The following is a 57,671-nucleotide window of genomic DNA, read 5'->3' on the forward strand; positions in this document are numbered from 1 at the left end:
CACCCAGCCCCCGGAGCGCCCACCCCCGGAACCGCCCCCGGACCAACCCACCCTCCCGAAAGCCCACCCCCGAACCAAAGCCCCGCGCAGCGGCCCCCACACACCCCCTGAATGCCCCCACCCCCAATACGGTTGGATACACCCATGGCATCTCGTGCACGCGTCCGCGCCCCCGAACTCATCGGAGCAGGCGGCTGGCTGAACACCGGCGGCAAGACCCTCACCCTCGCCGACTTCCGAGGCAAGATCACCGTCCTCGACTTCTGGACCTTCTCGTAGGGATCTTGCCGCTCCAGGGCCAGCATGCACCGGTCAACCCCTCGGCCGACCTCGAAGTTGATAAGTTCAATTAGCCAGTCATGGCATGTATCAACTCCGAGGAGAGCGACCTTGGCCGGACGAGGCAGGCCCAGCCGCAGCACTGTCTACAACCGACTCACCGGCGCACTGACCGAGCTGAACGAGCGCTTCGGCGGACTTCCCAGCCCCAGAGAAGCCCACGAGATCTGGGACGACATCTGGCATCAGGAGGCCCACCACTCCACCGCGCTTGAGGGCAATACGCTGGTTCTGCGTGAGGTGCAAGCACTTCTGGACCAAGGGCGAGCCGTCGGAGCGAAGCCGCTCAGCGAGTACAACGAGGTCCAGGGATACGCCGACGCAGCCCGCTGGGTCTACGGCCAGGCGCTGGAACCCGATGCCTGGCATGATGACGGGCGCCTCGTCACCCTCGGCGAGATCCGCCACATCCACCACACGGCGATGACCCCGGTCTGGAACGTGGCGCCCCACCCCGAGGCCGGCGACCGTGAGGGCCCCGGCAACTTCCGCGAACACGACATCGCCCCCTTCTCCGAGGGAATGACACCGCCGCGCTGGCCGCTAGTGCCGGCACAGGTCGAGCAGTGGGTTAACGAGGTCTGCGCCGTTGGCCAGCTGATCGAGAAGGGCCCGGATCTCGGCCGCCCGCTCCCCGAAGAACTGGCCCGCATCCATAACCAGTTCGAACGGATCCACCCGTTCCTCGACGGCAACGGCCGAACCGGCCGACTCGTCATGAACCTTGTCCTCGTCCGCCTCGGATATCCGCCGATCATCATCTTCAAGCGGCAACGGGACGCATACTTGACTGCGCTGCGCAGAGCGGACGCAGGGGACTACGGCAGCCTCGGTGAACTGATCGCCCGGGCCATGGAGGACAACCTCAACCGCTTCATCGTCCCCAACGTGGCCGGCCCCGCGAGGATGGTCCCGCTCGCCGCGCTGGTTGATGAAGAGCTGTCCCTCGCGGCTCTCCGGCAGGCAGCCCAGCGCGGTCGTCTGAACGCCGTACAGGGCACCGACGGAGTCTGGCGCTCGTCGCGCAAATCCGTCGCAGCCTACAAGGCCGCCAAACATCAGCGCAGGCCTCGTTCCACGGTGTGACGCCCTGCGCCGGAATGCGGACGGGGGGCGTGAGGTTTGATTGGGGCATGGCTTCTCGTGCACGTGTCCGCGCCCCCGAGCTGGTCGGCGCCGGTGGATGGCTCAACACAGGCGGCAAGGAACTCAAGCTTGCCGACCTGCGAGGTAAGTGTGTCGTACTAGACTTCTGGACCTTCTGCTGCATCAACTGTCTGCACGTCCTGGACGAGCTCCGCGAGCTCGAGGAGCGGCACCGCGACACCGTGGTGATCGTCGGGGTGCACTCCCCCAAGTTCGTGCACGAGGCCGACCACCAGGCCGTGGTGGACGCCGTCGCCCGGTACGAGGTGCACCACCCGGTGCTGGACGACCCGGCCCTGGCGACCTGGAAGCAGTACGCCGTCCGGGCCTGGCCGACCCTCGTGGTGATCGACCCCGAGGGCTACGTGGTGGCCCAGCACGCCGGTGAGGGCCACGCCCACGCGATTGCCCGGCTGGTGGCCGAGCTGGAGGCTGAGCACGAGGCCAAGGGCACGCTGCGCCGCGGCGACGGCCCGTACGTGCCGCCGGAGCCGAGCAGCGAGGACCTCAAGTTCCCCGGCAAGGCGGTGCGGCTCCCGAACGGCCACTTCCTGGTGGCCGACTCCGGCCACCACTCGCTGGTCGAGCTGGCCGAGGACGGCGAGAAGGTGGTGCGCCGGATCGGTGACGGGCAGCGCGGCCTGGTGGACGGCACCAGCCCGCGGTTCAGCGAGCCGCAGGGCCTGGCGCTGCTGCCGGAGGGCCACGACTACGACGTGGTCGTCGCGGACACCGTGAACCACGCGCTGCGCGGCGTGCGGCTGGCCGACGGCAGCGTGACCACCCTGGCGGGCACCGGCCGCCAGTGGTGGCAGGGCTCGCCGACCGAGGGCCCGGCCCGCGAGGTGGACCTCTCCTCGCCGTGGGACGTCGCCTGGTTCGACGGCAAGCTGTGGATCGCGATGGCGGGCGTGCACCAGCTGTGGGCGTACGACCCGGCGGCCGGCACGGTCGGCGTGGCGGCCGGCACCACCAACGAGGGCCTGGTGGACGGCCCGGTCGCCGAGGCCTGGTTCGCCCAGCCGTCCGGCCTCGCGGTCTCCGCGGACGGCGAGCGGCTCTGGGTCGCCGACTCGGAGACCTCCGCGCTGCGCTTCGTTTCACGTGAAACGGGGACGGTCGAAACGGCCGTCGGGACCGGGCTGTTCGACTTCGGCCACCGGGACGGCGCCGCCGACCAGGCCCTGTTCCAGCACCCGCTGGGCGTCACCGTGCTGCCGGACGGCTCGGTGGCCGTCAGCGACACCTACAACCACGCGCTGCGCCGCTTCGACCCGGCGAGCGGCGAGGTCACCACGCTGGCCACCGACCTGCGCGAGCCCTCCGGGGCGGTGCTGGTCGACGGCGACATCGTGGTGGTCGAGTCGGCCCGGCACCGGCTGACCAGGCTGCGGCTGCCGGAGGAGGCGGTGCGGGTGGAGTCGGTGGCGCACCGCACCCAGCGCGCGGCCACCGAGGTCGCCCCGGGCGCCCTGCGGCTGGACGTGGTGTTCGAGGCGCCGAGCGGCCAGAAGCTGGACGAGCGCTACGGCCCGTCCACCCGGCTGCTGGTCAGCTCGACCCCGCCCGAGCTGCTGGTCTCCGGTGCGGGCGCGGACTCCGCCCTCTCCCGCGAGCTGGTGCTCTCCGACGAGGTGACCGAGGGCGTGCTGCACGTCTCGGCGATGGCCGCCTCCTGCGACGACGACCCGGAGATCGAGTACCCGGCCTGCCATGTGCACCAGCAGGACTGGGGCGTGCCGGTGAAGCTGGTCGCCGACGGCGTGCGCCGCCTCCCGCTGGTCCTGGCGGGCATGGAGTAGCCGGGCGAGGCGCGGGGGCCCGTCGGCGAACCGGCGGGCCCCCGCGCGTCACAGCGTCCGTGCTCAGCCCTCCAGGAAGGCCTTGATCGCGCTGGCCAGCAGGTACGGGTCCTCGGCCCCGCACAGCTCGCGCGCGGAGTGCATGGACAGCGCGGCGATGCCGCAGTCCACCGTCTTGATGCCCAGCCGTGCCGCGGTGATCGGACCGATCGTCGTCCCGCAGGGCATCGCGTTGTTGGAGACGAAGCTCTGCCACGGCACGCCGGCCTTCTCGCAGGCGGCCGCGAACACCGCCCGGCCGACCCCGTCGGTCGCGTAGCGGTTGTTGACGTTGACCTTGAGGATCGGCCCGTCGTTCGGCAGCGGGTGGTGGCCCGGCTCGTGCCGCTCGGAGTAGTTCGGGTGGACGGCGTGGCCCATGTCCGAGGACAGGCAGACGGTGCCGGCCAGCGCCCGGGCGCGGTCCTCCGGGGAGCCGCCGCGGGCGTACACCGTGCGGTCCAGCACGTTGCCGAGCAGCGGGCTCTGCGCGCCGGTGTCCGACTCGCTGCCGGTCTCCTCGTGGTCGAAGGCGGCCAGCACCGGGATGTACGGCAGCGCCACCTCGCCCCCGGCGGCGGCGAGGGCCACGGCGGCCAGCGCGGCGGTGGCCGCGTGCACCGAGAGCAGGTTGTCCAGCCGCGGGCCGGCCAGCAGCTCGCGGTCACGGCCCAGGTAGGAGGCGGGCTGGACGTCATGGGTCATCAGGTCCCAGCCGGCCACCTCCTCGACGGCCAGCCCGGCCCGCTCGGCGACGTAGCCGATCAGCGAGCCCTCGTCGACCGGGCCGAGGCCCCAGATCGGGGTGACGTGCCGCTGCCGGTCCAGCTTCATGCCGTCGTTGACCTGGCGGTCCAGGTGGATGGCGAGCTGGGGCACGCGCAGCAGCGGCTCGTCCAGCTGGACGAGCCGCGCACTTCCGTCCTTCAGCGCGAGTCTGCCGGACAGGCCGAGGTCACGGTCCAGCCAGGTGTTCAGCGGCACCCCGCCGTAGATCTCCACCGCGACCTGCCGCCACCCGGCGGAGCCGGTGTCGGGGACCGGCTTCACCCGCAGGTTGGGCGAGTCGGTGTGGGTGCCGACGATCCGGAACGGCGTCTCCGGCCCCGCGCCCTCCGGCAGGTACCAGGCGATCAGCGCGCCGCCGCGGATCAGGTAGCGCCCGCCGGCCGCCGCGTCCCAGGCGTCCGTCTCCGCGACCTGACGGAACCCCGCCTTCTCCAGGCGCTCGGCGGCGCTCGCGACCGCGTGGTACGGGGACGGCGAGGTGCCGAGGAACGCGATCAGATCGTCGGTGTGCGTCCGGTCGAAGAAGGCCCGGCGGGCGGCGGTCGACATACTGCTCCAGGGTCGAGGGAGGGCCGAAGCCGGATGGGGGATCGGCTTCGCACCTTGAGCATATGCCCGTACACGGACATGGCATTCGGGCCCCGGCAGGGGTTTCGGAACACCGGCACGATCCCGAACCCGCCTCCCACCGGCCCTTCTTCACGCCCTGGTCCCGCCCGGTCGCACACCGTCAGCGGACCGCGGCACGGGGGCCGCGCCTCCCCCGCCGGGCACGGCGCCGGAGCCCTTCGACACCCGGCCCGCACCCGGCCCACAGCCAGTCCACAGCCGGACCACAGCCGGACCACAGCCGGACCGCTGGGCCCAACTCCCGTACGGCCTCCGGGCCTTGGGGCGCCTCGCCCGCGCGAAGACGCCGAAGGGCCCGGTGGCAGCCGGGCCCTTCGGCGTGAGGGTGTCGTCAGGCAGTCAGCAGAGCGCGCAGGGCCTTAGAAGGCCTCCTCCGCCAGCTCCATGATCTCGTTGTCGATGCCCTCGGCGATCGCCCGCTGCGGGGCGATGGTCGGGAGGACGTTCTTGGCGAAGAAGCGGGCGGCCGCGACCTTGCCCTGGTAGAACGGCACGTCCTTCTCGGAGGCGCCGGCCTCCAGCTTGGCCAGGGCCACCGCGGCCTGGCGCAGCAGCAGCCAGCCGACCACGACGTCGCCGGAGACCATCAGCAGGCGGGTGGTGTTGAGGCCCACCTTGTACATGTTCTTGACGTCCTGCTCGACCGAGGTCAGGTCGGCGATGAGCTTGCCGACGATGGCCTCCAGGTCGCCGGCGGCCTTGGCGAGCAGCTCGCGCTCGGCGGCCAGGGCGTCGCCGCCCTCGGCGGAGCCGAGGAACTTCTGGATCTGCTCGTTGAGGGCGGTGAGCGCCTGGCCACCGTCCTTGACGATCTTGCGGAAGAAGAAGTCCTGGCCCTGGATCGCGGTGGTGCCCTCGTACAGGGTGTCGATCTTGGCGTCGCGGATGTACTGCTCGATCGGGTACTCCTGCAGGTAGCCGGAGCCACCGAAGGTCTGCAGGGACTGGGCGAGCTGCTCGTAGGACTTCTCCGAGCCGTAGCCCTTGACGATCGGGAGCAGGAAGTCGTTGAGGCGCTCGGCGGCCTCGTCCCGCTCGCCGCGCAGCTTGGCGGCCAGCATGTCGTCCTGGACGGACGCGGTGAACAGGACCAGCGCGCGCATGCCCTCGGCGTAGGCCTTCTGGGTCAGCAGCGAGCGGCGCACGTCCGGGTGGTGGGTGATGGTGACGCGCGGGGCGGTCTTGTCCAGGAACTGGGAGATGTCGGCACCCTGCACGCGCTCCTTGGCGTACTCCAGGGCGTTCAGGTAGCCGGTGGAGAGGGTGGCGATGGCCTTCGTGCCGACCATCATCCGGGCGAACTCGATGATCTTGAACATCTGGCGGATGCCGTCGACCTTCTCGCCCAGCAGCCAGCCCTTGGCCGGGTGCTTGGCACCGAAGGTCATCTCGCAGGTGTTCGAGGCCTTGAGGCCCATCTTGTGCTCGACGTTGGTGGCGTAGACGCCGTTGCGCTCGCCGAGCTCGCCGGTCTCCCAGTCGAAGTCGAACTTGGGGACGATGAACAGACCGAGGCCCTTGGTGCCCGGCTTACCGCCCTCGGGGCGGGCCAGCACCATGTGGATGATGTTCTCGGACATGTCGTGCTCGCCCGAGGTGATGAAGCGCTTGACACCCTCGATGTGCCAGGAGCCGTCCTCCTGCTGGATCGCCTTGGTGCGGCCGGCGCCCACGTCGGAGCCCGCGTCGGGCTCGGTGAGGACCATGGTGGAGCCCCACAGGCGGTCGGTCATCCGCTTGGCGACCTCGAGCTGCTCCTCGGTGCCCTCCTCGGCGATGACGCCGGCGAAGGCCGGGCCGGAGGAGTACATCCAGATGGCGGGGTTGGAGCCCAGGATCTGCTCGGCGAAGGCCCAGATCAGCGAGTTCGGGGTGACCTGGCCGCCGATGGACTCCGGGATGCCCAGGCGCCACCACTCGGCGTCCATGAAGGTCTGGTAGCTCTTCTTGAACGTGGCCGGGATCGGGGCGGTGTTGGTCTCCGGGTCGAAGACCGGCGGGTTGCGGTCGGTGTCGGCGAACGACGCGGCGAGGTCGTTCTCGGCGAGGCGGGCGATCTCGCTGAGGATGTTCTTCGCGGTCTCGACGTCCATGTCCGCGAACGGCCCGGTGCCGTACACCTGGTCGCGACCGAACACCTCGAAGAGGTTGAACTCCACGTCCCGCAGGTTGGACTTGTAGTGACCCATGGCCGTTTTCTCCGGTTCGTCGCTTCCGGGTGACCGCCGCGTTTCGGGCGTCCCGTACCCACCAGTAGGCATCATGATGCTACCCAGCGGTAACTTGGGCAAGCCCCCGACGGTGAATCCGGTATGAACGTGGTCACGTCCCACAAGCCGGGACGACCACTCCTTGTCAGGATCGACGCCAGCGCGGGCGGGTGCGCTCCCGCTAGCCTGTCCGTGTGTACGGATATGACCAGAACGCATACCCGGGTGACCCCTACCAGCAGCAGGCGGGTCCGCAGCCGGGCATGAACGGCATGCCCGGACCGGACGCGTACGGCGCGCAGGGGCAGGCGCCCCAGCAGTCGCTGTACCCGGAGCCCTCCCCGCCATCCCTGGCGGACGCGGTGCGCGCCTTCACCACGGGCTCGATGGCGGTCGAGGACTTCCAGGCCATCTTCATCACCTCGAAGGTGCACTGCCCGCGCGGCGAGCGCCCCGGCTTCCTGGCACTGCACAACACGCCGACGCCGGTGATCCCGATGTTCAGCTCGCTCAAGGAGCTGCGCCGCTACGCCGGCAAGGACTCCAAGCACTTCACCGTCACCGGCGCCGAGGTGCTGGACCTGCTGCCGACCGGCTACGGCTTCGCACTGGACATGGAGGGCGAGCACCGGATGGTGTTCGACGCCAAGGCGGTCGAGCAGATGGTCGACTTCACCATGCGCCGGATGTACGGCTGACCCATCCTGAACGAGGAGCCCCGCGCTCCTTCGTCGACACATAGTTCAACTTTCAACTTGCTTGTTGTTGAGGATTGAACTATCCTCGTGGACGTAGGCCAGAGAACCCCCCTCGAAGGAGGCCGACATGCCCGCCGTGACCGTCGACAACCCGCTGACCCTCCCGCGCGTCACCACGCCGGACCCGGTCGTCGCCACCCCGCGGCCGGTGCTCACCGTCGCCACCGCCCCCGAAGGCTTCGAGGGTGAGGGCTTCCCGGTCCGCCGCGCCTTCGCCAAGATCAACACCAAGTACCTCGACCCGTTCATCATGATGGACCAGATGGGCGAGGTGGACTACGCGGCCGGCGAGCCCAAAAGCTAGTCCAGTTGGGGGACTAGTCGCAAGAGGGCTCTGACCTGCGGAGACGCAGGACGAACATCGCAATCCAACCCAACTGAGGAGGCCGGCATGCCCGCCGTGACCGTTGAGAACCCGCTGATCCTGCCGCGCATCGCGGCCCCCGCCGAGGGCTCTGTCGCCCGCCCCGTCCTGGCCGTCTCCACCGCCCCCGAGGGCTTCGAGGGCGAGGGCTTCCCGGTTCGCCGCGCCTTCGCCAAGATCAACCAGAAGTACCTGGATCCCTTCATCATGATGGACCAGATGGGCGAGGTGGACTATCAGGCTGGTGAGCCGAAGGGGACTCCCTGGCATCCGCACCGGGGCTTCGAGACCGTTACGTACATCATCGACGGCACCTTCATCCACCAGGACTCGCACGGCGGCGGCGGGGTGATCACCGACGGCGACACCCAGTGGATGACGGCCGGCTCCGGGCTGCTCCACATCGAGACCCCGCCGGAGTCGCTGGTGCTGTCCGGCGGCCTCTTCCACGGGCTGCAGCTCTGGGTCAACCTGCCCGCCGCCGACAAGATGATCGCGCCCAAGTACCAGGACATCCGCGGCACCAGCGTCAAGCTACTGGCCTCCTCGGACGGCGGCGCGCTAGTCCGGCTGATTGCTGGCGACATCGACGGCCACCAGGGCCCCGGTGCCACCCACACCCCGATCACCATGACCCACGTGTCGGTGAACCCTGGCGCCCAGGTCACCCTGCCGTGGCGGGCCGACTTCAACGCGCTGGCCTACGGGCTGGCCGGCAGCGGCTCGGCCGGCGAGGAGCGGCGGCCGTTCCACATGGGCCAGGCCGTGGTTTTCGGCGAGGGCGACTCCCTCACCATCCGGGCCGACGAGAAGCAGGACTCGCGCAGCGCCAACTTCGAGGTGGTGCTGCTCGGCGGCCTGCCGATCCGCGAGCCGGTCGCCCACTACGGTCCGTTCGTGATGAACAGTCACCGCGAGCTCCAGCAGGCCATGGAGGACTTCCAGGCCGGCCGCCTCGGAACAATCCCCGCCGATACCACCCTGGGACGCTGACCGGCACAGCGGCGAGGGCCCGGACCGGGAACGGTCCGGGCCCTCGCATGTCCGGTTCAGACCGTCAGCAGCCGCGCTGCGGTCCGACCACAACGAACTACAGGGAAGTGGTAGCGACGATCTGCACTGACCTGGCTCAATAGCAGGATGGAGATCGGCGAGAACTGGGCGTACCGCGCCCAGCCCAAGATGCTCGGCAGTGTGATCCGCCGTGTAGAGATCGTCCGGGTCGGCGGCCCGCGCCGGGCCGCTCAGGTGCACATCAGATTCCTCGAAGGCGAGGACGCAGGCCTGCAGGACTGGGTTGCTCCTGCTTCCCTGGTGGCGCTGTGGGATGACGTCGCGGTCTTCCAGAGCGACGATGCTGCTGAACTGGCGCTGGTCGAGGCATCCCGGCACGTGCGGAAGACCTCCGAGTTCGAGACTGCCCGAATGGTTCTCGGCTTCGTCCGTCCCAAGAGCCATCTACGGCTGCGCACGACTGCGGTCGATGCCGGCGTGCTGGAGCTCACGGCTCTCGATGCCACCGCTGACCGGCTAGGGCTCGATGCAGCTGAGCTGCGTGCAGACCCGATGGTCCATGAGAACCGCACCGGCCTGATCCTGGCGGGTTGGCCGGTCACCGAGCGAATCGCCCGGCGAGCCGCAGAGGTCCTGGCCGAGGAGATCCTCCCGGAGGTCGAGCGCCGCCAGGAAGCCCTCGACCAGGAACGTACGCAGCCCTCGTGGCAGTCGTGGAACCGCCGTCGCGACGAACGGAAGCTGCAGGCGGAGGATGAGCTACTGCGGACCGTTCGCGAGTGGTGCGGTCAGGAACGGGTGGAGCGGTTCGACGAGTTGCTCGCGCTACGGGCCGAGGTCGAGCGGCTTGGCACGATCGTCGAACGGGCTCTGAAGGCTCTGCGCGACCGGGGGCACGGCGTCATCGCCTCCACCATTGAGCGCGACCTTGGGGTCCGTATCTCCAGCCTTGGCCCTGAGGTGCGGCGCTGACGTCGCGCCACGGGTCGGTCTGCTGCCGCGGCTGGACGGGCGGGGCGGGCGGTGCCTCCTTCTCCGGCCGATGCGGGCTCCAGCCGTTGAGGAACGGCCTCAGCTCATCGGCCGTAGGCTCGGTCTCGAAGGCTTCGACACCGAGACCTCTTCCGAGCGCCGTCGGGTCGATCCTGTCCGCCTCTGCTCTGCCCCAAGCGGCCCACTCGCGGAACCTCCGCACCTCCCCCTCGTTGCCAGTCCGGCTCGCGGCTTCGTCCAGTGCCGCACAGAATTCCCGGATTTCCCGCGCCCCCTGCCACCGTTCCAGCGCCGACCCGAACCTCTCAAGGCGTGAGGCCTCGACGGCCTTGGCGCCAGCCGCAGCGACCGCAGCCTCCCAGTCCCGCTGCTTGCGTGCCTTCTCCTCGGCCGCCAAGCGCTGCCGCTCGGCCTCCGCCCTCTCGCGCTCCTCCCGCAGCCGACGTTGCTCGGCTTCGCGCTCCAGCTGGAGGCGCTCCTGTTCCTCGGCGCGCGTCTTCAGCTTCCGGAAGAGCGAGCTGATCTGCTCCTCCACCGGCCGCTTCGGAGTGTCGGCACAGTCGGTCTTCCAGCCACCGCCGTATCCGTAACCCCCCTGGGGCGCCTCGACGACCTGGAGGTCGAGTTCACCGGACGGCTCGGACCGGTGAGCAGGAGTCACCCGCTGCCAGTCGTACGTCTTGCGCCGTCCCGCGGCCTGGGGCACGTACTTGACGTGCTTCTGCCGCTCCTTGAAGCTCAACTCCCATGTCCTGCCATGGACGGAGAGGAGCGGCCGCGGCTGCTTCCGCTTCTTCAAGATCGCCACGTCACCGTGGCGCGACAGCGCCTCCTGTGCGATGAGACGGACGATCGACAGCACGCGAGGGAGTACCTCCTCGGAGACCTCGAAGGCGCTGTGATCGGCTTCCAACGCTGCGACCACAGCGTCCACGTCCGTGATGACCCGGCTGCGTTGCAGCCGAATCCGGTTCCACTCGGTCTCATCCAGCCCGTTGTCACGCAGCAGGCCAAGGTAGAAATCGCCTTTCTCCCGGCCGCTGTACTTCAGCTGATAGCCCTTAGGTGCACAAGTGCGAGCCGCGTCGAAGGCCCTGCGCAGCCTTGCCCGTTCCTCCGGCGACGGATCGGCGATCGTCAAGAAGCGCCCCGCCTGCTGGACCCGCTCGATCAGCGCCGGACCGCTCACGGCCCTGGACTCCTTCGGCTGCTGCCGAACTGCTGGCGCTCGTGTGCCGGCCTTGTCGCTCAGCTGGCCAGTCTCTACGGGCCTGCTCTGTGGTGCCGGGTCGGCAGGGGACCGGACCACGGTCTTTGGCTTCGGGGTCGGGCGGTCCGGGTGGTGCCCATGCTCCAGATAGAAGCGGCCAGCATCGGTGATCTCAGCCCGCCATTTCACCCCCACAGCCTTCGGCATGCTGATGAGTCCGCGCTCCTTCAGAGCACGGGCGCTATGGGCGAGTTCAGACTCGTCCGAGGTGACCGGGCTCCCGTCCCCGCCGATACGGGTCAGAAGCGAGAGCTGACGCTCATTGAGGGGAGACCAACGAAGCATGAAGCCGTCGTACCCCATCAGCACGATCTGAGACAACCGCCTCGCGACGTGCTTGCCGACGACGAGCTGGTCGGCGATTCCGGGGATGGTGCCCCAAACTGACCATGGGGATGCACACCTCACGATCTGACCAGCGTAGCCCTCCAGCGACGTACGTCAGTACGGTTTCTCAACTTAGCTCCAGTCATCCGGTGGTCGCTGGAAAAGTCGCGAACACGTCGATTCCCGCGACCTACGGAGCGTTATGCCGAACAATGCCTACCTCAGCCACTTCCCCTCAGAAGCCGCAGCGTCGTCGCTCCTGGCGTCGGACCCGACGCCGGCGCCGATAGCCACTCAGTCGTGCACCGAGATGCCCGGATGCGTCATAGATCACCTCGCCCAGAGAAGTTCGGTGCCCCAATGCAATCAGTTCGACCATCACGGTCCTGAGCACACGGTCTACGGTCCTGCCAAGGACCCGGTCCTCACGGTCCGCCGTACCTGGCGCACCGAGGAAGAGTGCGCACCGCTCATCGAGCTCTGGGGTTACTACGCCGACCTGGAACTGACCCAGGACGAGGCCCGTGGCTTCAGCGCGCAGTTGCGGGACCAGGCCGACCGCATCGACGAAGAAGTCGAGCGTCTCGTAGCTGACGGCATTCCGCCAGCCAGCGCCGGCCGCCCGCGCACCGACCAGTGCGTCACCCATCCCTGGTGCCTGAAGGGTGCCGCACCCCACTACGACTGCGAGGGCGCGGAGATCGCACTCGGCTGCGTCGACTCCCCCAGCATGGGCCGAGATAGGTCCTATCTCGGTGCTTTCCTGGCGACCTACGACGGTGTACCCACCTGTGGAATGCATCTCGACAATTGGACGGATCTCAGCGCCGCCGACCTCCGTCAGGTGATCAACGAGATCGAGGGATACCTCCCGAAGCTCAGGATCCTCGCCGCTCAGCTGGCTCTGGCCGAAGCCGGAAGCGCGACTGCACAGAGGCTGTCTGCCTGAGCGGTGGGACCTCCAGGCACCCGCTGCGTTGGGTCCTCCCACGCGTCACCCGATCGGGCGTCAGCAGTATTCGGGACAGGCCAAGATGTCTTGGCCAGCCAAGGCCCGTTGGGGCAGGAAAGCCACGGTCGGTGAGTGCCCACGCGTGCAGTGCCCCGCCGTGCTGCGCCTGGTGGAACGCAAGCAGGCGGGGCCATCTGCTACTGGTCCTCGTCGGGCTCATCACTGTCGAGGTCTTGCGGGACGGTGCGCCGGTACTGCGGGTGGTCTTGGTCCATTTGGAGCGCCGCATGGAGCGCGATCGGGTAGCGAGTGCGGTGCTTCCACGCGAGTGCCTGGTGGCAGAGCCTGGCCGTCACCATCGTCAGTTCACGCCGGTGGTCCGGGTTGGTGGCGATCGGGAAGATCTCGGTGGCGGTCATGGCGTAGTAGTTGGCCTTGATCTCGTTCTTGCCCTTGTTCCACGGCAGGGCGGTCCAGCGGGTCTTCTTCGATCCTTGTCGGCCGGCGCCGTTGCCGTCGAACTGGTGGGTGGTGTTGACGAGGAGCCAGGCGCCGTTGGTTCCGAGGTCGGGGTCGATCCGGAAGACCTGGGTGGTGCGTTCCTTGGTCTTGATCGTTGTGTCGTCCTGGTCGGTGATCGTGACCTGTACCGGGCGGGGGACTTCGTCGTCGGTGGTGTTCAGGCGGATCACTGCGAGGGGCCGGAAGCGAGGGGCGATGGTGGAACCGGGTAGCCAAGTGGTGTTGGCCTCGGGGGGCTGTCCCTGGGCCCTGTTGTGCAGTCCCTTCCAGAGTCGGCGGCAGGCGACCCCGTCCACCGTGACGGTGTACGGGGTGCCGCCGAGGTAGTCGGAGAGGTCTTCCAGGGCCTGGTCGATGACCTTGGCGGTGCTGGAGTAGCCGGCACTGTTGTCGACGAACTCCGTCATCTTCCCGGCCGGGTAGTCGGAGGCGTGGAAGGCGGCTTCGGCGAGGTGGTAGGGCTTCCAGATCCGGTCGGTGTAGGACCAGCCGTGGAGCGTCCACGCGCCGTCCTTGACGACGGGGGGCTTGAGGACGGTGGCCGAGACGACGATCCTGGCGTCCCGTTCTCCCGGGCGCCGCGATTGCCTGCGGACGTGGATGCCGCAGTGGGCGACGCCGTCGGCTGGGAGTTCTCCGATGGGCTTGGTCAGGACGTCGGAGACGCGTCGGTCGATGAAGCCGAGGTTGCGGTAGAGGTCCATGAGGCAGGACAGGCTCTGGTGGTCCATGCCGGTGGACTTGTCGATGCCGGTCTGGGTCGCGCTGTCGATGTACTGAACGACCAGGTCCATCTTGGCGAGGATGCGGTGGGTCTGGTGCTTAGCGTCTTCGCTGTCCTTCGGCCTCGGCAGGGAGTTCTTCTTCCCGTCGCCGTACTCGGTCTCCGCCCACACGCCGACGATCTCGCCCGACACCGCCTTCAGGGAGAGCAGGTCGGCCGTGTGCGCGGATCGGCCGGCTGCGGGTCCGTGCTGGAGGAACTCGGGGACGTGGTGGAAGACGGCGCTGACCCGCGTGCCATGCAGCGTCGCGCTCTTGCCTTCGGCGGGATTGAGGTCGGCGGGGTCTTGGCCGTAGGCGAGGGCGAGTGCGTTGATCATCCGCTGGCGGACTTCGTGTGTGGCCCACAGGCACACGATGCGCAGGTGCTCCAGGCCCATGGCGTCCAGGGAGCGGGTGATGTCCAGCGGGTCCATGAGGACGTCGGCCTTCTGGGCCTGCTTGAAGTTGCCGCCCTCGTAGAAGCCGTGGAAGGGCTGCCACTCGTCCCCGAGTGTGGACTGGAGGTGCTCGTGGAACCCTCGGTAGTAGTCCATGCCCACGCCGGACCCGACGGGGAAGTAGAAGGCCTTGGCCATGATGGGCCGGACAGTTCCCAGTTGCTGCGGGGCCGGAGCCTCCTGGCCGTTCTCCCGGGCTTGCTGGCGGGCCGATCGGTCGGCCTGGATCTGCCGGTCGACCTCATGGAGGACTGACCGGCCCATGCCGAGCCGGGAGAGGGCTTGCAGGGCGAGTCGGTTGACGTTGCGCAGGCGTCCCCGGCCGTCGAGTTCGACTTCCACGAGCGGCCGGCCCGGGTGGTCCTGCTCGGCCAGGACGGTGCGGGTGAAGTCCATGGAGCGGTTGATCCGCGTGGCCGAGGCGGAGACGAGGATCAGCGGGTCGCGCACGTTGGGTTCGGTCTTCATCTGCAGTCGGATCCGCGGGAGCCGGAAGCGGTTCTCGTTCTCGTCGGGCCAGGGGTCGTCCCACGCGACGAGGCCGCCAGCGGTGTCGGGCCGGAGCCGGACCGACCGGCCGTCGATGGACCAGGGTTGGGCGGCGATCCTGCGGGCGAGGTCCCAGGCGACGGTCTGGTAGACCCAGTTGGGGGCGTCGGGCTGCTCGCTGGGTGAGCGGAGCAGGTAGTCGGCGAGCGCGCGCTGCTCTTGGTGGGTGGAGGCGAACTTCTCCGCGATGCCGACGGGCTGGTTCAGGTCGATGTCGTCGATGTCCTCGCCCATGGCCAGTCCGTGCAGCAGGGTGAAGACGTCTCGGACCGTGTCGTCGTCGATTGGGTCACGGCTGGCCAGGACTGCCTTCTTGGCGTCCAGCCAGACGTATCCGCCGGTGAGGGCGCGCAGGGCCGTCGTGACGATGGAGTGCGGGGCCTGGACCTCCTCGCGTCCCGCTCGCCGGCGGTAGGCGTTCTCGAAGATCCTCCACATGTTGACGCCGGCCGGGCCGCAGTCGCGGATGTGGACGGAGGCGTCCCCGAGGAGGTCGCGGGTGACCCGGCCGGCGAGGAGGTCGAGTCGCTGGATTTGCTTGGGCGGGCGGGCGGACATGCGGGCGGGTTCTCCTTCGAGGGTCATGCAGCCGGTTCGATGCCGGCGTATGCGAGGAAGGCGGCGAGGGCTTCGCGGTAGATGTCGTCCATGCGGCGACGTTCGTCCTCGTCCCAGTTGGTGTGCATCCGCGTGAGGATCGTCGCGAGGTCGGCCTGCCAGGAGTCCCGGTGGAAGGCGTAGTCGACGAGGTGCAGGGTCATGTCCGTGCCGCCGCGCCGCGCGCGTCCGGCGAGCTGGATCATGTCGACGACCATGCCCGCGACGATCTCCTCCTGCAGGACCTTGTGCGTCGACCCGAAGCCGGGGGCGGAGCGCATGATCAGGCTCAGCCGCCGCCACGCCTCGGTCCGCGCGGCCGTCAGCGCGGCGACGGGGTCGTCGCTGGGTTCCTTGGGCAGGCTGTTGAGGCCGGCGGCGTTGACCGATGCGTACATCTCCGGAGGGTCGCTCAACAGCGCGAGCGGGCGGGTGCACAGGTAGACGGGGGTGATCGCCGACTTGGTGCCGATGACGATGTTCAGGCCGCGGGCGATGCGGGCCATGGGGACGACGAGGATCTTTCCCTTGGTCGGGAAGGTCTCGAACTCCTCAGGTGTCAGTTCGATGATGCCGCCCGGTAGCGGCGGCAGGTCGCTGCGGCGTTCCTTGTCCGGCGGGACGGCCACGCACAGACCACCGGTGTAGTTGCCGGAGTTGTAGATGCCCAGCGCGATGTAGCGGCAGTGCAGGTAGGAGTTGACCACGACGGCGGCGTGTGCGCGGTCCTTGTCCTGCTTCTCCAACCGCTGCAGTTCGGGGTGGATCCGGGTGTCATACAGGCGCTCGCCGAGCTCCTTGAGGGCACCGGCTTTGAGGTGCTGGGGGAGCCCGGAGATCTGGATGGGATCGTTGAGGGCGTCGGTGATGGTGTGCTTCTTCGCGCGGATGCTGTCGGGTGCGGCATCGGTCATCCACCACTTCACGGTGCTGTGGATGTGCTCGCGGACGGCCTGCGGGAAGTACGCGGTTGCGGAGAGGCCCATGACGGGCCGTTCGGTGCCAGCGAGGGCGAGGGCCACGATGCTGCCGAGCTGGGCGGTGTAGGTGTGCGGGTCCCCGGTGATGCTCTGCGAGGTCAGCTCGCCGGTCTTGGCCGGGTCGTCCAGGCCGGTGACGCGGTAGCCGAAGAGGGCGCGGCCGAGCATGCCGAAAGGGAGGATGTTGGCTCCGATTCCGCGCTCGAGGCGTTCGGCGAGGGCGCGGGCCGAGGCCAGGCCGCTCGCACGGAGTTGGGCTGTCTTTCCCGTGAGGTCGTTGAGGGTGTCGTCCAGCTCCGACAGCCATGTGCGGACGATGAGCAGTTCGACGGCCTCGGCGCGGTCGTGCTCGTCCTTGACGACGTCTTTGAGGAGGTCGTTGAGGCGGTGCTGGGCGTGGGTAAGTAGGTCGGCGCCGCGGTGGCCGAGGAGCTCGCCGAGGATGGCACGCGCTTCGACGTAGTGGCCCTCCAGCTCCACTGCGGCGAGCGGGTCGGTGAGCGGGTCCTGGCCGGGTTTCGGCGGCCTGAGTGCGTTGAGCTTGTCGAACAGCTCCTGGGGGATCTCGTGTTCGATGGTGATGCCTGCCTCGGGGAACAGCAGGTGGATCAGGCGGCGGTCTCGGCCCCCGGAGATGTGCCAGCCGGTGCTGTTCATGCCTGCGCGGTCGCCGACGGGGCCGCCGTCCCCTTCGTAGTGCCGCAGGTGGAGTTGGCCTTCGCAGACCGCGGCCAGCAGGAACTCGGTGAGGTAGCGGGCGTAGGTGACTGGTGGGACGAGTTCCTTGACCGTGGCCGGCGGTTGCTTGCGAAGTTCGTCGTGGAGCTGTTGGAGCGGGAGCTTCTTGTCGAGGCGGGAGTCCAGGACCAGTTCGCTGGAGCACTTCCCGATGGCCGTGGACTGGAATTGGTCGATCTCGTCGACGAGGGTGGCATGGCAGCGGCGGAAGAGGAACTCAGCCACGGTCAGACCGGCGACGGGCCGGTCGTCGAGGGTGACGCCGATGGGCATCCGACCCATCATGAAGTTGTGGTGGTTGGTCACCACCACCGAGGCAGTGCAGGCGTTGTAGTGCTGCTGGTACTTCCCGCAGACGGGCACGAACGGGCAGCGCCGGGTGCCCTTGGACGGCGGGAGCGGGTAGAGACTCATGCAGGATTCCGAGCCCGCCGGGTAGGGGTGCGTGGCCTCGGTGAAACGGCTCAGCGAGCAGCCGTAGGAGAGTTGACCGATCTTCCACAGGACCTTGGCCGACTGTTCGGCGATCGATCCGTCGATGCGGGAGACGATCTTCATGGCCCGATCGTGCAGCCCGTAGGGGGACATCAGCGGGGTGCACGTCTCTTCGCGGCCGAGGTAGGCGAGGTCCTGGCTGATCTCCCACGCTGCCGAGAGCGTGGCCTCGACGGTGGGGAGGACGATCGCGAGGGCCAGCCCGTTGATGGCGAACCATGAAGCCATGACGCGGACGAGGACGCTCTTGCCGGTACCCGTGGGGGCGTTGAAGACCTCGGTGGCGCCGGCGCACAGGCGGATCGCCTCCTTCGGGGAGAGCATGTCCGTGCTGTTGAGCTGGCCGAAAAGCGCTTTGAGGACCTGGTGCAGGTGCCGACCGTCCGGCTTGAGCCGCAGGTCCAGCTGTCGGGCGAGATCCAAGAGGCCGCTGGTGGGGATCTCGATGTTCGGAACGTGGGCGGCGGTGTGCACCTGGGGTGGAGTCTGGCACGGGTCGGCCTCGGTGCCGCCGGCGAGTACGGGGATGGCTGCCCGGCCCTGGATCTCGCCGATGCCGCCAGCGTAGAGCGTGCGGGTGAGCCACTGTCCGGCGGCTGCCGGTTGTGGCGGCTTGGGACGCGGGTGGTCCTTGTGGACCCGTTTCATGGTGCGGTCCACGTAGCCCAGGAAGTCGTCCCCGATCCTCGGTGAGGCGGCCACCGCAGTGTGGGGTTCACCGACGAGGACGAACTGGGGTGCCTGCCCGGCGGCCGTCGCTGCCAGGATCCGGCGCGCGGCTTTCCCGAAGGCAGGTGCACCGGCAAGTTCTCCCGGTGCGTTGACGAGGACGTCGGCGAGGCGCTGCTTGTCCGCGTGAGGAAGGCGGGCCCAGCCGTCCCACTTGTCGTACTGGCCGGACAACAGGAAGGCGGCGTGTCGGAACGTCGCTGCGGGCTGCCCGTGCTCGTCGAGTGGGCCGGGGAAGTAGTGGGCGGCGAGGGCCAGAGCACAGTAGACCGCTGCGTCGTCCTTGCGGAGCTTGCCTGTCACGCCCATCGGATACCCGCCGTCCTGCAGATCGCTTGGCCAACCTCTCCCGCGGTGGCCACCTTCAGGGAGAACTCCTCGCATACCCCGCGCAACAGTGGAAGCGACGCCTCCCGGTGATCGGGGACGACGATCCACTCCGCTCCTCCGACGTCGCCGCCGTCGGCCTGGATCTTCTTCGCCAGCAGCATCTCCGAGGTGAAGTCCTTGACGTCGAGCTGGAAAGACTGCGTCCGTCCATCAGGGAGCCAGACGTCCACGTGCAGGTCATAGGTGTCCAGGAAGGGCCAAAGCGTGACACTGCCAGGGCAGTTGTCATCGGCACCGAGGGCAGCCCGGCTCATGTGGGACTCCGGGGCGGCAGCGAACCCACGCGCGATGAGCGCGTCGTACAGGGCGATCTCGAGGAGGCCGGGAATCGTCGTATACCGCCAGGGCCCGCGGGCCAGCGCCACGTACCCGGCGCTCGGCATCGGCTTCGGCACCGGACCGCGCAGGTCAGGAGCCAGGACAGAAGCCGCCCCGGTGAACGCTGGCGGCGGAGAGCCGGGGATCAGGGTCGGCGGCTTACCAGCAGCGGGGATCTTGAATGTGTAGGAGGCACCCATCAGCTCAGCGTGCGGCCGATAGAAACACTGGACCCTCCCGCTGGCTGACTTCCGGGAACGGTGCCGGGTTACCTTCATCGGCCAGCGGCACACGGGGCAAGCGAACCACCATTGCTCATACAGCGCGGCGAAGCTGACAGGCCGGTAGTACTGGCCGACCACACTGGGCAGGTTCAGCCGCCGAACCGCCGCCTCGGTTCCGGCTGGCATCCGGGAAAGGTCCGCCCTGCCCTTCGCGTACGCCTCCTGCGTGCCGCGCTTCCTCAAGCCCGAGTTGACGGTGACCTGGTCCATCTCCTGCTCGATCTCCGCGAGCGAGGTGGACCTGCCGCCCTGGGTGGCCTTCTGTACGGCCTTGGCAACCTCCCGCTGTTCCTGGTCTAGGTCGAACAAGTCCTCTTCGAAGAGCCCGTCGTCATTGATGAGGTGCACACCGGCCATCTCCTCCGGTGACACGCCATCGGGTAAGAGCCCGGCGAGGTCGTCGGCGAGCATCGTCATGAAGGACTCGAACGTGAGGGGATGGCCGGGTCCCCGAGCAGCGAGGACTTCGCCGTGGCTGTCCATGAGAGTGCGCAGCCGCCCCTCGGCCGACTGCTCGGTGTCCGTGAGCGCCTTGGCCGCCACTGTCGCGGCACGCATCACCATCTGCCGGATCACGTCGTGACTCACCGGCTCCGCTGCGGAGGTGAACTTCACGCAAAGCACCATAGACCTGAGGTCCGACAGCGACACGGGAATCACGCGATCAGAGCGGATCCGGGGCTCTCAACTGGACATCCGGGTAACGGGTTTGATAATCGGATCGGTGCGCGTTGACGTGCCGCTTCCCGGCCTCGGTAAGCCGCCACCTGTACTCAAGGACGAACGTCCCACGGCCCTTCTCCACCCGGACGGGGTGGCAGTCGATGTATCCCCGGCTCGGCCGGCCGTTGGGGCGGTAGCCAGTGCCCAAGTAGAACCTTGACTTGCCTCCCATCGCGTCCTCGGACAGCCCCTCGGCCCCAGCTTCGGCGACCCGGACGAGATTGCGCCAAAGCCACTCCGACAACAGGTACGCCGGTCGGCGTGGGACGGTGGGGATGCCCAGTGCGGCGCGCGCGCAGGCACGACCGGAGCGTGTCAGTTCCACCAGGACGCGGGAGGCGAGACCGACTTGGGGGACGTCGACGCGGTCCTCGCTGATCTTCAGAAGCCCTCTGCGGGCAAGCGCATGCAGGGTGGCCCCTGCCCCCGCATCGAGATGCCCGTCCGCGCGAAGTCGATCCTGGATCGCGGTGTACTCGGCGAACGGCAGCTCGGACCGCATCGAGAAGGGCAACCTTCGCCACTCCGCCGCCGCACCAGGGTCTCGAAACGCCGCTCGGGCCGACTTCGCCCGGCGTTCCGCCTCCTGATCCTCGTGGAAGCAAGCGAGCAAGTAAGCTTGCTGACGACTATTCAGACTCTCCCGCATAGTGTCGGTCCTTCGGCCGCAGGGCGATACACAGGGGCGGAGCGACCATCCACATGATCGCCTCGAATCCCGGCGTCGCCGGGGGGCGTGGTGCCCCTACGCTCCCAGAGCATCGCTGAGAAGTGGCTGCCCCTCGCCGATGCCGCCTGCGAGCTCCCAGCACATCGCACAACGGGTAGAGCCTGAACTGTCACGATCACCCCAGTCTTCGCGTAACAGACACCAGCCTCCGCCCTGCGCCTGGCATAGGACCGGAATCCCTCGTCGCCAGCAAGTGCGGTCCAGTGGATTGCTCATGCTCGAATAAGCAGGAGAACAAGCCCAGCAATCACCACAGGTTGCTGGGCCGCCTCTAAGGGTTCGTCAGTCAACCAGGTAGTGGGCTTCGATGTAGGCGACAGTGGAGTCATACGGCTCCCCCACCGGCTTCAGCATGTACCGGCGGAAGACCGCTGCGGTGGCGCGGCGGGCGCCTCGGTTTCGGGCATCGGCGTTGTCCCATGACTGGGCGAGGGTTCGGGTGACCACCTGGTCGATCTCCTCGGCCAGGTTCCGCTCGGTGACTGTGATTCCAGTCGGCGCGTGGTCGCGGATGATCCGCGACAGGACACCCACGCGGTCGTCGTCCAGCACGACGACGGCCGTGTTGGGGTGCTTCTCGGCATCCACGACGGCGCGGGCGACTCGAAGTGCTTCGGCCAGGAAGTCCAGGGCGTCCTGAGCGTTCTGGATGATCCGGTCGCGCAGCAGCCTTATCCGCTCCGCGAGGGCGGTGTACTTCGCGGACCCCGGTTCGACGCCCTTGTCGAGGGCGGCCTTGATGTGATCCAGGATCTCCGCCGCAGACGGCGGCTTCTTGTCCTCACCGTCACCCTTGTCGGTTTTGGGGCGGACCAGGGCCAGCAGCTCCTTCAGGATGACAATGCCCTGGGCGTCCAGGACAAGGGCTTCCTCCTGGGAGGCGGCCACCGAGAAAGAGTGGACGTGGGCGTTAATGATCTCCAGGACCATCGGCCCGAGCTCGCCCAGCCGTTCCTTCCTCTCCTCATCAGAGGACTTCTTGAACAGGGTCGTATACACGGATCCGAACAGTCCGAAGCCGTCCTGGTACTTGGCGACCCGCTTGTCGGTGTTGATGAGCGGGTACAGGCGGGCCAGGAGTCGGTAGTCCTTCGTGAACACCTCGGCTGCGCCAGGGTTGGCGTCCAGGAAGCCGTTGATGGCCCGTACGGACTCGTAACCGTGGACTGTGAGGTCGAGGCCGTCCACGTCCGCGAGGAGGTCTTCGATGCGGGCGAAGGTGGTGCGGAACTCGGCGACCAACGCGGACAAGTCAGTGATGAACCCGCCGCCCCTGCCGGCTCCCTTCGAGGTGGGGTCGACGACGGCCCGCTGGACCTCTTCGGCCAGGCCGATGTAGTCCACGACCACGCCGCGGGTCTTCACGAAGCCCGTCGGGGACACCCAGGTGCGGTTCGGACGGGTGATGGTCTGGAACAGACTGTGGGCCTTCAAGGGCTTGTCCAGGTAGAGGACGCCCTCGTTCGGGGCGTCGAACCCCGTCATCAGCTTCGCGGTCACCACGAGGAAGCACAGCGGGTCGTCCGGGGAGAGGAACCGCCGCTTCTGCTCTTCCTCCTCGGCCTCCGAGAGCTGGAACGGCTTCATGGCGGCGACTTCGTCCTTGGCATCCGAGACGGAGATGTTCACCTCAGCGGTGATCCGAGTGTGCTTCCCGACTCTGGCGAGCACCTGTGACGCCTCGAAGCCGGCCAGCAGCTCGTTGATCTTCTGCATGTATGCCACGGCCAGCTCGCGGTTGAAGGCGACGACCTGGGCCTTGAGGCCGTTGCGGTAGGCGCCGGCCAGGTAGTGGTCCACGATGTCCTGGCAGACCGCGTGGATGCGGTCGGGGTTGGCGAAGACCGAGGTGAGACGGCCGAACTTGCGGGACAGCGTCTCGCGGTCAGGGTCATCGAGGTCGAAGTCGTCGGCGAACTGGTCGAACTCGGCCTGCAACTCCTGGTCGTTCATCTCGAAGACGACCGGGCGCGGGTCCAGCACGACCGGCACGGTCGCCTCGTCCAGCAGAGACCGGGACACCGAGTAACGGTGCAGCACCCTGCCCGGGTCGGCCTCCTCGCCGAAGAGGGCGAAGGTGTCGGTGGCGAGGTTCCGTACGGGGGTGCCGGTCATGCCGAAGAACTTCGCGTTCGGCAGCGCTGCGCGCATCTGCCCGGCCAGGGATTTCTTCTTGTCGGACTGGGTGCGGTGTGCCTCGTCGACCAGCACGATGATGTTGGCCCTGGTCGACAGGTTCTCGCCGGCGTCGGCGAACTTGTGGACGGTCGTGGAGATGACACCGCGCACGTCGCCGGCGAGCAGGGAGCGCAGCTTCTGGCTGGTCTTGGGCTGGTGGAAGTACGCGTCCCCCATGGCGGAGGTGAACACTCCGGCGGTGTGCCGCACGAGGTGGGTCCGGTCCGAGAGCAGGATGATCGTGGGTGAATCGGTGCGGGTGTCAGCCAGCAGCAACGAGGCGGCGAAGACCATCAGCAGGGTCTTCCCCGACCCCTGATGGTGCCAGACCAGTCCCTTCGACCCACCCGCCAGGACCCGTTTGTGGATTAGGTGGGCGGCTTCCATCTGCGGGTAGCGGGGCAAGTACTTGATGTCAGCCCCGCCCCCTGCAGTGTCGAAGAGGACGAAGTTGGCAAGCATGTCCAGGACCGTGGCCGGGTTCATCAGCAGCTCGACGGAGCGCTTTACGTCCGCCTGCCCGGAAAGGTTCTCGTCGTCAGTGGTGGACCGGAACGGCTGCCACAGGTTCGTGGGCGCGCCAGCGGCACCGAACCTCAACTTCAGTCCGTCGGAGGCGACGGCGAACACGTTAGGCGTAAAGAACCAGGGGTACTCGGTGACGTAGACGTTGTTGATCTCGTTGGCGGCATCGACCCATCCGGACTTCGCGGTCGGTGACTTCACCTCAACCACTACCAGAGGGAGACCGTTGACCCAGTACACGAGGTCGAACCGACGGGAGGTCTTGCCGGGGACAGTTATGGTCACCTCGTCGGACACGACGAGCGTGTTGGCGGTCGGGTGCTCGAAGTCGACGACCTTCAGGGCGTGCCACACGCCGTCGGCGTCCCGGAACTCCTTGTGCCCGCGCAGCAGGCGCAGTACCTGCTCGTTGGCCCGCACCAGCCCGCCCTCGACAGCGTTGACCGTGGCGACGATCTCCTCGACCACCGCGTCCACGTCGAACCCGTCGATCATCCCAGGATTGAGTCGGACGATGGCGTCCCGCAGCTGGCCTGCGATCACCGTCTGCGTCGTCTCGCGCGGCAGCGCCCTGCCTGCGGTGAAGGCCCAGCCCATCGGGAGGGACCAACGAATCATCAGATTCTGGAACTCGCGCTCTTGTACGCCCTTCGCCACGGCTCAGACCTCCAACTAGGCGGACACGATTTCGGTAGTGCGATCCAGCAGCCCAGACAGCAGCCCCGCCCGGACTTCACGGAGACGGGCGGCCTCCGCCCGGGTCGTCTCCAATGCGGACTCCATCGCGTCAAGCTCCGCCGCCATCTCGCGTTGGCGGTCGAGCGAGGGCAGGTGTACGGCCATGCCCTTCGCCCGCTTGGCGCTGATGTGCTTGATATTGGTGCCGCCGGCGACGTCGAGGAAGGCCCTGGACTCGTAGGCCCACATACTCCAGTGGAAGACGAATTCAGGGATGCAGACCCCTTCAAGCGCCCGCAGGCGGATCAGGGTCATCTGGGTGCAAACGGGTGCTGGCAACTCGTCCCGCCACATGGCTGGCATCCCAACCGCATTCGCGCTTGCACTGCCCTCGGACACCACGACGTCGCCGTACTGGAGGCCGAACTTCTGACGCTCCGCTGGGTCGAAGTTCATCTCGAGCACATCAGACAGGTCGAGCTTCCCGTAGCCAACATTCGCGGAACGGAGATAGGGCGTCATGTACGGGCCAGCCGCCCTGTCAGGTGTCCGGCGTACACCGGTGGAGAAGTCAAAGGCTTGTTCGGCCCTGACGGCATCAACCGAATCGTCGGTGATGAGGTCGGCTCGTCGGCGACGCAGAACTGCTGCCAGGGCCCCGGCCTCGACGTCGAGTGCGGTGATCTGGTCGTCGACCGCGCCAATCACCTCGACGATCCGCTCCTGAGTCGGCAGAGGAGGCAACGCGAACGGGATGGCACGAAATGAGGCGTCGGAGATGGTCTTACGGCGCAAGACCGTTCCCGAGGCCCGGTTCTGCATCTCGTGCCAAAACGCTGGCGTTTGAAAGTACAGCGCCAGGAATTCCGGAAGAGCTTTCTGGTCAACCTCATAGGTGATGAACACGCCGGAGACGTGGGTGCCGTCATGTTCCGCCCGCGCGACGCCTGCAGGGGCCTCGAACGCCGTGATCGTGCGGAGCACGACGTCGTTCTCCCGCACCGCGTTGAGCGTTGTGTACTTCGAGACACCGCCGACGAATGGCTCCTTCTCACCGAGGCCGCGTCCATACATCTGGACACTGACCGCCGGATAGGTGACGCCATCCTCCACGGCCACCTTGCGGCGTACACGAGCTAGTTGGTCACCGAGGGTGACCTGCTGCCAGTCACTCATCGAAACCCTCGATCCCTGCGGCGGAGAGGGCAGCGAGCATGCGCTTCTCGGCCTTCTGGCGTTCTGCTCGGGCGATGTTGTAGGCGTCAATGAGGGTGCCAAGGTCTTCCTGCTCAGCGGCGGCCTGCTTGATGTAGCGGCCGATGTTGAGGTCGTACCCGTTCGCCACGATCTCCGTGAAGGGGACGAATCGCGCAGCGAGTCCGACCACTCCGTCGAGGTCCACCGGGTTACCGTCGGCGTCGAATTTCGCGCGGTAGGCGCCCACGACGGCGGCAATGTCGGCGTCCGTGAGGATGTTGCGATTCTTGGCCTTGCTGAACCGCCTGGAGGCATCGACGAACACCACGCCGCCCTGCTGCTCCGGGTCCTTAGTGCCAGATGCACGGAACACCAGGATCGCTGTGGGGATGCTGGTGTTGTAGAAGAGGTTGGCGGGCAGACCAATGACCGCTTCGAGCAGATCATCGTCCAGGACACGCTGGCGAATGGCTGCTTCTTGGCCGCCGCGGAAGAGGACGCCATGGGGCAACACGACGCCAGCGCGCCCCTCCTTCGGGCCCATGCTGGCAATCATGTGCTGCACGAACGCCCAGTCCGCCGTCGACTGCGGGGCGACCCCGCCAATGGCACGCGGATCCTTGGTCCAGGGCTTCCACTTCATGCCATAGGGCGGGTTGGCGAGGATCACATCGAACTGCTCGACCGACCCATCCTGCTTCTTGAAGCGCGGGTCCTTCAGAGTGTCGCCGACTTCGACCTTGAAGTCGGCGAGGTTGTGCATGAAGAGGTTCATGCGTGCCACACCAGCGGTGTCTGGCACGGCTTCCTGTCCGTGTAGCTTGAGCGTGTAACCGAGCTTGTCGCGGGCCTTCAGGAGGTTCGCCGAGGCGATGAGCATGCCACCCGACCCGCACGTCGGGTCGTAAACCGATTCGCGGTTCTGGGGGTCCAAGATCTCGACGAGCAGCTCGACGACCTCGCGCGGCGTGAAGAACTGGCCGGCGCGGGTACCGGACCCGTCGGAAAACCGCTTCAGCAGATACTCGTACGCCCCACCAAGCACGTCGTAGGACATGTTGCCCTCGTGCATCTTCGGGACTCGGTCCATCGCCTGCATGACCGCCGCCAGGACGTCCCCCGGCAGTACCTCATCGGAGGTCCAGGTCATGGCCCCGAAGATGCGGGAGAACTTGTCAGGGTTGGCCGTTTCGATGGCCTGCAGGGAGGCGCGGACCCGCTGGCCGAGGCCCGGCCGGGTCACGGTGGCGAGGATGGACGCCCAAGAGGCCCTACGCTCCTGGACCGTGCCAGGGTGGATGAAGGGGATGTCGAACGACTGGTAATCGCGGTACTCGATCTCGTGGGCTTCTTCGGCGGAGTAGTCCAGGCCCTGGTTCTCGGCCTGGAACTCGTGACGGCGGTACTCCCAGGTGTCCGACAGGTACTTCCAGAACATCAGCGGGAAGACGACCGACGAGTACTGCGCTTCGGGCATCGCCACGCGCAGCTCGTCGGCGGCGTCCCACAGCCGGTTCTCGATCTCCTGCTGGGTCACTGCCATCAGTCGGGGGTGTCCTTGCCCGTCACGGGGCGGCGACCCGAAGGTCGTGGTGTTCGTGTTGGTCATCCAGTCTCGGGCACACCCGGCAGGTATACGCCGCGCGTGTCCTGCTAGGGGACCTAACACAAGGCATCGCAATCCCTACTCGGGCACGACCCATCAACGATATCTGTCCCCTAGGACAGGGAGCGCCGTATGCCGTCAGAGGCCAGACTCCCCTACTAGTTGATCTTCCTCTCAGAGCCGACACCGTCCGGTACTGGGCTGCTGAGGGCAGCCCTGGCGAGGTGCGCTGTTGGTCCTCGGCCGCATGCCCTCTCCTCACATGCAGGCTGCTGCCCGTCTCGTAGCGTCAGCCCACGCACCAGCGAGCTGGGCGCGGAGGCGGGCCTGGCGGGCGTGGTGGTGCTGCCGTTCCAGCCGCCAGGCGCACAGGTGGCAGGCGGCGAGTGTGACGGTCTCGCCTTCGACGGTGAGTGTGCCCAACTCGGCGACCTGCGTGACCTCTTCGCACTTGAAGCAGAACCCGGTCGTCCAGGCGAAACGGAGTCGGAACTCGGCGGGCGGGTTCCGGTCACGTCGGGGTCTCACGTTCGGCTGCTCCAGCTCGACCAAGGTTGGGGGAGTGGGTTGGCAGAGGTGGCGTCGCGGCGGTGGATCTCGCGCTCGATGACGAAGGCGACCTCGGGCCACGGCAGGGCCATCGGTGAGGTGAGGCTCCAGAATCCGTGGCTCGCCCGGACCAGGGCGCTGACTCCGAGAGGTGCGGCGTCGGCGGGGACGGCAGAAAGGATGCGGCGGAGTACACCGCCGGCCCCTCGTGCCGCAGGGGCGATTCCGTTACCGACCAGCAGCGTCGCTGTTCGGATGGCGTCGAGCACGTCGGCAGCCACACCGGATGTCGCGAAGCGGCCGAAGGCCAGCTCCCACCAGGGGCGACGGGTACGGGCCCAGGCCAGGCGCTCAAGGCCGGAGCCCAGGTCCACCGCCATGCAGCTGGGATCTGCAGCGTTCCAGAGCAGGACGATGTCACCGATGGGAAGGTCGAGGTGCCGGAAGTGCACCGTGAGGCCGCAGACTTCGCGGCGTTGCCAGACGGCGTTGCGGCCATGGATGGTGAGGTGTCTGGCGTGGAGGCCGATGCCGGACAGCAGTGTGAGCCAGTGGTCGAAGATCTCGGTGAACTCGGCTGTCTGAGTGACGGGTTCGATGCGCGAGACGTTGACGAACGAGGTGAGGAATCCCTCCCTCAGTGCGCCGACGTGGTCCCGCTCGCCGGTCAGCCGGACGACCGGCTGGGGCAGGTAGCCCCGGCGGAAGACGTACGGCTTGCCGTCCTTGAGGAGGGGGTCGACTGCCTGGACGGCAGAGATCGTCAACTCGGTGTCCCGGCCCCACCGCATGGGCAGCGGTCTCGCGCGGGTGACGCCCGCCGCACGGAAGCCGCTCTCCAACTGCTTCAGCAGACCGGCCCACTGGAGCGGTCGACTGGTTGGCCGGTACGGCGTCCCCCGGTCGCGGTGGCGGATCTCGAAGCGGCCGTTGGCGTCGTGCTCGATCTCCCACTGCGTGCCGAGCCCGAGGCGGTCGCTCAGGAGATCGAGCGGCCTCGACGGTGGGTCCGCGGTCAGCACGGCCTGGTCGCCATGGCGCGGAAGTGCCGCTCGGGGTCGAACCGCTTCAGGCCGATGTCCTGCACGGTCGGCGCGTCCAGTTCCAGGCACTGCTCGATCGCAGTGGCAAGCGCCAGGGCCGCGTCCTCGTCGTCGTGCTCAGGATCGACTCTGGCAACGGCTCCGGTGGTCTCGCACAGAGCCGCCTCTGCGCAGGTGCCGTCTCGCCAGCAGAGCGCGGCGACGGGCGTGCCAGCACGCAGGGACTCCCCGAAAACAGCGGCGCCGGCCTCCACGTAGCTTCGTGAGCAGGTGTAGACGTAGACCGAGGCGTCGGAGAAGGCGGCCGTCTTGGCGGCCCCTCCGACTTCGCCGACCCAGCTGACGTGATCAGCCGCGAACAGTGCCTGGTGACGTCGCACGTAGTCGTCGTCGAAGACCGGTCCGACGATGTGTATCCGCCGGCCGAGCAGTTGGGCCGCGCGCACAGCAAGGTGCGGCGACTTCTCCTCGTCGATCCGGCCGAGCCAGACGAGGTCGCGGCCGGGTCGGGCGGGAGGTTCGGCTTCACCGAGCCCGAGGTGGACCGCGTGCTCCAGCACCGGTGCGTGGGCGGCGTACAGCCCCGCCATCTCGGGCGAGTAGCAGTAGAGCCGGGAGCGCTTCGCGTCGAAGGCGTCGGCGCCGTGCCGGAAGACCGGCGAGTGCTGGAAGGTCGCGACGTCGCAGTCGAGATCAGCCCAGACCCGACGCCACCCGGGGAGCGACGGGTACTCGTGTCCGACCACGAGCAGGTCGTAGCCGGTGGAACGCAGGTCCCGAGTCTGCCGGGTACCCGGCTGGAGGTCTTCGAGACGGATCGGACGAGTGGTCCAGTCCGATCCGAGGTCGGTCCTCCAGCCGGGGCCGAGGAGGTGTACGTCGGCGCCTGCGGCTCGGGCGCCTTCCGCCACTGCCCAGAGCCAGCGTTCGATCCCGCCGTAGCCGACGGGCGGGAAGGTGTAGCTGCTGGGGAAGTCGCAGATGCCGACTAACACTTATGCCTCCGTTGTTCCGTCCGCCGAGATCCGGCGGAATCCGAGGTAGGGCACCAGGGCCTCGGGCAGGACGATGGAGCCGTCCTGCTGCTGGCACTGTTCGAGAAGGGCGGCCAGGGTGCGGCCGATGGGCAGTCCGGAGCCGTTGAGGGTGGCGACGGGCTTGGTCTTACCGTGCTCGTCACGGGTGCGGATGCCCGCGCGGCGGGCCTGGAAGGAGCCGCAGTCCGAGACGGAGGAGATCTCACGGTAGGTCTGCTGGCTGGGCAGCCAGACCTCGATGTCGTAGGTGATCTGGGCGGAGAAGCCGAGGTCGCCGGCGGCGAGCTGGACGACCCGGTAGGCCAGTCCCAGCTCCTTGAGGCAGGCTTCGGCGTGGCTGAGCATCTTCTCCAGCTCGGCCTGGGAGTCCGCGGGGTCGCAGATGCGGACCATCTCGACCTTGGAGAACTGGTGCTGCCGCAGGATGCCGCGGGTATCCCGGCCGTAGGAGCCGGCCTCAGAGCGGAAGCACGGGGTGTGCGCGGTGAGGGCCAGGGGGAGTTCGGCGGGCGGGATGATCTCGTCCGCGTAGAGGTTGGTGAGCGGGACCTCGGCGGTCGGGATCAGGAATAGCTCGCGCTCGCCCATGCCGGTGGCGAAGAGGTCCTCCTCGAACTTCGGGAGCTGGCCAGTGCCGGTCATGGTCTGCCGGGTGACGAGGTACGGGACCGCGTGTTCGACGTAGCCGTGCTGCTTGGTGTGCAGATCCAGGAAGAGCGTCGCCAGGGCGCGCTCGATGGCGGCGCCGGCACCGCGCGAGACGCTGAACCGGGAGCCGGAGAGCTTGCTGGCACGGGCGAAGTCGAGGATGCCGAGGGCCTCGCCGAGGTCCACATGGTCCTTCGGTTCGAACGAGAAGGACGGCGGCGCGCCGAAGCGACGGATCTCGACGGCGTGCTCGTCCGAGTCGCCCTCGGGGGTGCTGTCGAGCGGCAGGTTGGGAATGGTCAGCAGGAAGTCGCGCAACTCCTGCTGCACCTGCTCCTGCTCCGCCTCGGCCGACCGGATCTCTTCCTTTAGGTCGCGGGCCCGGTCCTTCAGCGTCTCGGTGTCGCCGCCCTGGCGGGCCGCCTGCTGGACCTCCTGGGCGACTCGCTTCGACTCGGCCCGCAGCTCGTCCACGCGAGTGATGAGCTGGGATCGGCTGGACTGAAGAGACTCCAACGCAAAGAGATCCAGGGTGTAGCCGCGGCGGGCGAGGCGGCGGACCGCCTCGGAGCCCATCTCGATGAGGGCGCGGGGATCATGCATGGGAGTTCGTCTCCTCCAGCTGGACAGATGGTCCATCGAAGGTAGCAAGCGTGCGCCGGTCTTCTGGCCGCGATGACCATCCGCCCGCTGCGGCGGTCTCCTGTTTCTCCGCGTCCAGGAGTTCGAGCAGGGACGCGGTGAGGTCTTCGAGTTCGCGGTCCTCGAACCTGACCAGGTACAGGCAGGGCACCTCGTCGAAGAAGATCGGCATGGCCCGCCCGGGGGCGTCGCGCGAGGTCTGTCTGTGCCACCGCAGCACGGAGGCCAGCAGGCCGTGCGCGACGACCGTCCGAGGCGAGGGCAGCTGGAGTGCGCTCCGGAGGCCGGCAAGCATTCTGCGCATGGCCTCGCGCTGCGACTCGGCGGCCCCGGGCGGGTTCTCCCATGGTCCGGCGGCGACTAGCCAGCGCGCGTACTCCGTGAAGGGCCCGCCTTCGAACTGCCCGTAGTCGACTTCATTGAGGGCCGGCTCGACCCTGACGGGCTGATCGGCATCGCCCATCAGCAGGCGTGCCGTCTCACCCGTCCGGGCGAACGCCGAGGTGAGCCAGATCTTCGGTTGAACGGCAGTGATCACGCCGCTACCGGTCCGGCAGGCGACGCGTCCTGCCGGATCCAGCGGAAGATCGACAGTCGGGTCGCCGTTGACCCGGTGAGCCGCGCTGTAGTGGGTACTGGAATGGCGCAGGAGGTAGGTGGTCACGTCTGGCCGGCCTTCTCCGGCACCGCAGTGAGATCGAGGTCGCCGGCCAGCCCCGCGATCACCCGCTCCATCACGGAGGCGCGGTGGTCTCCCACCTCGCGGTAGTAGAGGAGACCGTCCACGCAGAGTGCGAGGCTCCAGTGGCGTAGCCGCCGCGGATCGAGGCCGGCGGTGGTGACGGCGATCTCGAAGCGGTCCCGGGTGTGTGTGCCCAGGTTGTAGTAGACGGTCCAGAAGGCCCAGTCGAAGACCTCGTCGCCGACCATCGGCAGGGGGTCAGCCAGGACCGGCTTCCGGCGGTCGTCGAAGAGGACGTTCTCGCGGTAGACGTCCGCGTGAAGGACTGATGCCCGTGCCGCGTCCGGGTGCAGTCCGGTGACCAAGCGCTCACCGAGCCTTGCCCAGTCGACCTCCAGCTGGGGGCGCTGCACCTCCAGGCGTCGGTGCACTCGCGGGACCAACTCGCATTCGAGGAAGTCGTGGAGGCTCGGAAGTGCTGCGGCTGCGGTGTTCGCGACCCGGCCGAGGCGATGCAGTTGCCGCAGAGCGGCGGCCACCGCCTCGTACTCGTGCGTCTCCGGTCTGACGGAACCGCCGGGTACGGCTGCCACCATCTCCAGGACGGCGACGCCGAGGTCGTCCGCGTGCTCGAGCACCCTGACAGCCGGCCCGGCCGCCCAGATGCCGAGCACGATCATCTCGTTGCGGTAGCGGCTGTGGTCGGGCCATGCCTTCAACAGGACCTTGCGCCCGCTGGTTCGCTCACGCGCCACCATCAACAGGGAGGCGTGGCCGGCGTCGTGGTAGCCGTCGGGGGTCAACTGCCAGCGGCGTGCGGCTTCGTTGAGGAGCTCGGGGGCGCGGGCCAGCCACCCGTGCACCTCCGGACCGTAGTGCTCCCGGAGCCGCTGCCAGGCGCTGCGCGGGGGGAGGAGCGTGGGCGATCCGGCGTGCATCAGCTGAGCCGGACGCCGTGGTGGACCAGCTCGGCGGTGAGCTCCGGGAAGCCCCCGAGGGCCAGGGCGACCTGGGCTTGTACCTTCTCGATCTCCGGGTCCTCGGCCGCGAGCCGGACCAGGACCTTCCAGGGCTGGTCGAGCCGGTGGCCGGTCGCGCTGACCAGGTGCACCTCGGCATAGCTGCCGGTCTCGTCGTACAGGCGTTGGGCGAGGCGGGTGGCCGCGAGGTTGTAGAGCTTCCCGACGTGGTAAACGGGGTTCTTACCGCTGGCCCCTTCCAGGTTCATCGGGCGGAGCGGGGTGATGAGGCCGTTGACCCGGTTGCCGCGGCCGACGACGCCCTCGTCGCCCGACTCGATGGAGCTGCCGGTGTAGGTCAGGTAGAGCTCGTCCTTCTCGGGGACGTCACGGGCGTTGAGGAGGAAGGTGACCTCCACGCCGGGGAGGTGCTGCTCGGCGAACCGGGCGCACTCGGCCAGGACCTCCTCCTTGTTGGCGAGGTACGAGGCCCGGTCGGGCACGTGCTCGGACTTCTGCGGGACGCACAGGATGGCCTCGGCCTTGGCGCCGTCGAAGTGCCCCATCAGCTTCACGTCGGAGCCGCACCAGGGATTCGCCAGGGTGAAGTCGCTGACGCCGGAGAGGTGGTTGACGAGCGCGTGGGCGAACTGCTCGAACGGGGCCATCGGGGCCCAGCCGGTGCCGAGCGAGGTGTCGTTGGCGATGAGGGTGTGGCGCTCGCGCAGGTCGTCCACCGAGCGGGGCGCGAACCAGCGCGACCGGTCGGTGCCGCTCTCGTCGGTGACCACCGCGCCGGGGCTGGGGTTGCTGGTGATGTTGAAGACCAGGTCGAGGTGACCGGCGAGCTCGGGCAGCCGGTCGTGGAAGAAGGCCAGGACGGCCTGCTCGACCAGCTCCCGCACCGGGATGTCTTCGCCGCCGCAGGCGTACGCGGCCCGGCCGTTGACCAGAACCTTCACCGGGGCCGTCATCCGGCCGGCGCCGTAGCGGACCTCGCAGGAGCCGCCGAGCAGGGCGAGCTTGTCGAAGTTGTGGTGGAGCACGGCGCCGAAGCGGTCGAGCGTGTAGCGGCTGTACGCGCGGGAGAGCTCCTCAGCCAGGTGGTCGGCGAGGGTGTCGGGGTGGCCGAGTCCCTTGCGTTCCAGCAGGACGAGGTCGGTGGGGAGCGGACGCCCGGTCTCGATGGTGATGCTGCTGTGCTCCACGGTCGTGCTGACTCGCTGCATGGCGATCTCCTCTTCCGTCGGTCCGGCTACGGCGGCAGCCCGCGGGGGCGTTCGGCGCGTAGTTGTGCCGAACACCTGCACGTCAGGCTCGTAGCGGTGTGTAATGGGCGCTTAGCGCTCGGAAACATTCAGCCCTGCCGGGGAACCGCTCGACCAGTACCGGCATTCGGACAGCGACCGCTGTCCACAAGAGACGCCCTGGGGGATCAAGTGCCGCGACCACTCAAGCCTCTGGACCCCACCCGATCCGCGGCCCACTGGTTCGGCGCGGAGCTTCAGTACTGGCGGAAGCTCAGGGGGCTGAGCCAGGACAGGCTCGGGCAGTTGGTCCACCTGAGTGGGGACCTGATCAGCAAGATCGAGCGGGCGGAGCGGCCCTGCAAGCTTCACCACGCCCAGGCGTTAGACGCGGTCTTGGACACCGGCGGAGTACTCGCGCGAAGCGTCGTGCTGGCCGCGGCTGAATTGGACAACCGCTCAGAGGTAATGGACAAACGGCGCAACGGGGCCGTCAAGCCTCCCCGAAGGGAGCTGCTCGGGGGCACGCTGGAAATGCCACCGCCAGCCTCCGAGTGGAATGAGTCCGACCCCGTGGAACGACGCAACTTCCTTGCCGTGACGAGTGCAGCTCTCGCCGCCGGCCCTCTGGCCCAGCTCCTGACCTCCACCCCGGCCACCGCGGTACCCGCAGTGGTCCGGCCCGCCGACGTCGAGCAGATCCGCACCGCAGCGACCACACTGCGCAGCTGGGACAACCTCTACGGCGGCGCCGGCGTCGTCCGTGACACGGCGCTCGCCCAACTGCGCTGGGCAGCCGGTCTCCTGAAGAGTCGCTGCCCCGCGCCGTTGCGGGCTGAACTGTTCGGAGCCGTCAGCCGCTTGGCGACCGTGGTCGGCGCCTCGGCTTTCGACGCCTTCGCCCACGAAGACGCCCGCCGACTTTTCGCCTTCGCCACCTCGTGCGCCGAGGAAGTGGACAACTGGCCGCTACGCGCCATCTCCTACAACCTCCGCTCCCGCCAGGCCATCTGGTGTGGGGACCCCGACGCCGGGCTCACCTTCGCCGAGCTCGGCCTGGCACGCGCCGACCGGCTCTCCCCCGCGGAGCAGTCCATGCTCCACAACGCTCGCGCTCGGGCCCTGGCGAAGATGGGTCGAGCTCAGCAGACCCTGGCCGCGATCGGCGCGTCCGACGACTCGTTCACCTCGATCGCCCCGGCCGCTGAAGGGCCGTGGATGGCGTATTACGACGGCGCCCAGCACCACGGCGACACCGGCCACGCCCTCTTCGACCTCGCCCTCGCCGGCCATCCGCCGCAGGAAGCCCTTCGGCGACTCCAGGCAGCGGTCGACGGCCACGGCGACGGATTCGCCAGATCCCGTGCGTTCTCCCGAACCAAGCTCGCCACGCTCCAGATGGCTGCCGGTGACCCTGAGCAGGCGTTGGCCGAGGGCCGGACCGCGCTCGCCGAGGTCAGCGACCTCCGCTCGCTGCGTGCCAACCACGAGCTGGCTGAACTCGGCCGGGTCGCCCATCGCCACCGCAACCTTGGCGACGTCCGGGACCTGCGGGAACAGATCGCCGATACGGTGGCAGCGTGAGCAACATCGAGGACTCCCACTCCCTACTGCTCAAGGCGTGCGCGACAGTGGGCCTGTCCGCAGCGGGAGCCGAACCGATCCGGATCGGGGAGAACGCGCTGTGGCGATTGCCGCTGGGGATCGTGGCTCGCATCAGCCGCCCCGGCCAGTCGGCTGCTGCCGGACGCGAACTGGCGGTCGCACGCTGGCTGCGCGACTGCGGGGTTCCTGCAGTTCGCCCGCTCGAGCACCTGCGGGAGCCAGTGGATGTCGACAACAACCCCGTGACCTTCTGGCACGAGCTGCCCCAGCACCGCCCAGGAACCGCTGCCGACATCGCGCCGCTCCTGCGGCGGGTCCACAAGCTTTCCGTTCCTGACTTCCCGTTGGGCCAGCTCGACCCGTTCGTTCGGCTGGCCACCAGGATCGACGGGGCCGCCACCCTCGACGACACACAGCGACAGTGGCTGCGGGACCGCTTGGCAGAGCTCCAGACAGCGTGGCTGAGCCTCCCGCCCGGCCTGCCAGCGAGCGTCATTCACGGCGATGCATGGGGCGGCAACGTGGCGGTCACACCGATCACCACCTACCTGCTCGACTTCGAACGAACCTCCCTCGGGCCTCCCGAGTGGGACCTGACCGCTACCGCCGTCGGCTTCGGCACCTTCGGCACCGTTTCGGACAGCGAGTACACCGCCTTCTGCGAGGCGTACGGTGCCGACGTGATGACCTGGGCCGGCTACCCGGTGCTACGGAGCATCCGCGAGCTCCGGGTCACCTGCTTCGCTCTCCAGCACGCGGCAGCCGATCCGGCTCGACACCGGGCGGAAGCCCACTACCGCCTCTCCTGCCTGCAAGGGCAGAACGGTCCACGCCCGTGGGGTTGGACAGCTGTCAGCTGAGATGTCGATGAGAGAGACGAACCCGACCGCGATGACTGCACCCGTGATCCGCAGTAATGTCCCCGGATCCTTCGCTTGGGGTGTCTTCCACGACCGTCACCCCAAGCTCATCCAGCAGGTCCTCGACGCGCTGCCGTACGGGCCGAGCGAGCGAGCCGCGATCGAGGAGCTCCTCGCCGAGAGCACCGAGGGTGTACTACAGCCACTCAGCACCGGTGCCCACGACCACCAGCAATGGCTGGAGTGGGGTGAGGGTCTGTTCGGACGGCCGTGGGGCGAGGCGCCGTTCCTGTGGGCCGAGAGCTACTTCTACCGCAGGCTGCTCGAAGCCACCGGCTACTTCCGGCCAGGGGTTTGGCACGGCATCGACCCGTTCGCACCGTTCAAGGACGCCGAACTCGCCGGCCCGGCCGTCGACGCCGAGCTGGCGGCCCTCGGCGACCTGCCCTCGGACTTCACCGACAAGCGATCCGCCGCGCTTCTCTCCTCAGCGCTCTGGGGCAACCGCGCCGACCTGAGCTTCCAGATCACGGCGGAGGCTGGAGGGTCGATCGCCTCCGACCTGGTGGCCGACGACAGTGAGGCGTTGTGGGCCGAGCTGGAGCGGGCCGAAGGCGGGCGGGTCTGCATCATCGCGGACAATGCCGGCCGGGAGCTGCTGCCGGACCTGGTGCTGGTCGACCATCTCCTGGCTTCCGGCCTGGCGGCGCAGGTCGTCGTGTACGTGAAGCCGCAGCCGCACTACGTGTCGGACGCGACGATGGCCGATGTCCTCGCCACCGTCCAGCGCCTGCGCACCGCGACCACGGCGGCTGCCGGGACGATCGGCGAACGGCTGTGGCGGGCGATGGACAGCGGCGCGCTTGTGGTCCGCACGCACCCGTTCTTCTGCGCACCACTGCCGTTCCACGACATGCCCGACGACCTCCGGTCCGAGTTCACCGGCGCGACGATGACGATCTTCAAGGGTGACCTCAACTACCGTCGGCTGGTGGGCGATCAGCTGTGGCCGCCCACCACTGCGTTCACCGAGGTGGCCAGCCACTTCCCCTCAGCCGTCACAGCGCTGCGGACGCTGAAGTCGGACGTGATCGTCGGCGTCGACGCTGCCGTCGTCGCTCAGCTCGACAGCGCCGGGACGCCGTGGCGTACCAACGGCCGCCACGCCGTGATCCAGGTCGACCTCCGCCGGTAGTCGAAGCGCCGTCCGCCCACCCCGCTGTCCTCGCTCGTCTGGGCGTGACGCGGCAGGCGTCGGAGGTGAACAGCGGCGGGTGCGGCGTGGACCTCAGTCCAGGTTCCACGTCGTTCCGGCGAGGAGTCCGTCGAAGGCGAGGGCTCTCATGGCGGTGTCGAAGTCGTCCCATTCATGCTCGGGCTCGACGTAGTGCCGGTCGAAGTCGGCCCGGGTGAGGTCGGGCTCGCGCCATTCGTGGGCGCAGCGGCAGCGGACGAAGATCTGGTCGTGGACGGCGAGGAGGAGCCAGTCTCGGCGGGCGCCGCAGGCGGTGCAGGTGATGGTGATGCCGCGGGGGTTGAGCTCGGCGGGGTGCGGGACGGCGCGGATGACGGCACGCGCGGGTTCGGGGGCGGGGTTGTAGAAGTCGTGGTCGTAGTCGGTCATGCGGTCCCTTCGGGGTCGGCAGCGGGGCAGCAAGGGACCATACGACGTGCGCTGCCGGAATGGATCCCTCCCTGCGAGAAGGACATCGAATCGACACCGTCACCTTGCCGCAGGGTAGTTGTCGCGCTCCGGTCGGCGGGATTCCTCGGGAAATCCCGGCGGTCTGCTTCGTTGGCTGGGTCCTGCTTTCGGCGGCGGCTGACGGGTGACGTCCATGCTGGGCAGGATCGGTGGCTGGTGGGCGGGTGCGGAGGCTCCGCACCCGCCCACCTGGGTTGGTCAGCGTGTTCGGCGCACCTGGTCGGGTGCGACCGGCGCCGGCGGTGTGATGACCGGGGTAGACGGTGTGCCGGTGGTGCGGTTGGTCGTGCGGGCGCGGGCTGCCCTGGTGCGCAGTTCGTCGGGGGTGGCGGCCGGTGCGGGGGCGGGGAGGTTGGCGTCGCGGCGGATGCGCCAGGTGAGGACGGCGGCGGGTGAGTCGGCGGTGGAGAGTTCGCGGCGCCCGGCGGCGTTGGTGAGCAGGGTGGTCGGGTTGTGGCCGGCGGCCTCGGCTTGGGCGAGGGTGGCGGCGAGGGCTGCCCAGTTCTCCTCGGTGAGGAGCCGGGTGGCCTGGTCGGCGGGCAGGGTGCGGCGGACGGCGTCGGCCTGCCGGTCGTGGTCGGGCTTCGGGAGGAGTCGGCCTTCGAGGGTGAGGTGGGCGATCGGCTTGGCCGCGTGCCGGGTGTAGGCGGCGCGCAGGTGGCCGGCCGCCGTGCGGGCGGCGTCGGCTTGGTGGCGGTGGCCTTCGGCGGCGTGCCACTTGGCGATCACGACGGCGAGCAGGACGAGGCTGGTCAGCATTGTGGCGGCGGCCGTGCCGTCCTCGCCCCGGCCGGTGGAGGGCCCGGCGTGGAGGAGTTCGCGGGCGGCGGAGCGCATCGCGCGAAGGTCGGCGCCGGCTGCGCGGGTGTGGGCGATGCGGGTGTACTCCAGGGCCCGTGCTGCCTGGTGGAGTTCCTTCCTGCTGAGGGTGGGGCTGGTGGCGGCGAGCGTGTCGAGGACTTCGAGGCCGCCCCGGATCACCGCCTCCGCGCGGGCGACGTCCTGGTCGTCGTCGAAGGCCAGATAGGCGCGTTCGATGGTGGTGCTGGCCCGGTGGCGGCCGTCAGCGGGCCAGGTGCGCGGGTCGGGCGTGGGGAAGGCGGGCTCGTCGACGCCGAGGGCGAAGCGTGCCTGGATCTTCGGCTGGGTGAGGTCGGAGGCGAGCTTGCTGCCGGAGAACCAGATCGGTCCGCTCTCGTCGCCGGTGGGGAGGGCGAACTTGTAGCCGGTCACGTCGCCGGAGGGTGCGCGGCGCACGGCGAGGAGCACGCCCTTCGCGGTGAGTCGGGCGGTGAACTCCTCCTCGTCTGCGGCCCCGGCCAGGGCCTGGCGTACGGCAGTGCGCAGGCGGTCGCGGTCGGTGCCTTCCCGGCCGAGGCGCTGGGCCTTGCGCAGTTCGGAGCCCTTGGCGCGCTTGGGGATCGCATCCCGGTATTCGTGGGTGCGGGTGTCGGACAGGTCGACGAGCTTGTACTCGCGTTCGATCTTGGTGAGTTCGGCTTCGACGCTGTACTGGTCGCCGCGCAGGCGGGCCTGCGTGAGGTCGGCCCGCACGACGGTGGCGAGGATGTGGATGTGGTCGTCGGCGTGGCGCACAGCGACCCACCGGCAGGCTTCCTCGTCGCCGTCCGGGGCGATGCCGGCGGCGGCAATGACACGGCGTGCGATGGCGGCCCAGTCCTCGTCGCCGAGGATGCGGTCGTCCGGGTCGGCGCGGATCATGCGGTGGTAGACGTGCTTGTTGATCTTCCTTCCGTACTGGACGACGTGGAGGTCGAGGGCGTCCCGGAGTTGTTCGAGGGTGGCGGAAGGGTGCCGTCCGGGGTCGGGGACGAAGCCGTCCCAGGAGGCGACGAGGTGAGGGTCGGTGTGCTCGTTCGCCTTGCCGGGACCGAACAGGTAGCGGAGCGCGCCGAGGGTGTCGTTGCCGCGGACGGCCTTGCTGATCAACGGCGCTTCGCCTTCGCCAGCCCCGACGCGGCGGAGTCGACTCGGTCGAGGAGCCGCAGTCCCGCCTCGAAGGCACGGTGGACGGCGGTCGCGGCGTCCTGGACCGCAGCAGGCTGGAGGTCGATGCCGGAGTTGTAGTCGCGGCCGAGCTGGTTGAGGTTGCTCATCGCGCCGGCGTGCTGGCGGCGGGTCGCCCTGAGTTCGTCGACCGCCGCATCCAGGCTCGCGTCCCGTCCGCCGAGGCCGAAGCCATCCTCGGAGAAAACCTTGCGCGCGAGGTAGTGCGCGACGGACAGTTTCGCGGCCTTCGCCCGGTTCTCGATATCTGCCTTCTCTTCGGGGGTGACACGAAGGGAGACCTTCGTGTGCTTCGGGTTCTCGTCGTCACGGCGGCGACGCTTGGGCTTAAGGCGCTCGTCGGCACGATCGGTGCGGGCGATCGATGCGGCGGGTGGCAGCTCGTCGTCGGCGGCGGATGCGAGGACGAGGTTGGTGGGCTTCTCCTGGAGTGCCGCGCCCTCGCGGTGCTCCTGTGGTGTTGCCGCGCGCGCCCTCGCGCTCGGCAACACCACCCCGCCCACGCCCTCCTGGGCGCGGGCGTCCGCGTCCGGGCCCCGATAAGGGGGCCGGACGCACTCGCTTGCTCCGCTGTTGTCGTGGAGGTGGTCAACTCCGTTGCGATCCTGGGAGCTTACTGGCTTCCCGAGCAGGCTGTGCAGGGTTCGTCGGACGGTGTTCACGCGTGTCGTTCCTCGGTGGCGGCTGGCGATTCGGGCTGGTGGGTGTGTGGGTGGGCAGTGTCCGGGTGGTTGCCGGTTTGGCCATGCCGGAATTCGCAGGTATGGGCGACGTGTCAGGCGCGGCCTTCCCAGGACCGAACGCCACATGGGACTGGTGTCCGCGGCGGGGTCGAGTCCGGCCGGGTGCAGTGACCGGGCGGGTGGTGGCCTTCTGCCGAGTGCGGCGGTGGGTCGGCAGAAGTCGGTGTCCGGCTGACCGACCGGGCCGGTCAGCCGGACACCAGGGCCGGTCAGTCGGCCTCGGGGTGCGGAGGGTTCTGTTCGTCGGCTTGCTCCTCGCGGAGCTTTCGCATCAGCTCGGTGAGGCGGGTACTGCCGAGCGGAAGGCCGGCGTCGCGCACGGCCTGCTCGACGATCGCGCGGGTGAGACGGCCCTCGGCGGCGACCGCCGCGCGGCCCACCTCCAGCAGCCGCTCCATCGGCGCGCCCGGCGGACGCCCGATCGGCTTGTTCCCCGCCCCGGCGGCGCCTTCGGCCTGGGTGTCCGGTTCATCGACCGATTGGTCGTCGACCTCTGCCGGTTCGGAGTCGGGCAGCGCGTCGCGCCACTCGGCGGGCAGAAGTCCGGCGGCGGACATGAGCGTCAGGAGCGCGTTCTCGTCGCTGCGGTCCTTCGCTCGTTCCAGCCGGAGCTCCGGTTCAGGGTCGGCGGTCACCGGGTCGGCAGAAGTCTCGGTGCGCGGAACGGCGTTCTGCTCGACGGGATCGGTCGGGGTGTCGTGCCCGTGGCGGGCGATGAGGATGTAGAGGTGGACGGCGCCGCCGAGGGCGAGCGGGGCGAGGGTGGACAGGATGCCGACGACGGTGTCGGTGAGCTTCAGCCCGCTGCCGGTGGTGAGCAGTTCGTTGAGGCGGACGGCGTGCAGGGCGTTGGCCCAGACGCTGGTGGCGGTCGCTCCGGCGAAGAGCGTCCAGGCATAGGCGCGGGCGGGCCATCGGGCCTCGCGCAGGACGAGCAGGGCTCGGACGCCGTAGGCGATGAAGCCGTCGACGATGATCGGGAAGAGGTAGGTGAGCGGGCCGCGCACGTGGGTCGCAGCGGCCATCTGCCGCAGGGCGTCGTAGGACAGGACGAAGCCGAGGACGCCGAGCAGGGCGACGGCGAGCCGGTCCCAGATCGTGGCCCGGGCGGACGGGGTGCGGGCAGGGGGTATCGCGATGGTGGTCAAGGGTGGTGCTCCAGGGGTGGCTCGCCATGGGCGGGCGTGGCGAGGCAGAGGTGGGGTGAGGTGTGGGGAGGCTGGCGTCCGACCGCGGCCATTCAGCAGCTAATGGCGCGGCGCTCCAGGTGCTGAACCGCTCCGGCGTTCAGCCGCTGAGCGCCTCAGGCGGCGGTTCGCCTGCGGCGGTCGGTGCCGGTGAGGATGGCGCGTTCGCACATCTCGGCGAGGCGGGAGGCGGTGCGGTCGCCGAGAGCGTTCTTGACCTCGCCGGGCGCCAGGTTGGTGGTGAAGACCGTCGGGAGCAGGTGCTCGTACCGGTGGTCGACCAGCCGCAGCGTGAGCTCCTCGGTCCACTCGGACGCCTTGGCGGCACCGAGGTCGTCGAGGACCAGCAGCGGGCAGGCCATCAGGTCGCGCATCTCCCGCTCGAGGTCCGCGCCCTGGCGGGGCCGCTGGGAGGCGTACAGCTCCGTTGCGGTGAGCTTGTTCCAGCGCAGACGGACCCCGGCCTTGAGCAGGCTGCGGATTGCCCCGTACGCCTGGTGGGTCTTGCCCGAGCCGGTGGGTCCGGCGATCAGGAGTGAGGGCCCCTGGGCGATGCCGGGGGTGCCGCCGGGGCCGGGTCGGCAGGCCAGGGTGACCTGCTGGACCCAGGTGGTGACCTCCGGGTGGTCGGCTTCGGCGAGGCGGTAGCGCGGCGGGATGCGCTGGTCGGCGAGCTCCAGCGCGGTGGAGGGCTGGTCGGTGTCGGGCAGCGGCCGGTCGGGGTCGATGCCCTTGGCAGCCAGCATCCGTTCCAGGCGCAGGACCGCGCCGGAGGCCGGCTGCGGCTCGCGACGCTCGTCCGTGCGGCGGGGGCTGGGCAGGCTGGTCACAGGTCCCCCTCGTAGTAGTCGCGGGCGTCGGCCGGGTTGGCGAAGGGCCGGTACGGCGCGCGGGCAGGGCTCTGCCCGGCGCGGGACGCCACGGCGGGCTGGGCGTTGATCGCCTCGTGGACCATGCTCGGCAGCACGCTCGGGCTCATCGGCTTCGCCGCGTAGAGCTGCAGTCCGGCGCGGATGTCGTCGTCGCTGGTGCCGCTGTCGAGCAGGTCCTTGATGACCTTGCCGAGGTGTCCACGCACGTTGGCCGGTACCGGCTTCGGGCAGGTGGCGACGTACTCGGCCAGCAGGGCGCCCGCGTTCACCGACGGCTTGCCGGTGGGCGCGGCGACCAGGACCGGGCCGTCCCGGTCGGGTGCTGCCGACGAGGGTGCCGGGGTGGGCGCGGCGCCGCCGCCCCCTTCAGGGGTAGATCCATGGTCCAAGGTCCATGGTCCAGGCACGACGTTCTCCGGAGTCCTCCGGAGGGACTCCGGAGAAGCCGTCTGACCTGCACTTTTGCTCGGAGCTGCCGCATTGGGCACCGGCAGGGCTGCTACGGGGGTGGGATCGGGGTCGGCGGAGAAGGGCCGTTGGGCGGGGACGGTCTCCGCGAGGGTCGCGAGCGGTTCCGGAAGGCTCCGGAAGTTCTCCGGAGCCGGGCGCGCGCAGCCCTTGCCCTTGGCCTTGCACTTGCCGCACCAGCCCGCGGGCTCGTGGACGGGGCAGGAGGGCAGGCGCGAAGGGGTGGGGTGGGAGATCTTCTGGTGCTCGTGCCACTTGGCGGCGTGCAGGTACTGGCGCCCGTCGCAGCCGGTGTACCGGCAGATGAGGCCGGTCTCGGCGAGTTGGCGGAGCTCGTCCTCGGTGTCGAGCGCGGTGTGCTCGGGCCGCAGCGACCACAGGGCGCCGTTGAGGACGGCCGCGTTGTCGCGGTGGCGTCCCTCGTCGTCGGCCTGGGTGAGCAGGCAGACGAACGTGCGCTCGGCGGTCAGGGAGACCGAGGCGAGGTCCTCCGAGACGGGGTACTCGGGCTTGATGGTGCGGATGCGCGCCATGGCCTACCACCCCGCCTTCGGGGCGAATGGGCGTGAGGCAGGTGCGCCGCAAGGGCGCGACGCCGTACGCTGGAGCACGTTGGTCCTTCCCCGGTGCGCATGGGCTGCAACCCTGCACCGTGGTCGATCGTCGTGGATGGGCGGTTTTGGACCTTTCAGGCCCTCGGTGTTGATAGCACCGGGGGCCTTCGGCCTTTTCGGGGCGGCAGGTAGCAAGCCGCGCGGCGATGCGGTTCGGCTTGACAAGCCTTTCATCATGCATCATCATGGCACCCCGGCGGCCGTTATGCAAGTCGCCTCGGAAATGGATGCGAGGTGAATCGAGTGCCTAGGCAGGACAAGTCAGCGGAGGGCTCCTCCGACGAGCCGGTGAAGGAGGAGCCGGGAGGCAGTGCGACGGGCGAGACCGCTGTCGCCGGCTTGAGCGAGGAGAACGCCGCCGAACGGGTCCGGTTGGAGCGCGAGCGACGCGGCTGGAGCACCGGCGAGTTGGCCAAGCGCATGACCGAGGCCGGCTATCCGATCAACCAGTCCTCGGTCTGGCGCATCGAGAGCGGCGAGCCGCGGAGGCGGATCAACCTCAACGAGGCGATCGGCTTCGCCAAGGTCTTCGACCTGTCCCTGGAGGACTTCCTCGGCCCGTCGACCTCGCCCGAAGAGAAGATCATGCAGGAGCTCGCCGAGCACGTGGTCCAGGGCTACCGCCTGGCCGCGCAGGGCGCCGAGTTCACGACCAAGGCCCTGGCCGCCGCCGAGAAGTACTGCCAGGACTTTCCCCACAACCGCAAGCGGCTGCGCGGCAAGATCGCGATCGGCCTGTCCTTCGAGTACCGCAGATACGCGCCAACTCCGCTCGTCCAGGAGTTCCTCAAGGGCGGCAAGATGCCATCCGAGCCGGTCCACACGGACGAGTGACCTGGCTGGGGCCGTCGCCCGAGACACTGTCGGCCGTTTACGAGGCCCGCTCAAGATCTTTTTTGGAAAACGGCCGGGACCACTCCTACCGTGCTCACAAGCCCGACCAGCCATTTGGCGCGGCCGGGATCCAGAGCTAACGTCACACCCCGCGCGGCCACCAACCGCGCAACGCCCATCCACGACGATCGACCACGGTGCAGGGTTGCAGCCCGCCAGCCACCAAGGAGGGACCCGCATGCCGCCCCAGCAACACGCAGTCGCAGCCTGCGGATCCTGCCAAGCCACCACCGCGCGGTTCGTCTCGGGCTCCGCCGCGACCGCCCCCAGCGCCTCCCCCAGACCCATCTGACGGGTCTGTCCCCAGCTGCCCGTCCGCGCCCCGCAGGCCACCTGCTCTGGACGCCGACGCAGCTTCTCCGCCGTGCCGCCGCGACAGATCGCGGCCAGTTCGGCTCCCGCGATCTCGGTACTGATGTCCGATCGCCGCCTTCTCGCTCCCAGTCGGGAGCCACCCACTCACCAACCGCCCATCCATGACGTCGCCATGCGGTAGCCCGGGTTGCAGCCCGCCGGCCACCGCAAGAGGAGCCGCATGCCCCAGCTGTCCCTCAGCACTGCCCAGCCGGACGCCCGCTCTGCAGTCATCCACCTGAAGGCCCTTCAGGCCCCAGTGGCGGCAACTCGATCTGCACTGACCACTACCAGCCTCCTTCGCTCCAGCCGTGTGATCGACGGATCGCTCACAACGCTCCATGAGCGGAAGTCCTCCGGTGACAAGGGCAGCCGCAAGCGGGTTGAGCCCTCGGTAGCTCCGGACGTCTGCGCGCCCAACGACGCAGTCGTGGGCCGCTTCCACACCGGCCGCCGGACCGACAACCGCCCTGAGTCGCTGCCCAACTGGCGGGTCTCCAGCGCCACCCCGGAGACTGCTGCGGCAGTCTCTCAACTGCTCGGCGGCACACAGGCCGACGACTGGGCCCAGGGGGTAGTGACCGGTTCGCCTGCGGTTCGCATTGTCCTCGACGGCGCGGACTCCGTCGCGACCGAGATGCGATTGTGGGGCCCGAAGGGGCTCGTCCACCACTGCGACGGCGCCCTGTTCCTGTCGCCGACCGAGGTGCGGGGGACTCCGTGCGGCTGCCCAAGCTCCTCCGAGGAGCGGGCCGCGCTGGCCAAGATGCTCAAGGCCCCCCAGCCCGAGACCACCGTGACCTTCCGCCTGGCGGGGCACTACGGCCTCGGACGGTTCGAGTTCAGTTCGCCCTCCCGGATACTCGCCGACGAAACCTCCGAGATCCGTGCCCAGCTCGCCGGCATCGTGGGCGAAGCGCTCTGCGAACTCGCGCTCGAACTCGTCACGGTCACGGTAGCCGGTGGCGTCGAAGTCTCCTTCCGGAAACCGACGTTGAAGGTCATCGAACCGTGGAGCTAAGGCTGGAGTGACAAGCTCCCACCAGGGCTGGCTCGCCTGTCTGCCAATTCGCACCCCACGTCGAGCGCCGTCCGACACCCTGGCGGCACCGCCCGCAGAACGCCCAGGTGCCGGACGGCGCCTTCTTCCGCCTGGTGGTAACCCGTGGGGGCCATGGCCGGGAGCGGTCGGACGACCTCGCCTGCGACGAGGGCCTGAACCCCGAGGCGGGCCTCCGGGACTGCTACCTCGGCGGGCTGGCGAGGGCACCCAGCCGCTGAGGCCGCGCCCCCTCGATCGGTCCCACTACTTCCACTCCACACCCGTCACCGACAGCTTCGTCGCTCCGTACGCCTCCGAGGAGAGCACCGTTGCGGGACCGCCCCCTTGCGGCACTTCCACTACGGCTGGCACGGACCACACCTCCTCGATGCTGGACCACTTGCGGCCCCGTCCCAGCAGTGCGTCGGTGTCGCCGTCGGGCTCGATCCAGTTGGCCGGCGTCCGGCCCCGGTCCAGGTAGGTGCCCTCCAGTGTGCAGGTGACGAGGGAGCCGCCGTCCTTCAGCCGGAACGTCGGCAGCGCGTTCGTCAGCGAACGGAACGAGAGGCTGCGCTCGAGCACCTTCTGGTCCCATCCGTTGAAGTAGCCCACCAGGCCGCTGGTGAAGTCGCCTCGTTCGAAGTCGGCGCTCTCCGGCTTCCCCGCCGGCACGGTGAAGCTCAGGTACTTGGCATAGCGCCCGCACACACCGGTGTCCGTCTCCGCTGTCGGCGACAGCTCCACGCCTCCCGACGCTCCGCGGGCCAGGGCCGGCATTACCTTCGGCTGCAGGGAGAGTTGGCCTGGCACCGGTGTCGCGGAGGGGGCGTCGGTCGGAGCCGTCGTCGGCGGCGCCTCGGTCACCACCCAGGTGGCCACGACCGCCTTCCACTCCCCGCCCGCCTGGTCGCGAGTGAAAAAGGTCAGGGTGGAACTGCGGTCCGTTTCCCGTCCCTCCGTCTTACTCAGGACCGCGAAGCTCTGTGGCGCTCCGGAGCCGGTCTGCGGGATCAGGTACACCGGGCGGACAGGCCGAATCGGATCATTCTTGGTTCCGTTGGCCTGGTGCAGCTGTGCCTCAGCCCGGTTCTCCTTGAGCAGCTGCCCGTCCTCCACCCGGGCGAGCGCCTCGGTATCGCCCTTCTCGGTGGCCGCCTGCCTCTCTTTGACGTACCGCTCGAAAACCTGCTGGGCCTGCGCTTCGGTGAACGACGGTGCCGCGCTGCCAGAGGCGCCAGCGGCGGAAGACGCCGGAGACGTCCCGGACCCACTTCCGGAAGAACAACCGGCCACGCCCATCGTAAGGAGAGCGGCGACCCCCATTGCGCTCCAGCCCCGGGCCCGCTTCCGTGTGATCACTGTGGTTCCCCCTCTGGTCCATCAATCCGATCGGAGGGATCGTATTGGGTCTCGCTGGGGCCCGAGCCAGGGACAGTGTCGGGCCGTTGCCGGTCTACCTCGAGACGAACCTGTCGATCCATTCGGCACCAGCCATAACGAATGCGCGGGTGGTCCGCGGCCTCCGTAGCGCCACCGGGCCGGTTCGCCCTGGCTGGCGCAGCACCCGCTCGTTGGCCAACAGGACGGCCAACGCCGCTACCAGGCCGCGAGCGAACCTGATGGCTGGCACCACTGCTACCGGCCGCAGCAGGGGCAGATCTGGGAGGTCGGGCCCAGGTCCACCTTGGTGATCCAGTCTCTCCTGGATTCCTTGGTCAGACGGTCCTGGGTGGGCGGGTTGCCGTTGATGTACTCGTTGACGACGGTGACGAACTCGGCGCGCTGGGTCGGCGTGAGGGCAACGAAGCCTTGGAGAACTGCGGCTACCTTGCTGTCCATGTACAGGCTCCTTGCTGTCGGTTAGAACTTTCCGCAGACACCACAGTCGGACGGGTCCATTGTGGTCGGGGTTTGTTGGCAGGCCGGACATTGGCGCCGGAACTTCCGCAGCGCGGCGCGCATGCCCATGCGGCGTTCCTTCTCCGTCACACCCTTCTCGTTGTCTCTCTCCCGCCGGGCCGTGTCTTCGACGGTGAGCTTTTCGAATTGGGTCCGCAACGGATTAAGTCCCGGAGGGTCTTCGCCCAGTGCAGCGAACCTGGAGGCGAGCGATTCGTTAGCTGTGGCTGAGGCAGAGGAGTAGGACAGTTCCTCCGGCCACCGCTTGACGAGGGACCAGAGACTCAAGGCAAGTTGTGCCGCCCCGATCACGGACGCGACGATGAGGACGACGCTCCAGACCTTGCCCTTGCCGAAAGTTCCTACCAACGCTCCGATGAGCAACGGGACCGCGAAGCCGACCCAGGTCAGCAGGTCGGTCTTGCGCTTCAGACGGGTGGTCCGCTTCTGGAAGATGTAGCCGGTCCCGTAGGCATGCAGGGCTGCGTCCCAACACTTACGCCGGTAGTCGTCGATGCTTGCCGCCATGTGTCCTTCCCCACCGCAATTCCCGCCCTCCGACGGTAGGCCAGAGACCCTCCGAGTCTACTGGGACGCCCTGAGCTCACCTTGCCTCTCACCGCGAGGACAGGGGACTTCCCGCCCTCTAATCCGGTGGGCATCGCGGAGCGGTCCGTGGTGGGCATCCCCAACAAACGCCATAGCGCCACCTGGACTGCCATCTACGATGCATAGTCACAGGTCCCGGACATCGCTGTCCGGGACCTGCTTCACCTACTTTGCAACCGTCACAGCACGCGCTGACTGCCGTCGTCCGCCGTTTCCCGTCGCTTGGCGAAGCCGATCTTCACCCGCTCATGCACCGGCCCTCGTCCGCCCCGCTCCTTAGACTTGAACACGGTGATCCGGTCCACGAAGAGCTTGACGAACCTTCGGCGCTCATCGAGCGGCGCGCTGTGCCACCACGAACCCGGGCCGATGGGGTCGACCTCCGGGTCTTCGGGCAGCCACTCGGCGATGGGGATCACTGGGGTCGCGGCTTCCTCCAGGACCGCGATCCGCGCCTCGGCCGCCTCCAAGAGGCTCAGCAGCGCGGACTCCTCCGCGATGAACCTCCGCCGGCCGATGTCCCCTCGGAAGCCGCCAGCCTTGCGGTCGTCGTACAGCTCTTCCAGCGCCCTCACGGCGTCGGCACGCTCCGCGACCAAGGTCGCGCGCTCACGGGACCGTTCGGGCGACTCATTGGCGACGCCGAACCTGCGTGTTGCTTCAGCGAGAACCGCCAGAGCCTCGTGGTCATGCTCGACCTCCCGGAGCAGGGCGAAGATGCTTCGTCCCACGTGGTCATCCAGTGCCGCCTGGCTGATGGTGCAGTCTCCGGCGTGCTGGCCCGGCAGCACCTTGCGCCGACGGCAGCGATAGGACCGCTTCACCGGTTTGGCGTCCGCGTGGGAGGTCTTCACGGCTCCGCACTCGCAGAACAGGACTCCCATGGCGGACAGCAGGGATTCACCCCGCGAGAGGCCCTTTCCGCGCCCTCGCCCGTCGAGCCACTCCTGCAGCTCGTGCCAGTCCTCCGGCGGGATGATCGCCTCGTAGATCTGGAGCGGGAGCATCGTCTCGGGGTCCCGGAGGATGCGGTAGGTCTCTATCTGGCTCGTCGTCTTACCGTCTTCCCGGACCTTGTACACGGGCACGGCGGCGAATCCGGCGATCCGGGGGTCCCTGAGGATGCGCTTGACGGTCTTCGTGTCCCACGCGCTGTCCTTCGTCTTCTTGCCGTAGGTCGCGCCACGTGTAGGGACGATGACCTCGTTGTTCATGCTGTTGACGATCCCGCCGAGCGAACCGGGGTGACGGCGTCGCTTGGGGTCGTAGGGCGCGTCCTTGTGCTTCTTGATCGTCGCCCAGATGTCGCGGATGACCTCTGGCTCGTTCTCGGTGTGCACGAGGGTCTGTATGACGATCGGCCGACCGTCCGCCGTGAGCCTGGTCTCGGCCCTCAGCTCGAAGCCGTACGGCGCCTTGCCCCCGACGTACCCGCCCAGCTCGCGGGCCGTGGCCTTGGCGCCCCGGACGGCGACGCTCTTGTTCTTGCTCTCGTTGTGCGCCTGGTCCAGGCGCATGAACATGTGGATCAGGTCCACGAGGTTGCCCTTGCGGAACTCGCCCTCGGTGACGCTGACAATGGTCACACCGAGGTTCAGCAGCTCGACGACGACCGGGATCGCGTCGAGCGGATCGAGCCGCGAGAGACGGCTGATGTAGTAGACGATCAGCAGGTTGATCCGGCCTGCTCGGCAGTCCTGCAGCAGCTTCTCGAACTCCGGGCGCTCGACCCCGGTGAATGCCGAGATGCCGAGGTCTTCGTAGTACGTGACCGACTTGGCATCCCGTCGCTTGGCCTCCGCCGTACCCAGCTCACGCTGGGTCGTGGTGGACGCCTCGCTCGCGTTCTCCCGCGCGTCGGACTGGCGCGCGTAGACGGCCGCGTGGACGTCCATGCCGGTGATCACTGCTGGTGCGGACATGAAAGCTGATGGTACTAGTCCCCTAACTGACATAACCCAAGGGGACCCCCTGGCACCCGCACCGCGGCTTCGAGACGGTCACCTACATCATCGACGGAACGTTCATCCACCAGGACTCGCACGGCGGCGGCGGCACCATCACCGACGGCGACACCCAGTGGATGACGGCCGGCTCCGGTCTGCTGCACATCGAGACCCCGCCGGAGTCGCTGGTGATGTCCGGCGGCCTGTTCCACGGCCTCCAGCTGTGGGTCAACCTGCCCGCCTCGGACAAGATGATCGCCCCGAAGTACCAGGACATCCGCGGCGGCAGCGTCAAGCTGCTCGGCTCCGCGGACGGCGGCGCCCTGATCCGCGTCATCGCCGGCGAGGTCGACGGCCACCAGGGCCCCGGCGCGACCCACACCCCGATCACCATGACCCACATCTCGGTGAACCCCGGCGCCCAGGTCACCCTCCCCTGGCGCGCCGACTTCAACGCCCTCGCCTACGGCCTGGCCGGCAGCGGCTCGGCCGGCGAGGAGCGCCGCCCCTTCCACATGGGCCAGGCCGTCGTCTTCGGCGACGGCGACTCCCTCACCATCCGCGCCGACGAGAAGCAGGACTCCCGCAACGCCAACTTCGAGGTCGTCCTGCTCGGCGGCCTGCCGATCCGCGAACCCGTCGCCTGGTACGGCCCGTTCGTGATGAACAGCCACCGCGAACTCCAGCAGGCCATGGAGGACTTCCAGGCCGGCCGGCTCGGCACCATCCCCACCGACGCCCACTGACGTCGGCACACCCGAAGGGCCCGGACCGCACACGGTCCGGGCCCTTCGGCATGTTCGTACCGGAAGCCTCCGGAGCCCCATCCTCCCCTTGTCGCACGGGTGTTGACACCAGATCCGGGCGTCTCGCAATAATGTCGATTGGTCTGAACCATTGGCCAAATTGGTCGAGACCACAACGGGAGGAACCCCACCATGCGCCGTGCCGTCCGGCGGCTCGCCGTACTCGCCGCAGCCCCGCTGATCGCCCTGACCGGCGCCACCGCGGCCCAGGCCCTGCCGACCATCGACACCAGCTCGTACTCCGTCACCGACGGGACGGGCACCTGCTCGATCAACGTGCACTTCTACTACAGCTCGCACTGGTACGTGCAGTACGACCTGATCAACTGGGGCAACGGCACCCAGGGTTGCGAGGCCGGCGCGTACACCAGCGACCAGGGCTGGGTCGGCCACATCACCAGCGGCAGCTACTCCACCAGCGACGACCCCTCCCGCTACGTGCGGCCGTGGGTGCAGAAGGTCGGCGACCCGTCGAGCTTCCGCTGGGGCAACAACCGCTGACCGCCACCACCCGGGCAGCGCCTCCGCCGGCTACAGCAACGCGTAGACGGCGGAGGCGTCGTCGTGGGTCTTGCCGCGCGGCCAGCGCTCGCAGCCCGCGTCCGCCCGCTCCACCTCGCGGACCTGGGCGATCAGCTCGCCCGGCCCGGACTCGGCGAGCAGCCGCAGCACGTCCCCCCAACTGCCCAGCCCGAAGCGCTCGGTGTAGCGCGAGGCGCCGTCGGTGAGAGCGGCCACCGCATGCAGCCGCTCCAGCCGGACGAAGCCGGTCTCGGCGTGCTCGGCGGCCCGCGGACTGGCGGCGGCGATCCACGGTCCGGTGCCCCGGTTACGGGCGGCGCGCACCGCCAACGCGTACTCCAGGTGCAGCGCGGCCCGCTCGGCCGTCCCCGGGACGGTCGCCCAGACCTGGCGGCGCAGTTCCTCCCCGCCGGGGAAGCGCTGGTTGTCGCCGATCACCTTGGGCGGGCCGTCCTTGAACTCCAGCACCAGCAGCGAGTCCCCGAGCACCAGGTACTCCAAGGACTCGCCGTGCCGCCGGGCCGCGACCACCATCGCCGCGGGCGTGTTGGCGTGGCCGAGGTCGCAGCGGCCGCCGTGCAGCGCGGCCGTCTCCACGATGGCGTCGGCCAGGCACTCGGCGATCGAGCGGTCCACCCGGTCGGTGAGCCGGGCGAGCAGGTGCACCCCCAACCGGCGGACGTACCAGGCGGTTCCGTGCCGGCACCCGGACTCCAGGCCGGCCGGCGAACTGGCGCCGTCCAGCAGGACCAGTGCCTCCGGCGAGGCCGCCGCGAAGTCCTCGCTCTCGCGGTCGGGCCGCCGTGCTTCCCCTGCGAGCTGTAGCTGCATCCCGACAGTGTGGCCGCCGCCCCCGGCCCGCGCCCAGACCCCTGCGCCGGTGTGGCGCGGGCCGGGACCGGTTTCCGGTGGCAGCGGGGGCGATTCGGCCATACCGTCGGATAACGACTGGACAATTCGGCCAATCAGGGCCGGCCGGGTTTGGCACCACCTTCGAGTGCCGGAGCGGCCCGGGACTGACGAGGAGCGGAAGATGTTCTGGCAGTTCATCGTGGTGCTCGCCGCCGCGCTCGGCTTTCCGACCGCCGCACTGTTCTTCCTGATCGGCGGACCGCGCTTCCCGGACGAGCGGCGCGGCCCCGACGCCTGACCCCCCGCCCCCGGTCAGCCGGGTCCCCAGCGGGCCGCTACCCCCGCCCCTGGCCCAACGCCCGCTCCAGCACGGCGGCCCCGGCGAGCAGCCGCTCGTCCCCGCCCGCCGCGCCGACCAGCTGGAGGCCGAGCGGCAGCCCGTCCGCCGTCCGGCCGGCCGGCAGGCTCACCGCCGGCAGGCCGAGGAAGCTCCACGGCAGCGACATCACCCCGTTCCCCGTGTCGTGCAAGCCCTCCGGCGCCCCGCCGGTCGCCGAGGGCGCCAGCCACAGGTCCACCCCGGCGGCGGCCGCCGCCCCGGCCACCCGCTCCCGCAGCCCCTCCCGGAACCGCAGCGCGGCCGCCCGGTCCGCCGCCGCGACCCCCTGCCCGACCCGGATGCTCGCCACCGTCTCCGGCCGGTACAGCCCGCCGAAGCGGGCGAACCAGTCGGCATGGCTGCGGGCCAGCTCGAACCGGTTGACGAGCTGCAACTGCCGTGTCACCTCGGCGAAGTCGGGGAACAGCGGCACCCTGCGGACCGTCACCCCGGCCCGCGCCAGCCGTGCCACCTGCTCCTCGAAGGCCCGCCGCGCGGCCGGCTCCGCCCGCTCCAGGTACGGCCCGTCCGGCACGCCGCAGACCGGGTCCGCCGCCGCCTCCCCCTCCCCGGGCCGCCAGTCCTCGCACAGCAGCGGGGCCACCAGCGCCACGTCCGCCAGTTCGGCGGTGAACACGCCCAGGGTGTCGAAACTCGGCGCGTTCGGGATCACGCCCGCGAACGGGATCCGCCCGTACGTCGGCCGGAACCCCACCACCCCGCAGTACGCGGCCGGCCGGATCACCGAACCCACCGTCTGGGTGCCGACCGCCAACGGCACCAGCCCGGCCGCCACCGCCGCCGCCGACCCGCTGCTCGAACCCCCCGGGGTGTGCCCCGGCCGGTGCGGATTGCGGGTCGGGCCCGGGGCGGTCGCGGCGAACTCGGCGGTCACCGTCTTGCCCGCGACCATCGCCCCCGCCGCCAGCAGCCGGTCCACCACCACGGCCTGCGGCCCCGCCAGCACACCCGGCGGCAGCGCGGACCCGGCGTGCGTGGGCAGCCCGTCCACGTGCACGATGTCCTTGATCCCCACCGCCACCCCGTACAGCGGCGGCCGCCCGGCCGGCTCCGGGTACCGTGCGGCCAACTCCCGTGCCCGCGCCCGCAGTCGGTCGTGCCGGCCGGGCTCCGCCACGAAGGCGTGGAGCAGCGGGTCCACCCGCTCGACCCGCCCGCAGAACCGGTCGACGTACTCGGACAGCCCGGGCACGCCGGAGCGCAGCCCCGCGGCCTCGGCGGTCAGCGACCGGGGCCGGACCAGCGATTCCTCCATACCGAGCACCGTAGCGCCCGGCCGCTCACTGGTGCTCGGCCGACAGGTACGGCGCCTCGCGCAGGAAGTACGCGCCGCAGGTGTGGCAGCACAGCTCCGGGGTCCGCCCCCAGTCCACCGCCGCCCGCACCGGCGCCCCGGGATCGAGCTCCCGGCCGCACATCGCCACGCTCTGCGACCCCCGGACCACGTGCCACAGCCGCACCCCGCCGGCCTCCCCCTCGGGGCCGAACTCGGCTCGCATCTGGTGCATCATGCCCACCATCGTCCGACCGCCCCCACGCCCCGGCAACCGGAGCTCCCCAGCACCCCGTCCCCGCCCGGAAGCGCCGGCTCACCACCCCGGTAGGGTACGCGGGCGATCCAGTGCCGACGGCCCTCGCCGAAGCCTCAATTCGCCTGAAACACCCGAATTCCGCCCACAGATGGAGCTAGTCCGCGTGCGCTCTTCCCGTCTCCTCGCCGCTTCCGCGCTGACGGCGCTCACCCTCTGCGCCACGGCCGGCGCCGCCACCGCGAGCGCCGTCGGGATCACCTCCCCGACCCCGACCCCGACCGGCACCGCGACCGCGACCACCGCCCCGAGCACCCCGGCGCCGACGGCCACGGCCACGGCCACGGCCACGGCCAAGCCGACCAACCTGCCGACCCCGCCGGTGCCGACCCCGAGCGGTGGCCCCTGCCGCAACTACCAGATCCGGGACCTCAAGGTCACCGGCTCGGGTCTCGCCAAGACCACCCTGGTCAAGGGCGGCCCGGCGCAGGAGGCCACCGTGACCTTCGAGAACACCACCTCGGTCGACCTCAAGAAGTTCGACACCTACTTCTTCTTCACCGACCTCGCGGAGACCGAGCCGGTGACCAACCCGGTCACCTGGGGCAAGGAGTCCTTCAACCTCCAGGTGAAGCTTCCCGGCGGGGACTGGAAGACGCCCGAGGCGAGCACCGTCAGCGGGAACATGTCCTACCTGAAGGTGGAGCTCGGCCAGTACGAGATCGCCAAGGGCGGGAAGCTCACCCTCCAGGTGCGCCTCGCGGCCACCGACAAGGCGATCGCCGCGCGGTACTTCGCCCAGCTGAGCGGCGCCTCCGAGGCCTTCGAGAGCAAGGACGTGCCGGGCGCCCCCGCCACCGGCGGCTGCCTGGCCTTCAACGGCGACTACCGCGTCGACGATCTCTTCAAGGTCGTCGACGCCGGCTCGACCGCCCCGGCCACCAGCACCGCTGTCCCGGCCGCCGCCGTGTCCGCCACGGCCTCCGCCTCCCCGTCGGCCGGCCCGCACCTGGCCGAGACCGGCAGCTCCTCCAACACCCTGCCGATCGCCCTCGGCGGCGCCGCCGTCCTGGCCGCCGGCGCCGGTACCCTGTTCGTCCTGCGCCGTCGCAAGGCGGGCGCGCACAGCTGATCCCGCGTGAAATGAACCGAGGGGCACGGACAACCGTTCGGGCCCCTCGGTGGTCTTCCCGGAGAGCGACACCCGACCCCACCGCTGGAGCCCGCCGATGCGTCCCGCCCGCCTTCCCGCCGCCTGCACCCTGCTCGTGCTCACCGCCGGTCCGGTCGCCCTCGCCACGGTCCCCGCGTTCGCCTCCGACAGCCCGACCGCCGCCCCCGCCGCTACACCCAACGCGACGCCCAGCCCGACGCCCACCGGGACTCCCTCCGAGACCCCTTCCGCCACCCCGACGCCGACCGCCCCCACCGACTGCCCGGAAGGCACCACCGCCGACCCGATACCGGCCACCGGCAGCACCGGCACCCCGGGCGAACTCGCCGTCACCTTCACCAACACCAGCACCACCACGGTGAAGCAGCTCGCCACCACCGTCGCCCTCGCCGACGGCAGCGGCAGCCTCCCCCTGGAACTGCGCGCGGGCGCCGGCGCCTGGAAGCCCTTCACCGTCACCGGCACCGCGGCCAACACCGGCGCCTACCAGGTGCCCCAGGGCCAGCGGCTCACCCTCCAGGTCCGGCTCGCCGCCGGCACCCCGCACGGCGAACACCGCCTCACCTTCACCGCCAAGTCCGAGGTCCTGCCGAGCGGCTCCGCCCCGGCGAAGAAGTACACCTGCCCCCAGCTCACCGCCACCTACACCGGCACCCTCACCCCCGCCGACCACGCCCAGCCCGCCGTCACCACCCCCACCCACCTCGCCGACACCGGCGCCGGCACCGCCACCCGCCCCCTCGCCATCGCCGGCACCACCGCCCTCCTCCTCGGCACCACCCTCCGCCTCCTCACCCGCCGCCGCCCCACCACCGACTGACGGACGGAACCCGCCGGACCGGCAGGGCCCGGACTCACCGGCTCCGCGCGAGCCCCCGCAGGGTGAACAACCCTGCGGGTCAGTACACCTAGGACGCCGCCTGGAGCAGGGCGCCGTCCTGCCACTTGAGGATCTTGTCGAAGCTGACGATGGCCCCGCGGAGCGGGTGGTTGCGGAGCTGGACGTGGTCGGTGAGGGCGTGGATGAGGAAGAGGCCGCGGCCGGATTCGGCGGTGAGGTCGGGGAGGGTGTCGAGGTCGACCGGGCGGAGGGTGGGGGCCGCGGGGCGGTGCGGGAGGACGTGGGTGTCGTAGGGGCGGCCGTCGCGGCGGGGGCGGTGCGCGGTGAGGACGCGAGCCGGGACGGTGGCCCGGCCGCGGCGGGGGCGGCGGGGCGCGTGGCCGGCCGGGGCAGGGGCGGCCGGGCGGCGGGCGGGCGGGGCGCTGGGGGCGGGCAGCCCGGGGCCGGAGTCGGTGACCTCGATCCGCAGCCGGTCGCCGCTGATCGCGGCGGTGACCTGGAAGCCGTCGTCGGGCCGGCCGGTGGCGCCGTGTTCGACGGCGTTGGCGCAGGCCTCGGTGAGGGCGACGCCGAGGTCGTGGGCGATCTGGGGGTCGACGCCCGCGGTCGCCATGGCACCGAGCAGGATGCGCCGGGCCAGCGGAACGCTGGCCGGGTCGCGCTTGAGGTGCAGAGTCCACCAGATGTCCACGGGAGGTCCCTCCTGGCTGCGGCTCCACATACAACTAGGTATCTCCGGGCGATTCGGCGGTGAACCGTGCCCGGGGGCGGCTACCGCCCGTTCGGCGGATGGACTGGGGACGGGGGTCTGTGCCGGAG

45 protein-coding genes and 2 pseudogenes are annotated in these 57,671 nt (G+C 69.3%); 17 read left to right on the forward strand and 30 right to left on the reverse strand.

Annotated features, from left to right (window positions below; translation table 11 throughout):
• Window positions 1-144: 144 nt before the first annotated feature.
• The 3 genes from ACIQWA_RS13035 to ACIQWA_RS13045 all read left to right on the forward strand — a co-directional run bounded on the left by ACIQWA_RS13035 (window position 145) and on the right by ACIQWA_RS13045 (window position 3,287).
• Entirely contained in the window at window positions 145-279 is a 135-nt protein-coding gene (locus ACIQWA_RS13035; protein WP_402482459.1) for a hypothetical protein, read from the forward strand.
• Between the two features lie 111 nt (window positions 280-390).
• Window positions 391-1,425 carry a Fic family protein gene (locus tag ACIQWA_RS13040; protein ID WP_402481623.1) on the forward strand — a complete coding sequence of 345 codons (1,035 nt, stop codon included), beginning with the start codon at window positions 391-393 and terminating at the stop codon, window positions 1,423-1,425.
• Between the two features lie 47 nt (window positions 1,426-1,472).
• Window positions 1,473-3,287, forward strand: a complete 1,815-nt coding sequence (locus ACIQWA_RS13045) for an NHL domain-containing thioredoxin family protein (RefSeq protein WP_402481626.1) — start codon at window positions 1,473-1,475, stop codon at window positions 3,285-3,287.
• Between the two features lie 63 nt (window positions 3,288-3,350).
• Here the strand turns inward: ACIQWA_RS13045 and ACIQWA_RS13050 are convergent, their stop codons facing one another.
• Together ACIQWA_RS13050 and ACIQWA_RS13055 are read right to left on the reverse strand one after the other, a co-directional pair.
• Window positions 3,351-4,664, reverse strand: coding sequence for a M18 family aminopeptidase (locus ACIQWA_RS13050; RefSeq protein WP_402481629.1), 1,314 nt, complete (start codon window positions 4,662-4,664; stop codon window positions 3,351-3,353).
• Window positions 4,665-5,104: 440 nt separating this feature from the next.
• Window positions 5,105-6,934, reverse strand: coding sequence for an acyl-CoA dehydrogenase (locus ACIQWA_RS13055; RefSeq protein ID WP_360239611.1), 1,830 nt, complete (start codon window positions 6,932-6,934; stop codon window positions 5,105-5,107).
• A gap of 215 nt (window positions 6,935-7,149) precedes the next feature.
• Here ACIQWA_RS13055 and ACIQWA_RS13060 point away from each other — a divergent pair, with 215 nt between their 5' ends.
• The 4 genes and pseudogenes from ACIQWA_RS13060 to ACIQWA_RS13075 all read left to right on the forward strand — a co-directional run bounded on the left by ACIQWA_RS13060 (window position 7,150) and on the right by ACIQWA_RS13075 (window position 10,063).
• A complete protein-coding gene (locus ACIQWA_RS13060) occupies window positions 7,150-7,653 on the forward strand; it encodes an SseB family protein (RefSeq protein WP_380408510.1) in 504 nt (167 codons plus the stop codon).
• Between the two features lie 127 nt (window positions 7,654-7,780).
• Window positions 7,781-7,996 (forward strand): annotated as a pseudogene (locus ACIQWA_RS13065) (pirin family protein); the annotation flags it as partial.
• 108 nt (window positions 7,997-8,104) lie between these two features.
• A complete protein-coding gene (locus ACIQWA_RS13070) occupies window positions 8,105-9,070 on the forward strand; it encodes a pirin family protein (RefSeq protein ID WP_402481631.1) in 966 nt (321 codons plus the stop codon).
• A gap of 147 nt (window positions 9,071-9,217) precedes the next feature.
• Window positions 9,218-10,063 carry a PE-PGRS family protein gene (locus ACIQWA_RS13075; RefSeq protein ID WP_402481634.1) on the forward strand — a complete coding sequence of 282 codons (846 nt, stop codon included), beginning with the start codon at window positions 9,218-9,220 and terminating at the stop codon, window positions 10,061-10,063.
• Here the strand turns inward: ACIQWA_RS13075 and ACIQWA_RS13080 are convergent.
• The gene (locus tag ACIQWA_RS13080) at window positions 9,993-11,762 is read right to left on the reverse strand and encodes a PE-PGRS family protein (protein WP_402481636.1); all 1,770 of its coding nucleotides are present in this window, start codon (window positions 11,760-11,762) and stop codon (window positions 9,993-9,995) included. The two genes, ACIQWA_RS13075 and ACIQWA_RS13080, sit on opposite strands and share 71 nt — an antisense overlap.
• Window positions 11,763-11,883: 121 nt before the next feature.
• Here ACIQWA_RS13080 and ACIQWA_RS13085 point away from each other — a divergent pair, with 121 nt between their 5' ends.
• Window positions 11,884-12,630 (forward strand): DUF6907 domain-containing protein, encoded by a 747-nt coding sequence (locus tag ACIQWA_RS13085; protein WP_402481639.1) that lies wholly within the window; start codon window positions 11,884-11,886, stop codon window positions 12,628-12,630.
• Between the two features lie 200 nt (window positions 12,631-12,830).
• Here the strand turns inward: ACIQWA_RS13085 and ACIQWA_RS13090 are convergent, their stop codons facing one another.
• From ACIQWA_RS13090 to ACIQWA_RS13150, 13 genes are all read right to left on the reverse strand, one after another.
• Window positions 12,831-15,485: an RNaseH domain-containing protein gene (locus ACIQWA_RS13090; RefSeq protein ID WP_402481642.1), complete on the reverse strand. Its 2,655-nt coding sequence runs from the start codon at window positions 15,483-15,485 to the stop codon at window positions 12,831-12,833.
• A 23-nt stretch (window positions 15,486-15,508) separates the two neighbouring features.
• Window positions 15,509-18,775: a hypothetical protein gene (locus tag ACIQWA_RS13095; protein ID WP_402481645.1), complete on the reverse strand. Its 3,267-nt coding sequence runs from the start codon at window positions 18,773-18,775 to the stop codon at window positions 15,509-15,511.
• Window positions 18,766-20,073: a hypothetical protein gene (locus tag ACIQWA_RS13100; RefSeq protein ID WP_402481647.1), complete on the reverse strand. Its 1,308-nt coding sequence runs from the start codon at window positions 20,071-20,073 to the stop codon at window positions 18,766-18,768. Before ACIQWA_RS13100 ends, ACIQWA_RS13095 begins: the two co-directional genes overlap by 10 nt.
• 49 nt (window positions 20,074-20,122) lie before the next feature.
• A complete protein-coding gene (locus tag ACIQWA_RS13105; RefSeq protein ID WP_402481649.1) occupies window positions 20,123-20,683 on the reverse strand; it encodes a hypothetical protein in 561 nt (186 codons plus the stop codon).
• A gap of 510 nt (window positions 20,684-21,193) precedes the next feature.
• Window positions 21,194-24,232: a type I restriction endonuclease subunit R gene (locus tag ACIQWA_RS13110; protein WP_402481651.1), complete on the reverse strand. Its 3,039-nt coding sequence runs from the start codon at window positions 24,230-24,232 to the stop codon at window positions 21,194-21,196.
• A gap of 54 nt (window positions 24,233-24,286) precedes the next feature.
• Window positions 24,287-25,468: a restriction endonuclease subunit S gene (locus tag ACIQWA_RS13115; protein WP_402481653.1), complete on the reverse strand. Its 1,182-nt coding sequence runs from the start codon at window positions 25,466-25,468 to the stop codon at window positions 24,287-24,289.
• Window positions 25,461-27,032: an N-6 DNA methylase gene (locus ACIQWA_RS13120; RefSeq protein WP_402481655.1), complete on the reverse strand. Its 1,572-nt coding sequence runs from the start codon at window positions 27,030-27,032 to the stop codon at window positions 25,461-25,463. The genes ACIQWA_RS13115 and ACIQWA_RS13120 overlap by 8 nt, the downstream gene beginning before the upstream one ends.
• A gap of 587 nt (window positions 27,033-27,619) precedes the next feature.
• On the reverse strand, window positions 27,620-28,666 hold the full coding sequence (locus tag ACIQWA_RS13125) for a hypothetical protein (RefSeq protein WP_402481657.1): 1,047 nt from the start codon (window positions 28,664-28,666) through the stop codon (window positions 27,620-27,622).
• Window positions 28,660-29,682, reverse strand: coding sequence for a glycosyltransferase (locus ACIQWA_RS13130; protein ID WP_402481660.1), 1,023 nt, complete (start codon window positions 29,680-29,682; stop codon window positions 28,660-28,662). The genes ACIQWA_RS13125 and ACIQWA_RS13130 overlap by 7 nt, the downstream gene beginning before the upstream one ends.
• Window positions 29,683-30,975, reverse strand: coding sequence for a serine--tRNA ligase (serS, locus tag ACIQWA_RS13135; RefSeq protein ID WP_402481662.1), 1,293 nt, complete (start codon window positions 30,973-30,975; stop codon window positions 29,683-29,685).
• On the reverse strand, window positions 30,968-31,678 hold the full coding sequence (locus tag ACIQWA_RS13140; RefSeq protein ID WP_402481665.1) for a histidine phosphatase family protein: 711 nt from the start codon (window positions 31,676-31,678) through the stop codon (window positions 30,968-30,970). Before ACIQWA_RS13140 ends, serS begins: the two co-directional genes overlap by 8 nt.
• Complete coding sequence (locus tag ACIQWA_RS13145) at window positions 31,675-32,634, reverse strand: aminoglycoside phosphotransferase family protein (RefSeq protein WP_402481667.1); 960 nt, start codon at window positions 32,632-32,634, stop codon at window positions 31,675-31,677. Before ACIQWA_RS13145 ends, ACIQWA_RS13140 begins: the two co-directional genes overlap by 4 nt.
• Window positions 32,634-33,884 carry a methionine adenosyltransferase gene (locus ACIQWA_RS13150; protein WP_402481669.1) on the reverse strand — a complete coding sequence of 417 codons (1,251 nt, stop codon included), beginning with the start codon at window positions 33,882-33,884 and terminating at the stop codon, window positions 32,634-32,636. The genes ACIQWA_RS13145 and ACIQWA_RS13150 overlap by 1 nt, the downstream gene beginning before the upstream one ends.
• Window positions 33,885-34,094: 210 nt before the next feature.
• Between ACIQWA_RS13150 and ACIQWA_RS13155 the strand changes: the two genes are divergently transcribed.
• The 3 genes from ACIQWA_RS13155 to ACIQWA_RS13165 are packed head-to-tail and all read left to right on the forward strand — an operon-like array spanning window position 34,095 to window position 37,562.
• Window positions 34,095-35,486 (forward strand): helix-turn-helix domain-containing protein, encoded by a 1,392-nt coding sequence (locus ACIQWA_RS13155; RefSeq protein WP_402481671.1) that lies wholly within the window; start codon window positions 34,095-34,097, stop codon window positions 35,484-35,486.
• Window positions 35,483-36,367 carry a phosphotransferase family protein gene (locus tag ACIQWA_RS13160; protein ID WP_402481674.1) on the forward strand — a complete coding sequence of 295 codons (885 nt, stop codon included), beginning with the start codon at window positions 35,483-35,485 and terminating at the stop codon, window positions 36,365-36,367. The genes ACIQWA_RS13155 and ACIQWA_RS13160 overlap by 4 nt, the downstream gene beginning before the upstream one ends.
• Before the next feature lie 31 nt (window positions 36,368-36,398).
• Window positions 36,399-37,562 (forward strand): damage-control phosphatase ARMT1 family protein, encoded by a 1,164-nt coding sequence (locus ACIQWA_RS13165; RefSeq protein ID WP_402481677.1) that lies wholly within the window; start codon window positions 36,399-36,401, stop codon window positions 37,560-37,562.
• A 93-nt stretch (window positions 37,563-37,655) separates the two neighbouring features.
• Here ACIQWA_RS13165 and ACIQWA_RS13170 read toward each other — a convergent pair whose 3' ends face one another.
• From ACIQWA_RS13170 to ACIQWA_RS13195, 6 genes are all read right to left on the reverse strand, one after another.
• Window positions 37,656-37,991: a hypothetical protein gene (locus tag ACIQWA_RS13170; protein WP_402481680.1), complete on the reverse strand. Its 336-nt coding sequence runs from the start codon at window positions 37,989-37,991 to the stop codon at window positions 37,656-37,658.
• Window positions 37,992-38,270: 279 nt separating this feature from the next.
• Complete coding sequence (locus ACIQWA_RS13175) at window positions 38,271-40,022, reverse strand: relaxase/mobilization nuclease domain-containing protein (RefSeq protein WP_402481682.1); 1,752 nt, start codon at window positions 40,020-40,022, stop codon at window positions 38,271-38,273.
• Window positions 40,019-40,762, reverse strand: a complete 744-nt coding sequence (locus ACIQWA_RS13180) for a plasmid mobilization protein (RefSeq protein ID WP_402481685.1) — start codon at window positions 40,760-40,762, stop codon at window positions 40,019-40,021. Before ACIQWA_RS13180 ends, ACIQWA_RS13175 begins: the two co-directional genes overlap by 4 nt.
• Window positions 40,763-41,052: 290 nt before the next feature.
• Window positions 41,053-41,991, reverse strand: a complete 939-nt coding sequence (locus ACIQWA_RS13185; protein WP_402481687.1) for a DUF2637 domain-containing protein — start codon at window positions 41,989-41,991, stop codon at window positions 41,053-41,055.
• 155 nt (window positions 41,992-42,146) lie between these two features.
• Complete coding sequence (locus ACIQWA_RS13190; protein WP_402482422.1) at window positions 42,147-42,776, reverse strand: ATP-binding protein; 630 nt, start codon at window positions 42,774-42,776, stop codon at window positions 42,147-42,149.
• A gap of 80 nt (window positions 42,777-42,856) precedes the next feature.
• Window positions 42,857-43,903 carry a hypothetical protein gene (locus ACIQWA_RS13195; protein WP_402481690.1) on the reverse strand — a complete coding sequence of 349 codons (1,047 nt, stop codon included), beginning with the start codon at window positions 43,901-43,903 and terminating at the stop codon, window positions 42,857-42,859.
• 420 nt (window positions 43,904-44,323) lie between these two features.
• On the opposite strand from ACIQWA_RS13195, the gene ACIQWA_RS13200 reads away from it, so the two are divergent.
• Together ACIQWA_RS13200 and ACIQWA_RS13205 are read left to right on the forward strand one after the other, a co-directional pair.
• A complete protein-coding gene (locus ACIQWA_RS13200) occupies window positions 44,324-44,818 on the forward strand; it encodes a transcriptional regulator (protein ID WP_392896069.1) in 495 nt (164 codons plus the stop codon).
• Between the two features lie 595 nt (window positions 44,819-45,413).
• Window positions 45,414-46,253 carry a hypothetical protein gene (locus tag ACIQWA_RS13205; RefSeq protein WP_402481693.1) on the forward strand — a complete coding sequence of 280 codons (840 nt, stop codon included), beginning with the start codon at window positions 45,414-45,416 and terminating at the stop codon, window positions 46,251-46,253.
• Window positions 46,254-46,538: 285 nt separating this feature from the next.
• Here the strand turns inward: ACIQWA_RS13205 and ACIQWA_RS13210 are convergent, their stop codons facing one another.
• The 4 genes from ACIQWA_RS13210 to ACIQWA_RS13225 form a co-directional block, all read right to left on the reverse strand.
• The gene (locus ACIQWA_RS13210) at window positions 46,539-47,633 is read right to left on the reverse strand and encodes a hypothetical protein (RefSeq protein WP_402481696.1); all 1,095 of its coding nucleotides are present in this window, start codon (window positions 47,631-47,633) and stop codon (window positions 46,539-46,541) included.
• A 276-nt stretch (window positions 47,634-47,909) separates the two neighbouring features.
• The gene (locus ACIQWA_RS13215) at window positions 47,910-48,113 is read right to left on the reverse strand and encodes a hypothetical protein (protein ID WP_402481698.1); all 204 of its coding nucleotides are present in this window, start codon (window positions 48,111-48,113) and stop codon (window positions 47,910-47,912) included.
• A gap of 21 nt (window positions 48,114-48,134) precedes the next feature.
• Window positions 48,135-48,701, reverse strand: a complete 567-nt coding sequence (locus tag ACIQWA_RS13220) for a mobilome CxxCx(11)CxxC protein (protein ID WP_402481700.1) — start codon at window positions 48,699-48,701, stop codon at window positions 48,135-48,137.
• A gap of 260 nt (window positions 48,702-48,961) precedes the next feature.
• A complete protein-coding gene (locus tag ACIQWA_RS13225) occupies window positions 48,962-50,704 on the reverse strand; it encodes a recombinase family protein (protein WP_402481703.1) in 1,743 nt (580 codons plus the stop codon).
• Between the two features lie 35 nt (window positions 50,705-50,739).
• On the opposite strand from ACIQWA_RS13225, the pseudogene ACIQWA_RS13230 reads away from it, so the two are divergent.
• Window positions 50,740-51,474 (forward strand): annotated as a pseudogene (locus ACIQWA_RS13230) (pirin family protein); the annotation flags it as partial.
• Window positions 51,475-51,666: 192 nt separating this feature from the next.
• On the forward strand, window positions 51,667-52,035 hold the full coding sequence (locus tag ACIQWA_RS13235) for a hypothetical protein (protein ID WP_360239605.1): 369 nt from the start codon (window positions 51,667-51,669) through the stop codon (window positions 52,033-52,035).
• A gap of 30 nt (window positions 52,036-52,065) precedes the next feature.
• Here ACIQWA_RS13235 and ACIQWA_RS13240 read toward each other — a convergent pair whose 3' ends face one another.
• The 3 genes from ACIQWA_RS13240 to ACIQWA_RS13250 all read right to left on the reverse strand — a co-directional run bounded on the left by ACIQWA_RS13240 (window position 52,066) and on the right by ACIQWA_RS13250 (window position 54,819).
• Window positions 52,066-52,887: an integrase gene (locus tag ACIQWA_RS13240; RefSeq protein ID WP_360239602.1), complete on the reverse strand. Its 822-nt coding sequence runs from the start codon at window positions 52,885-52,887 to the stop codon at window positions 52,066-52,068.
• A gap of 356 nt (window positions 52,888-53,243) precedes the next feature.
• Window positions 53,244-54,563 (reverse strand): amidase, encoded by a 1,320-nt coding sequence (locus ACIQWA_RS13245; RefSeq protein WP_402481706.1) that lies wholly within the window; start codon window positions 54,561-54,563, stop codon window positions 53,244-53,246.
• Window positions 54,564-54,588: 25 nt separating this feature from the next.
• Complete coding sequence (locus ACIQWA_RS13250) at window positions 54,589-54,819, reverse strand: hypothetical protein (protein WP_402481709.1); 231 nt, start codon at window positions 54,817-54,819, stop codon at window positions 54,589-54,591.
• Window positions 54,820-55,003: 184 nt separating this feature from the next.
• On the opposite strand from ACIQWA_RS13250, the gene ACIQWA_RS13255 reads away from it, so the two are divergent.
• Entirely contained in the window at window positions 55,004-55,969 is a 966-nt protein-coding gene (locus ACIQWA_RS13255; RefSeq protein ID WP_402481711.1) for an LAETG motif-containing sortase-dependent surface protein, read from the forward strand.
• A gap of 97 nt (window positions 55,970-56,066) precedes the next feature.
• Window positions 56,067-56,831, forward strand: a complete 765-nt coding sequence (locus tag ACIQWA_RS13260; protein ID WP_402481714.1) for a hypothetical protein — start codon at window positions 56,067-56,069, stop codon at window positions 56,829-56,831.
• Window positions 56,832-56,919: 88 nt separating this feature from the next.
• Here ACIQWA_RS13260 and ACIQWA_RS13265 read toward each other — a convergent pair whose 3' ends face one another.
• The gene (locus ACIQWA_RS13265; RefSeq protein WP_402481717.1) at window positions 56,920-57,543 is read right to left on the reverse strand and encodes an ATP-binding protein; all 624 of its coding nucleotides are present in this window, start codon (window positions 57,541-57,543) and stop codon (window positions 56,920-56,922) included.
• Between the last annotated feature and the right edge of the window lie 128 nt (window positions 57,544-57,671).

Origin of the sequence: Kitasatospora sp. NPDC098652, from assembly GCF_044760155.1 — a bacterium.
GTDB lineage: Bacteria > Actinomycetota > Actinomycetes > Streptomycetales > Streptomycetaceae > Kitasatospora.

What these genes read in the sequence shown, in the direction of transcription:
- ACIQWA_RS13035 (WP_402482459.1), top strand. Translation starts at nt 145, where the DNA reads ATGGCATCTCGTGCACGCGTCCGCGCCCCCGAACTCATCGGAGCAGGC.
- ACIQWA_RS13045 (WP_402481626.1), top strand. Translation starts at nt 1,473, where the DNA reads ATGGCTTCTCGTGCACGTGTCCGCGCCCCCGAGCTGGTCGGCGCCGGT.
- ACIQWA_RS13050 (WP_402481629.1), bottom strand. Translation starts at nt 4,664, where the DNA reads ATGTCGACCGCCGCCCGCCGGGCCTTCTTCGACCGGACGCACACCGAC.
- ACIQWA_RS13055 (WP_360239611.1), bottom strand. Translation starts at nt 6,934, where the DNA reads ATGGGTCACTACAAGTCCAACCTGCGGGACGTGGAGTTCAACCTCTTC.
- ACIQWA_RS13070 (WP_402481631.1), top strand. Translation starts at nt 8,105, where the DNA reads ATGCCCGCCGTGACCGTTGAGAACCCGCTGATCCTGCCGCGCATCGCG.
- ACIQWA_RS13075 (WP_402481634.1), top strand. Translation starts at nt 9,218, where the DNA reads ATGGAGATCGGCGAGAACTGGGCGTACCGCGCCCAGCCCAAGATGCTC.
- ACIQWA_RS13085 (WP_402481639.1), top strand. Translation starts at nt 11,884, where the DNA reads ATGCCGAACAATGCCTACCTCAGCCACTTCCCCTCAGAAGCCGCAGCG.
- ACIQWA_RS13090 (WP_402481642.1), bottom strand. Translation starts at nt 15,485, where the DNA reads ATGTCCGCCCGCCCGCCCAAGCAAATCCAGCGACTCGACCTCCTCGCC.
- ACIQWA_RS13095 (WP_402481645.1), bottom strand. Translation starts at nt 18,775, where the DNA reads ATGGGCGTGACAGGCAAGCTCCGCAAGGACGACGCAGCGGTCTACTGT.
- ACIQWA_RS13105 (WP_402481649.1), bottom strand. Translation starts at nt 20,683, where the DNA reads ATGCGGTCCGAGCTGCCGTTCGCCGAGTACACCGCGATCCAGGATCGA.
- ACIQWA_RS13110 (WP_402481651.1), bottom strand. Translation starts at nt 24,232, where the DNA reads ATGATTCGTTGGTCCCTCCCGATGGGCTGGGCCTTCACCGCAGGCAGG.
- ACIQWA_RS13115 (WP_402481653.1), bottom strand. Translation starts at nt 25,468, where the DNA reads ATGAGTGACTGGCAGCAGGTCACCCTCGGTGACCAACTAGCTCGTGTA.
- ACIQWA_RS13120 (WP_402481655.1), bottom strand. Translation starts at nt 27,032, where the DNA reads ATGGCAGTGACCCAGCAGGAGATCGAGAACCGGCTGTGGGACGCCGCC.
- serS (WP_402481662.1), bottom strand. Translation starts at nt 30,975, where the DNA reads ATGCATGATCCCCGCGCCCTCATCGAGATGGGCTCCGAGGCGGTCCGC.
- ACIQWA_RS13145 (WP_402481667.1), bottom strand. Translation starts at nt 32,634, where the DNA reads ATGCACGCCGGATCGCCCACGCTCCTCCCCCCGCGCAGCGCCTGGCAG.
- ACIQWA_RS13150 (WP_402481669.1), bottom strand. Translation starts at nt 33,884, where the DNA reads ATGCAGCGAGTCAGCACGACCGTGGAGCACAGCAGCATCACCATCGAG.
- ACIQWA_RS13165 (WP_402481677.1), top strand. Translation starts at nt 36,399, where the DNA reads ATGACTGCACCCGTGATCCGCAGTAATGTCCCCGGATCCTTCGCTTGG.
- ACIQWA_RS13170 (WP_402481680.1), bottom strand. Translation starts at nt 37,991, where the DNA reads ATGACCGACTACGACCACGACTTCTACAACCCCGCCCCCGAACCCGCG.
- ACIQWA_RS13190 (WP_402482422.1), bottom strand. Translation starts at nt 42,776, where the DNA reads ATGCTGGCTGCCAAGGGCATCGACCCCGACCGGCCGCTGCCCGACACC.
- ACIQWA_RS13195 (WP_402481690.1), bottom strand. Translation starts at nt 43,903, where the DNA reads ATGGCGCGCATCCGCACCATCAAGCCCGAGTACCCCGTCTCGGAGGAC.
- ACIQWA_RS13205 (WP_402481693.1), top strand. Translation starts at nt 45,414, where the DNA reads ATGCCCCAGCTGTCCCTCAGCACTGCCCAGCCGGACGCCCGCTCTGCA.
- ACIQWA_RS13215 (WP_402481698.1), bottom strand. Translation starts at nt 48,113, where the DNA reads ATGGACAGCAAGGTAGCCGCAGTTCTCCAAGGCTTCGTTGCCCTCACG.
- ACIQWA_RS13220 (WP_402481700.1), bottom strand. Translation starts at nt 48,701, where the DNA reads ATGGCGGCAAGCATCGACGACTACCGGCGTAAGTGTTGGGACGCAGCC.
- ACIQWA_RS13225 (WP_402481703.1), bottom strand. Translation starts at nt 50,704, where the DNA reads ATGTCCGCACCAGCAGTGATCACCGGCATGGACGTCCACGCGGCCGTC.
- ACIQWA_RS13235 (WP_360239605.1), top strand. Translation starts at nt 51,667, where the DNA reads ATGCGCCGTGCCGTCCGGCGGCTCGCCGTACTCGCCGCAGCCCCGCTG.
- ACIQWA_RS13240 (WP_360239602.1), bottom strand. Translation starts at nt 52,887, where the DNA reads ATGCAGCTACAGCTCGCAGGGGAAGCACGGCGGCCCGACCGCGAGAGC.
- ACIQWA_RS13245 (WP_402481706.1), bottom strand. Translation starts at nt 54,563, where the DNA reads ATGGAGGAATCGCTGGTCCGGCCCCGGTCGCTGACCGCCGAGGCCGCG.
- ACIQWA_RS13250 (WP_402481709.1), bottom strand. Translation starts at nt 54,819, where the DNA reads ATGATGCACCAGATGCGAGCCGAGTTCGGCCCCGAGGGGGAGGCCGGC.
- ACIQWA_RS13260 (WP_402481714.1), top strand. Translation starts at nt 56,067, where the DNA reads ATGCGTCCCGCCCGCCTTCCCGCCGCCTGCACCCTGCTCGTGCTCACC.